52 protein-coding genes, 3 tRNA genes and 2 pseudogenes (1 of these 57 cut by a window edge) are annotated in these 50952 nt (G+C 69.3%); 32 read left to right on the forward strand and 25 right to left on the reverse strand.

All coding sequences use genetic code 11. The features are described 5' to 3' along the window. Positions 1–457: the 5' end (the start) of a 3' terminal RNA ribose 2'-O-methyltransferase Hen1 gene (locus tag ACH442_RS24795; protein WP_396340469.1), read on the reverse strand. The gene continues 917 nt to the left of window position 1, outside the view; the window shows 457 of its 1374 coding nt (coding positions 1–457); its start codon is at positions 455–457; its stop codon lies off the left edge, out of view. Positions 458–550: 93 nt separating this feature from the next. Between ACH442_RS24795 and ACH442_RS24800 the strand changes: the two genes are divergently transcribed. Next, a complete protein-coding gene (locus ACH442_RS24800; protein WP_396340470.1) occupies positions 551–1039 on the forward strand; it encodes a SigE family RNA polymerase sigma factor in 489 nt (162 codons plus the stop codon). A 2-nt stretch (positions 1040–1041) separates the two neighbouring features. Further along, on the forward strand, positions 1042–2055 hold the full coding sequence (locus ACH442_RS24805) for an LCP family protein (protein WP_396340471.1): 1014 nt from the start codon (positions 1042–1044) through the stop codon (positions 2053–2055). Positions 2056–2091: 36 nt separating this feature from the next. Here ACH442_RS24805 and ACH442_RS24810 read toward each other — a convergent pair whose 3' ends face one another. Next, complete coding sequence (locus ACH442_RS24810) at positions 2092–2274, reverse strand: hypothetical protein (protein WP_396340472.1); 183 nt, start codon at positions 2272–2274, stop codon at positions 2092–2094. A gap of 256 nt (positions 2275–2530) precedes the next feature. On the opposite strand from ACH442_RS24810, the gene fbaA reads away from it, so the two are divergent. Together fbaA and ACH442_RS24820 are read left to right on the forward strand one after the other, a co-directional pair. Beyond that, the gene (gene fbaA / locus ACH442_RS24815; RefSeq protein ID WP_396340473.1) at positions 2531–3556 is read left to right on the forward strand and encodes a class II fructose-bisphosphate aldolase; all 1026 of its coding nucleotides are present in this window, start codon (positions 2531–2533) and stop codon (positions 3554–3556) included. A gap of 92 nt (positions 3557–3648) precedes the next feature. Then, positions 3649–4185, forward strand: a complete 537-nt coding sequence (locus ACH442_RS24820; RefSeq protein WP_396340474.1) for a hypothetical protein — start codon at positions 3649–3651, stop codon at positions 4183–4185. A gap of 7 nt (positions 4186–4192) precedes the next feature. Here ACH442_RS24820 and ACH442_RS24825 read toward each other — a convergent pair whose 3' ends face one another. The 3 genes from ACH442_RS24825 to ACH442_RS24835 form a co-directional block, all read right to left on the reverse strand. Further along, positions 4193–4366 carry a hypothetical protein gene (locus ACH442_RS24825; RefSeq protein WP_396340475.1) on the reverse strand — a complete coding sequence of 58 codons (174 nt, stop codon included), beginning with the start codon at positions 4364–4366 and terminating at the stop codon, positions 4193–4195. Positions 4367–4495: 129 nt separating this feature from the next. Beyond that, on the reverse strand, positions 4496–4864 hold the full coding sequence (locus ACH442_RS24830; RefSeq protein ID WP_396340476.1) for a hypothetical protein: 369 nt from the start codon (positions 4862–4864) through the stop codon (positions 4496–4498). A 45-nt stretch (positions 4865–4909) separates the two neighbouring features. Next, on the reverse strand, positions 4910–6097 hold the full coding sequence (locus ACH442_RS24835; RefSeq protein ID WP_396340477.1) for an LOG family protein: 1188 nt from the start codon (positions 6095–6097) through the stop codon (positions 4910–4912). A gap of 89 nt (positions 6098–6186) precedes the next feature. On the opposite strand from ACH442_RS24835, the gene ACH442_RS24840 reads away from it, so the two are divergent. Together ACH442_RS24840 and ACH442_RS24845 are read left to right on the forward strand one after the other, a co-directional pair. After that, on the forward strand, positions 6187–7179 hold the full coding sequence (locus tag ACH442_RS24840) for an ADP-ribosylglycohydrolase family protein (protein WP_396340478.1): 993 nt from the start codon (positions 6187–6189) through the stop codon (positions 7177–7179). Between the two features lie 13 nt (positions 7180–7192). Then, entirely contained in the window at positions 7193–7615 is a 423-nt protein-coding gene (locus ACH442_RS24845) for a DUF3151 domain-containing protein (RefSeq protein WP_396340479.1), read from the forward strand. A gap of 51 nt (positions 7616–7666) precedes the next feature. On the opposite strand, the gene ACH442_RS24850 is transcribed toward ACH442_RS24845, so the two are convergent. Further along, on the reverse strand, positions 7667–8617 hold the full coding sequence (locus ACH442_RS24850; protein WP_396340480.1) for a hypothetical protein: 951 nt from the start codon (positions 8615–8617) through the stop codon (positions 7667–7669). A 3-nt stretch (positions 8618–8620) separates the two neighbouring features. After that, positions 8621–9910, reverse strand: coding sequence for an adenylosuccinate synthase (locus ACH442_RS24855; protein WP_396340481.1), 1290 nt, complete (start codon positions 9908–9910; stop codon positions 8621–8623). Positions 9911–9990: 80 nt separating this feature from the next. On the opposite strand from ACH442_RS24855, the gene purD reads away from it, so the two are divergent. Then, positions 9991–11232 (forward strand): phosphoribosylamine--glycine ligase, encoded by a 1242-nt coding sequence (gene purD / locus ACH442_RS24860; protein ID WP_396340482.1) that lies wholly within the window; start codon positions 9991–9993, stop codon positions 11230–11232. Between the two features lie 240 nt (positions 11233–11472). Here the strand turns inward: purD and ACH442_RS24865 are convergent, their stop codons facing one another. Next, on the reverse strand, positions 11473–11922 hold the full coding sequence (locus ACH442_RS24865; protein ID WP_396340483.1) for an SCP2 sterol-binding domain-containing protein: 450 nt from the start codon (positions 11920–11922) through the stop codon (positions 11473–11475). A gap of 130 nt (positions 11923–12052) precedes the next feature. On the opposite strand from ACH442_RS24865, the gene ACH442_RS24870 reads away from it, so the two are divergent. The 6 genes from ACH442_RS24870 to purL all read left to right on the forward strand — a co-directional run bounded on the left by ACH442_RS24870 (position 12053) and on the right by purL (position 18716). Then, positions 12053–12586: an ArsR/SmtB family transcription factor gene (locus ACH442_RS24870; RefSeq protein ID WP_396340484.1), complete on the forward strand. Its 534-nt coding sequence runs from the start codon at positions 12053–12055 to the stop codon at positions 12584–12586. Continuing rightward, positions 12583–13806: an MFS transporter gene (locus ACH442_RS24875; RefSeq protein ID WP_396340485.1), complete on the forward strand. Its 1224-nt coding sequence runs from the start codon at positions 12583–12585 to the stop codon at positions 13804–13806. The genes ACH442_RS24870 and ACH442_RS24875 overlap by 4 nt, the downstream gene beginning before the upstream one ends. Then, positions 13803–15224: an adenylosuccinate lyase gene (gene purB / locus ACH442_RS24880; RefSeq protein WP_396340487.1), complete on the forward strand. Its 1422-nt coding sequence runs from the start codon at positions 13803–13805 to the stop codon at positions 15222–15224. Before ACH442_RS24875 ends, purB begins: the two co-directional genes overlap by 4 nt. Positions 15225–15307: 83 nt before the next feature. Then, positions 15308–15559 carry a phosphoribosylformylglycinamidine synthase subunit PurS gene (gene purS / locus ACH442_RS24885; RefSeq protein WP_203749896.1) on the forward strand — a complete coding sequence of 84 codons (252 nt, stop codon included), beginning with the start codon at positions 15308–15310 and terminating at the stop codon, positions 15557–15559. Beyond that, the gene (purQ, locus tag ACH442_RS24890; RefSeq protein WP_396340533.1) at positions 15556–16260 is read left to right on the forward strand and encodes a phosphoribosylformylglycinamidine synthase subunit PurQ; all 705 of its coding nucleotides are present in this window, start codon (positions 15556–15558) and stop codon (positions 16258–16260) included. The genes purS and purQ overlap by 4 nt, the downstream gene beginning before the upstream one ends. Next, a complete protein-coding gene (gene purL / locus ACH442_RS24895) occupies positions 16257–18716 on the forward strand; it encodes a phosphoribosylformylglycinamidine synthase subunit PurL (RefSeq protein WP_396340489.1) in 2460 nt (819 codons plus the stop codon). Before purQ ends, purL begins: the two co-directional genes overlap by 4 nt. A 92-nt stretch (positions 18717–18808) precedes the next feature. Here purL and ACH442_RS24900 read toward each other — a convergent pair whose 3' ends face one another. Then, on the reverse strand, positions 18809–20653 hold the full coding sequence (locus ACH442_RS24900) for a carboxypeptidase-like regulatory domain-containing protein (RefSeq protein WP_396340490.1): 1845 nt from the start codon (positions 20651–20653) through the stop codon (positions 18809–18811). A 153-nt stretch (positions 20654–20806) separates the two neighbouring features. Here ACH442_RS24900 and ACH442_RS24905 point away from each other — a divergent pair, with 153 nt between their 5' ends. From ACH442_RS24905 to amcA, 5 genes are all read left to right on the forward strand, one after another. Continuing rightward, positions 20807–21169 carry a sterol carrier family protein gene (locus ACH442_RS24905; RefSeq protein WP_396340491.1) on the forward strand — a complete coding sequence of 121 codons (363 nt, stop codon included), beginning with the start codon at positions 20807–20809 and terminating at the stop codon, positions 21167–21169. 121 nt (positions 21170–21290) lie between these two features. Further along, on the forward strand, positions 21291–22883 hold the full coding sequence (gene purF, locus ACH442_RS24910) for an amidophosphoribosyltransferase (RefSeq protein WP_396340492.1): 1593 nt from the start codon (positions 21291–21293) through the stop codon (positions 22881–22883). A 36-nt stretch (positions 22884–22919) separates the two neighbouring features. Next, a complete protein-coding gene (gene purM, locus ACH442_RS24915) occupies positions 22920–24068 on the forward strand; it encodes a phosphoribosylformylglycinamidine cyclo-ligase (protein WP_396340493.1) in 1149 nt (382 codons plus the stop codon). 298 nt (positions 24069–24366) lie between these two features. Continuing rightward, positions 24367–25470: a cyclophane-forming radical SAM peptide maturase AmcB gene (gene amcB, locus ACH442_RS24920; RefSeq protein WP_396340534.1), complete on the forward strand. Its 1104-nt coding sequence runs from the start codon at positions 24367–24369 to the stop codon at positions 25468–25470. After that, a complete protein-coding gene (gene amcA, locus ACH442_RS24925; protein WP_396340494.1) occupies positions 25439–25666 on the forward strand; it encodes a multiple cyclophane-containing RiPP AmcA in 228 nt (75 codons plus the stop codon). Before amcB ends, amcA begins: the two co-directional genes overlap by 32 nt. Before the next feature lie 243 nt (positions 25667–25909). On the opposite strand, the gene ACH442_RS24930 is transcribed toward amcA, so the two are convergent. Continuing rightward, positions 25910–26125, reverse strand: a complete 216-nt coding sequence (locus tag ACH442_RS24930) for a DUF3073 domain-containing protein (protein WP_203683401.1) — start codon at positions 26123–26125, stop codon at positions 25910–25912. A 181-nt stretch (positions 26126–26306) separates the two neighbouring features. Then, on the reverse strand, positions 26307–27386 hold the full coding sequence (locus ACH442_RS24935; RefSeq protein ID WP_396340495.1) for a Glu/Leu/Phe/Val dehydrogenase: 1080 nt from the start codon (positions 27384–27386) through the stop codon (positions 26307–26309). Between the two features lie 226 nt (positions 27387–27612). Between ACH442_RS24935 and ACH442_RS24940 the strand changes: the two genes are divergently transcribed. From ACH442_RS24940 to ACH442_RS24965, 6 genes are all read left to right on the forward strand, one after another. After that, entirely contained in the window at positions 27613–28452 is an 840-nt protein-coding gene (locus ACH442_RS24940; protein ID WP_396340496.1) for a hypothetical protein, read from the forward strand. A 281-nt stretch (positions 28453–28733) separates the two neighbouring features. Then, positions 28734–28943 carry a BldC family transcriptional regulator gene (locus tag ACH442_RS24945; RefSeq protein WP_014687221.1) on the forward strand — a complete coding sequence of 70 codons (210 nt, stop codon included), beginning with the start codon at positions 28734–28736 and terminating at the stop codon, positions 28941–28943. A gap of 166 nt (positions 28944–29109) precedes the next feature. Continuing rightward, the gene (locus tag ACH442_RS24950; RefSeq protein ID WP_396340497.1) at positions 29110–29886 is read left to right on the forward strand and encodes a class I SAM-dependent methyltransferase; all 777 of its coding nucleotides are present in this window, start codon (positions 29110–29112) and stop codon (positions 29884–29886) included. Next, positions 29883–30449: an RNA 2'-phosphotransferase gene (locus ACH442_RS24955; protein ID WP_396340498.1), complete on the forward strand. Its 567-nt coding sequence runs from the start codon at positions 29883–29885 to the stop codon at positions 30447–30449. Before ACH442_RS24950 ends, ACH442_RS24955 begins: the two co-directional genes overlap by 4 nt. An 83-nt stretch (positions 30450–30532) precedes the next feature. Beyond that, positions 30533–31114: a hypothetical protein gene (locus ACH442_RS24960; RefSeq protein ID WP_396340499.1), complete on the forward strand. Its 582-nt coding sequence runs from the start codon at positions 30533–30535 to the stop codon at positions 31112–31114. Positions 31115–31187: 73 nt separating this feature from the next. Then, positions 31188–32447: a PrsW family intramembrane metalloprotease gene (locus ACH442_RS24965; RefSeq protein ID WP_396340500.1), complete on the forward strand. Its 1260-nt coding sequence runs from the start codon at positions 31188–31190 to the stop codon at positions 32445–32447. Position 32448: 1 nt separating this feature from the next. On the opposite strand, the gene ACH442_RS24970 is transcribed toward ACH442_RS24965, so the two are convergent. Beyond that, entirely contained in the window at positions 32449–32700 is a 252-nt protein-coding gene (locus ACH442_RS24970) for a hypothetical protein (protein WP_396340501.1), read from the reverse strand. Positions 32701–32942: 242 nt separating this feature from the next. Between ACH442_RS24970 and ACH442_RS24975 the strand changes: the two genes are divergently transcribed. Continuing rightward, positions 32943–33293, forward strand: coding sequence for a hotdog fold thioesterase (locus ACH442_RS24975; RefSeq protein WP_396340535.1), 351 nt, complete (start codon positions 32943–32945; stop codon positions 33291–33293). A gap of 53 nt (positions 33294–33346) precedes the next feature. Further along, positions 33347–33736, forward strand: a complete 390-nt coding sequence (locus ACH442_RS24980) for a hypothetical protein (protein WP_396340502.1) — start codon at positions 33347–33349, stop codon at positions 33734–33736. A 62-nt stretch (positions 33737–33798) separates the two neighbouring features. Here the strand turns inward: ACH442_RS24980 and ACH442_RS24985 are convergent, their stop codons facing one another. After that, a complete protein-coding gene (locus tag ACH442_RS24985) occupies positions 33799–34107 on the reverse strand; it encodes a hypothetical protein (RefSeq protein ID WP_396340504.1) in 309 nt (102 codons plus the stop codon). A gap of 221 nt (positions 34108–34328) precedes the next feature. On the opposite strand from ACH442_RS24985, the gene ACH442_RS24990 reads away from it, so the two are divergent. Continuing rightward, a complete protein-coding gene (locus tag ACH442_RS24990) occupies positions 34329–35210 on the forward strand; it encodes a calcium-binding protein (RefSeq protein ID WP_396340505.1) in 882 nt (293 codons plus the stop codon). 195 nt (positions 35211–35405) lie between these two features. Continuing rightward, the gene (locus ACH442_RS24995) at positions 35406–36584 is read left to right on the forward strand and encodes a calcium-binding protein (protein WP_396340507.1); all 1179 of its coding nucleotides are present in this window, start codon (positions 35406–35408) and stop codon (positions 36582–36584) included. Between the two features lie 230 nt (positions 36585–36814). Here the strand turns inward: ACH442_RS24995 and ACH442_RS25000 are convergent, their stop codons facing one another. From ACH442_RS25000 to ACH442_RS25020, 5 genes and pseudogenes are all read right to left on the reverse strand, one after another. Then, the gene (locus ACH442_RS25000) at positions 36815–37816 is read right to left on the reverse strand and encodes a hypothetical protein (RefSeq protein WP_396340508.1); all 1002 of its coding nucleotides are present in this window, start codon (positions 37814–37816) and stop codon (positions 36815–36817) included. A 391-nt stretch (positions 37817–38207) separates the two neighbouring features. Further along, positions 38208–38309: pseudogene (locus ACH442_RS25005) on the reverse strand. Next, a pseudogene (locus ACH442_RS25010) lies at positions 38306–38656 on the reverse strand (replication initiator); the annotation flags it as partial. The pseudogenes ACH442_RS25005 and ACH442_RS25010, both read right to left, overlap by 4 nt. Next, a complete protein-coding gene (locus tag ACH442_RS25015) occupies positions 38653–38979 on the reverse strand; it encodes a replication initiator (RefSeq protein ID WP_396340509.1) in 327 nt (108 codons plus the stop codon). The gene ACH442_RS25015 and the pseudogene ACH442_RS25010, both read right to left, overlap by 4 nt. Before the next feature lie 298 nt (positions 38980–39277). Further along, positions 39278–40255, reverse strand: a complete 978-nt coding sequence (locus ACH442_RS25020; RefSeq protein ID WP_396340510.1) for a helix-turn-helix transcriptional regulator — start codon at positions 40253–40255, stop codon at positions 39278–39280. 61 nt (positions 40256–40316) lie between these two features. Between ACH442_RS25020 and ACH442_RS25025 the strand changes: the two genes are divergently transcribed. Next, entirely contained in the window at positions 40317–40766 is a 450-nt protein-coding gene (locus ACH442_RS25025; RefSeq protein WP_396340511.1) for a hypothetical protein, read from the forward strand. 1385 nt (positions 40767–42151) lie between these two features. Here ACH442_RS25025 and ACH442_RS25030 read toward each other — a convergent pair. The 7 genes from ACH442_RS25030 to ACH442_RS25060 form a co-directional block, all read right to left on the reverse strand. Further along, positions 42152–42228: transfer RNA gene (locus ACH442_RS25030), tRNA-Phe, on the reverse strand. 15 nt (positions 42229–42243) lie between these two features. Then, a tRNA-Asp gene (locus ACH442_RS25035) sits at positions 42244–42317 on the reverse strand. A gap of 61 nt (positions 42318–42378) precedes the next feature. Further along, positions 42379–42451, reverse strand: a tRNA-Glu gene (locus tag ACH442_RS25040). 173 nt (positions 42452–42624) lie between these two features. Next, positions 42625–43485, reverse strand: coding sequence for a MerR family transcriptional regulator (locus ACH442_RS25045; RefSeq protein ID WP_396340512.1), 861 nt, complete (start codon positions 43483–43485; stop codon positions 42625–42627). Next, the gene (gene idi, locus ACH442_RS25050; protein WP_396340513.1) at positions 43475–44065 is read right to left on the reverse strand and encodes an isopentenyl-diphosphate Delta-isomerase; all 591 of its coding nucleotides are present in this window, start codon (positions 44063–44065) and stop codon (positions 43475–43477) included. The genes ACH442_RS25045 and idi overlap by 11 nt, the downstream gene beginning before the upstream one ends. Next, positions 44062–45543 (reverse strand): phytoene desaturase family protein, encoded by a 1482-nt coding sequence (gene crtI / locus ACH442_RS25055; RefSeq protein ID WP_396340514.1) that lies wholly within the window; start codon positions 45541–45543, stop codon positions 44062–44064. Before crtI ends, idi begins: the two co-directional genes overlap by 4 nt. Before the next feature lie 29 nt (positions 45544–45572). After that, positions 45573–46643 (reverse strand): polyprenyl synthetase family protein, encoded by a 1071-nt coding sequence (locus tag ACH442_RS25060; RefSeq protein ID WP_396340515.1) that lies wholly within the window; start codon positions 46641–46643, stop codon positions 45573–45575. 68 nt (positions 46644–46711) lie between these two features. On the opposite strand from ACH442_RS25060, the gene ACH442_RS25065 reads away from it, so the two are divergent. The 3 genes from ACH442_RS25065 (at position 46712) to ACH442_RS25075 (ending at position 50491) form a co-directional block, all read left to right on the forward strand. Then, positions 46712–47599, forward strand: a complete 888-nt coding sequence (locus tag ACH442_RS25065; protein ID WP_396340516.1) for a phytoene/squalene synthase family protein — start codon at positions 46712–46714, stop codon at positions 47597–47599. Position 47600: 1 nt separating this feature from the next. Beyond that, complete coding sequence (locus ACH442_RS25070; protein ID WP_396340517.1) at positions 47601–48911, forward strand: cryptochrome/photolyase family protein; 1311 nt, start codon at positions 47601–47603, stop codon at positions 48909–48911. A gap of 218 nt (positions 48912–49129) precedes the next feature. Then, on the forward strand, positions 49130–50491 hold the full coding sequence (locus ACH442_RS25075; protein WP_396340518.1) for a dihydrolipoyl dehydrogenase family protein: 1362 nt from the start codon (positions 49130–49132) through the stop codon (positions 50489–50491). Positions 50492–50952: the final 461 nt, after the last annotated feature.

A 50952-nucleotide genomic window follows, 5' to 3' on the forward strand; every position in this document is an offset into this window, starting at 1 on the left:
CGCCGCCGAGCTCCGGCTCCAGCGGGATGGGGGTGGCGGTCACCGCCCAGCCCAGCGGCGCGAACAGACGCGTGACCAGGTCGGCGTGGCCGCGCAGCACCGGCACCCGGATCTCCAGCGGGATCGCCTGGGCGGTCAGCTCCGGACGATCCTTCGACGTGCCACGCTGGGCACTGCGGAAGACTTTGGAGATGGCACTGGCGAGCAGGCTGGACGCCGCGTACGGCCGATCGTTGACGTACTGACTCAGCTCGAAGGCGTCGGCGCGGGCCCGCAGCTTGCGGGGGTCGACGTCGAGCAGCAGCGCGGCGGTGCAGCGCTCCTCGGTGGCCTCGGGGAACATGACGAACGCCGTACCGGTGGGCATGTCGAACTGATGGACCCTGTCGGGATGCTTGACCAGCAGGTATCCAAGATCGGTGGCGGGCCGGTGTGTCGTCGTCATGGTTAGCAGCACGCCGTCGATGGTGGCAGCGCGACGCGACCGGGGCGATCTAATTCGCCGGTCGCCGCAATGTTTCCGATGTCCGGGCCCGTCGTAGGAGCGGAGGTGGCCGTGACCTACGAGGAGTTCGCCGACAGCCGGCTGAGCGCGTTGCTGCGCTATGCCGTCATGCTGACCGGCGATCCGCACGCCGCGGAGGACCTGGTTCAGGAAACCATGCTCCGGGTGCAACTGCACTGGTGGCGAGTGGCCCGCAGCGACTCGCCGGACAGCTACGTCCGCAAGATCCTGACCAACCAGTTCATCGAGTCCCGCCGTGCGTCCTGGTGGCGGCGGGTGCTGCTGCGCGCCGACCCGGATCCCGTGGTCGCGTCGGCCTCCGACCATGCCGCCGAGAGCGCCGAGCGGGACCGGGTGTGGGCGCTGCTCGCCCGTCTGCCGCGCCGCCAGCGTGCGGCACTCGTGCTGCGTTACTACGAGGACCTGCCCGACCAGGAGATCGCCGACATCCTCGGCTGCGCCGTCGGAACGGTCCGTTCGTCCATCTCGCGAGGGCTTGAGGCGCTCCGCGCCGAGCTGGTGGAGACCCGATAAAGATGATCGAGGATGAGCTGCGTGCCGCCTTCGAGCGGCAGGAGGCGGTGGTCCCGGAGGCTGCTCCGGTGCGAGCCCGCATCGATTTTGCTTGGGTACGCCTCAAGCGCCGCCGTGCGAAGCGACGAGCGCTCGGCGCCGCGGCCGCGGTGCTGCTCGCCGGCGCCGTGGTACCGGTCGTGTCCACCACGTGGGTGGATCTCCACGCGAGTGCGTTGGAGGGGCAGGCCGACCTGATCAAGACGGAAGCGCCGATCTCCGGCCCGATCGACGTGCTGCTGATCGGCAGTGACCGCCGGGCCGATACGACGACCGAGCGGGCGAACACCGTGATGTTGCTGCACGTGCCGGCCGATCGCAGCGCGGTCTACATGCTGAGCCTGCCCCGGGACGGCCTGGTCGACGTTCCCGGCAAGGGCCGCCAGAAGCTCGACGCCGCCCTCGCGCTCGGCGGCCCCGGGCTGATCCGCTCGACGGTGGCGAAGCTGACCGGGGTCGAGCCGGGCGCCACGGTCACGGTCGACATCACTGCCGCGGAGGCGGTCACCGACGAGGTCGGCGGTGTGACCATGTGCCTGGACCAGGCGATCCCCGCCCAGCAGGGGCGAAAGGGGCTGGCTCGGGGCTGTCAGCACATCGACGGGGACGACGTGGCGGCCGTCCTGCTGGGGCGGGACGGTCTGAAACGGGCCTCCCTCGATCGGGACCGGAACAATCAGCTGTTCCTGCGGGCGCTCGCGACGAAACTGGTCGCCGACGGCATGAGCCCGGCCCTGATCAGCCGGGTGTTGTCCGCGGGCGGCGACGACCACGTCCGAGTCGACGGCATCGCGATCGACGCGCTGCTCGCGGTGCGGGAGATCAGGACGTTGATCGGCCTGGGCGAGCCGGTCTTCCACTCCACGGCCGACGGCGAGATCGTCGACAGCGCCGAGTGGAAGAGTCTCTACCAGGCACTTCGGGAGGATCAGCTGGCGAGGTGGGTGGCCGCGAACCCGCGCTTCGTCACCGAGTGAGGTTTCCGGGCCGCGTCGCGCGCGGCCCGGAACGGGTCAGCGGTAGTCGTCGTCGAACGCGACGATCCGGTTCTCCTCGGCATCCCACTCGCCGGCCTCGGCGGAGGCCGGCCCCGGCACGGGTTCCTCGTCCTGCCAGGCCGGGACCGCGCTGACCGCCTGCTCGGCGGCGTCCACCTCGGGTGTCTCCAGGTCGGCTTCGTCCATCAGGCGCGTCATCCTCGGCTCCCCTCTCGTGTCGCCGGTTCCCGTCTCATGGTGCGCGCTTGCCCGCTCGGATGCCGGACAAACCGGCACGGGCCACGGAGAGCGACACCCAGCAGTGGCGATACGCCCCATTGGTACCTAACTGACGGGCCAGCGCCGCGAATTTCGGGGCGATTTCCGCTACGCACCGCGACTGCGGAATACTGCCTCTGGAGGACAGCGCGGTCCTGCCCTCTGCTTCCCGTTTGAAAGAGCAAGGAGCGCACTGATGCCTATCGCTTCCCCCGAGGTCTACGCCGAGATGATCGATCGCGCCAAGGCCGGCGCGTTCGCCTACCCTGCGATCAACGTGACGTCCTCGCAGACGCTCAACGCGGCCCTCCAGGGCTTCGCGGAGGCCGGCAGCGACGGCATCGTGCAGATCTCCACCGGCGGCGCGGAGTACGCGTCCGGTCCGACGATCAAGAACATGATCACCGGCGCCGTCGCCCTCGCCGAGTACGCGACCGAGGTCGCCAAGAACTACCCGGTCAACATCGCGCTGCACACTGACCACTGCCCGAAGGACAAGCTGGACAAGTACGTTCGTCCGCTGATCGCCATCTCGCAGGAGCGCGTCAACAAGGGCCTCGCCCCGCTGTTCCAGTCGCACATGTGGGACGGCTCGGCCGTGCCGCTGGACGAGAACCTGGCGATCGCCGAGGAGCTGCTGGCTGCCGCCGCGGCCGCGAAGATCATCCTGGAGATCGAGGTCGGCGTCGTCGGTGGCGAGGAGGACGGCGTCTCCGCCGCGATCGACGACAAGCTCTACTCGACCGTCGAGGACGGCCTGGCCACCGCGGCCAAGCTGGGTCTGGGCGAGCGGGGTCGCTACCTGACCGCGCTGACCTTCGGCAACGTGCACGGCGTCTACAAGCCGGGCAACGTCAAGCTGCGTCCGGAGATCCTGAAGGAGATCCAGGAGGCGATCGGCGCGAAGTACGGCAAGGAGAAGCCGCTCGACCTGGTCTTCCACGGTGGCTCCGGCTCGCTGCTCTCCGAGATCCACGGCGCGTTGGACTACGGCGTGGTGAAGATGAACATCGACACCGACACGCAGTACGCGTTCTCCCGCCCGGTCGCCGACCACTTCTTCAAGAACTACGACGGTGTTCTGAAGATCGACGGCGAGGTCGGCAACAAGAAGGCGTACGACCCGCGCGCCTGGGGCAAGCTGGCCGAGAACGGTCTGGCCAAGCGCGTCGTCGAGGCCGCCGAGCACCTGCGCTCGACCGGCACCTCCCTCGGCAAGTAACTCTGACGAACTAACGGCCGGTCCCCGTACGCGGGGATCGGCCGTTGTCGTCTTGCGTGGTTACACAGCGACATGGGTACGATCGGGCGGTCTTGATCAAGGGGACGGTGATCGTGCTCGCTATCGAGGGCTGGAAACCCGAGTGGCATCACGATGCCGAGGCCCTCGCCGCCACCCATCGACACATGTTCGTGCGGCTCATCGGGCGCAAGTTGCGATCAAGCTGGCTGCTCTGGGATGTTGCGCAGCGTGGCTGGTTCGCCGACGGCCCGGTCATCCTCGACTTCGGTCTGAGTCGCGTAGAGATTACTCACCGTAAATTCGATGAGTGTGCGATCACCTGGGACCAGATCGACATGGCGGTCCCGATCGACATGTACGAGCACTTCGACTGGCGCGCCGACCCGCACACCGCGCTGCGGAACGCCCGGGGCCGCCCGCTGCGCGCCGTCAACATCATCGAGCGGACGACGCGGGCCGACTGGCGTCCCCGGGTGCTGCACGCGATCGAGTTCCTGTTCGACGACGCCCGTCTCGCCGTCTACAACGCGATGGACGAGAACGGGCTCACCGACGTACCGGAGAAGGATCTTCCTGCGGCGCACTGGCGTCGCATCCACATCGCCTGAGCGGTGGTCAGTTGCCGCCGATCCCGCCGGCGTCTCCGGAGTGACGTGCGACGCCGCCCTCGTATCCGGTAGGTGCCGCCCGGGTGTAGGTGGGATCGCCGCTGTTGCCGTGCCGCATGAGCGCGGCGCCGATCGCCACCGCGATGATCACGCCGAAGAAGATCGCCACAATCGTCAACATTCGGTTCTTCTCTCTCAGTTGCCGTCGACGTCGCCGCCGAACTCAGTTGCCGTCGACGTCGCCGTCGAGCTCAGTTGCCGTCGACGTCGCCGTCGAGCTCAGTTGCTGCTTCCGGCGTCGTTGCCGAACTCAGTTGCCGCCGCCGGCATCGCCGCCGAACGAGCCGCCGCCGTCGCTCCACGAGGAACCGCTGTCGCTCCAGGACGAGCCGCTGTCGTGGTGTCCGACGTGGTGCGACGAGCCGGAGTCGTGGTGGCTGTGATGGTGATGGCCGTGCCCGTGGTGGTGGTTGCCGGAGTCATTGGAATTGCCGGAGTCGCCGAAGCTCCCGGAGGCGCCGGCGTCCGGCGGGAGGTAGGCCAGGTTGGTGTCGACATACCCGGCGGAGCCCGACCGGCGCCTGGCGACCGGGCCGCGGCCGTTACGGCGCCGCCGGGTCAGGAACGAAAGCGCCGCGAGGAGCAGGATGCCCGTGAGAAGCAGCAGGACGATCGTCATGTCCGCAGTGTGCGCCCCGCTGCCAAGCCCCCTTGACCAGCGGGTTCACTGAGTGAGCGCGGTCATCGCCTCGTCGATCGAGTCGGTGACCACGATCAGCCCGGACTGGTCGCCGTGCGGCGAGCGGGCCAGCAGCGTCTCCAGCAGGTCGACGACCGGCAGCTTCGCCCAGTGCTCGGTGCCGAGGAAGACGAACGCTCCGGACGGCCCGTCGGTCTGGTAGAACGTCTTCGTCGCGGCCTGGAACACCTCCTGCACCGTCCCGGCCCAGCCGGGCGCGAAGACGATCCCGCCCCGGGCCAGCCGCAGAATCGAATCCTCGCGGACGGCGTTGGAGAAGTACTTGCCGATCTGACCGGCGAACAGGTTGGCCGGCTCGTGGCCGTAGAGCCAGGTCGGCAGGGCCAGGCCGCCGAAGCGCAGCCGGTCGGCCAGGTCGACCGCCGGAAGCGGGAAACTGGCCCGGACACTCAGCGCGGCCGCGGTGTACGGGTCGTGATCCCGGAAGTCCGGCGCCGGCACCAGCATGTCGATCGCCGCGGCCAGTTCCCGTTCCGAGCGGGAGGCGAAGTACGCACCGAGGTTGGCCGCCTCCATCACCCCGGGACCACCACCGGTCACGATCAGCCGCCCGCTCCGGGCCAGCTGCCGGGCCAGCGTGGCGGCCATCCGGAACGGTTCCGAGCCGCGCGGCTCGGCGTGCCCGCCCATGATCCCGACCGCGTCCGCGGTGCCGTGCACCGACGCCCACGCGGCCAGCGCCTTGCCCAGCGCGTTGTCGATCCCGGCGTCGTGCAGCCGCTGGGCGACCGCCTCACGCACGTCCGGGACCGCGCCGCCGCGCTCGACGAAGTGGCGGTAGACGACCGTGTCGTACATCCCGGCGAAGCCGCTCTCGGCGAACCCGGCGGCCAGATCCTCCGGGGTGTAGAGCAGCGCGGGATGGGTCGGGTACGGCAGCGTGCGGAACGGCGGCACCACGTGCGCGCCTCGCCGGATCAGGTCGGTCTCCACCTCCGGCGATCCGAACCGGCACCCGACGAACAGGGTGTCGCGCACGTCGACCGAGGCGAGATCGGGCGGACTGCCGTCCAGCCGTAGACCGAGAACGGTCAGCCCGGCCAGGGTGTTCTTGACGAGGTGGGTGTCGAGCTCTTCGCGAGACTCGATCTCGAATGCGGTCGCGTCGAACGGCATGTCGCCGCCGAGCACCGGTTGCAGGGGATCCGGCATGGCATACATGGTGCTCCGGCCGTGCGAGGGCCGGACGCACACCCCGACCGTTGATGCGCGATGAACACGAGGGAACCTAGAGTTGCCTCATGCGTGCTGCGTCGGGATCGATGTTCGGGTTGGCCTATGGCGATGCGCTGGGCAAGCCCACCGAGTTCATGGAGTACCCGGCGATCGTCTCCCGATACGGCCCGGGCGGCCCACGGCAGTTGCACGGCGAGCCGGCCCTGGTCACCGACGACACGCAGATGGCGCTCGCGGTCGGTGAGGCGCTTCTGGAGGTACGCGACCCGGACGCGGCCCGGCTCGAACCGGTGCTCCGGCGCAGGTTCCTGAACTGGGCGTACAGCCCGGAGAACGATCGCGCGCCGGGCATGACGTGCCTGCGGGCGATCGGGGCGCTGGCCGAGGGCGGCCCGTGGGTCGAGGCGACCCAGGCCGGGTCCAAGGGCTGTGGCGCCAACATGCGGGTCACCCCGGTCGGGCTCGTTCCCGGGCTGACCGATGACCAGCGGGCGGGTGTGGCACAGTTCCAGGCCGCACTGACCCACGGGCATCCGACGGGCCTCGCGGCGAGCGAGCTCACGGCGTACGCGGTGTATTGGCTTCGCGACGGCCTGACGCCGGCCAACCTCCTCGCCGCCCTCCGCGAACGCTGCGATGAGCAGCGGAAAATTTATCGAGGAGAGTGGCTCGGGGAACTGTGGCGGCGTCAGCCGATGACCGACTCGCCGGAGGCGTTCATCGCGCGCGGCTGGGACGAGTGCGCCGCCGTGCTCGACAAGGTCGCCGCCGGTCTCGCCGCCGGACACTTCGAGGGCGACCCCTGCCTGGTCACCGGCGCCGGCTGGATCGCCGAGGAGGCGCTGGCCACCGCCCTCTACTGCTATCTGATCTCGCCGGACGAGCCGGTCACGGTCCTCGGCCGGGCCGCCGCCTCCTCCGGTGACTCGGACTCGATCGCCTGCCTGGCCGGCGCGTTCGCGGGTGCCGCGCTCGGCCTGGGCGCCTGGCCGGCGGGCTGGCAGACCCAGATCGAGTACGCGGACCGCCTCCTCAAGTTGGGAACCGCCTGGGACTGAGAGAATGGGGATCATGCAGAACCTCCTTCCCGAGCCCCCGGCCACCCGCTTGCCGGCCGACGCCGAAGCCGACCAGGCCCTCGCCGCAGCCGCGAGCGCCGGCACCGACGAGGCGTTCAAGGCGGTGGCGGCCAAGTTCCCGGCGTACAGCGCGGCCTGGGCGCCGCTGGCTGCGCGGGCCCTCGCCGCCGACGAGCCGGTGACCGCCTATGCCTATGCCCGTACGGGTTACCACCGCGGCCTGGACGCGCTGCGTCGCAACGGGTGGAAGGGCCACGGCCCGGTGCCCTGGGCGCACGAGGCGAACCAGGGCTTCCTCCGCTGCCTGCACGCGTTGTCGCAGGCCGCTGCCGCGATCGGGGAAGCCGACGAGGCCGCCCGCTGTGCCCAGTTCCTGCGGGACAGCGACCCGGCCGCCGCCGACGCGCTCTCCTAGGAACGGCAGAAGCCGGCTTCTCCAGTGCGAGAAGCCGGCTTCGAAGCGGGGTCAGACGTAGACCGCCCAGGCTCCGGCCTCGGTCCACCATGACCGCTTCCGGGTTGTCGACCCGGCCACGCCGTCGTCGAGGAACTGCAGCTCACCCTCGCGCGGTAGCACCGAGACCGCTCGTCCGCTGGCCCGGCGCACTTCGATGCGTACGCGCGTAGTTTTCTTGAAACGCTGCTTGACCACGACCGGAACCGCGACAGCGATCTCGACCCGGCCGTCAGCCGGGTTTCCCTCGGACAGCAGGCGGATCCCGTCGAACTCGGCGTAACCACCACCGTTGCCGACGACGCAGGCCAGGATCGGCTCCTCGCCCTCGCTCAGCACGTGATCGTCGACCTCGACCCGGCCTCGCCACGGCACCGCGGCGCCGTTGTCGTCGGCGCCGCCGAGCAGCGCGCCGTCCAGCGTCACCGACCCACCGTCGTTGCGCAGCAGGTCGAGGCGGCGCACCGAACCGGCGAGCACCGCTTTCGCCACCTCGGCCGGGGTGCGGGGCAGGCCGAGCTGCGCGCCCAGGTCGGTGGTGTTGGACGGGTCCAGCGGCAGGATCGCCAGTGGTGGCAGATCCGGAACGGTCCGGGTCGCTTCCAGGTCGGCCGGCCGCTTGCTCGGCGACGGCGCCCAGCGGCGAACCGCCCGGCGCATGATCGCCCGGAGCTGGGCGTCGTTGACCGTGGCCACGATCAGGCGCAGCCCGTCGGAGGAGCTGGGCCAGGTCAGGCCGTCGTCGCGGGACGGCCCGTCGAACCGGGCCAGCACGTCGTCGATCTCCTGATCAGAACCGGCCAGCACCGTTTCCACCTGTGCGCCGCCGTCACGCAGTGCGTCGGCGCAGGCGAGCACCGGGGTCCGCGGGGTGGCGCAGGCCGCGGCGCAACTGCCGCAGCCGTCGCCGCAGCCGGAGCCTTCGGCCTTCCCTTCGGCCAGGCTGAGAATGACCACGTCCATGGGTTACTCGCCCAGCACCGAGTGCCGCTCGATGACCGCCTCGCGGCCGGGCCCGACGCCGACGATCGAGATCCGCGCGCCGATCCGCGCCTCGACGAACTCGACGAAGTCCTGCGCCTCGCGGGGCAGGTCGGCGAACTTGCGGCAGCCGGAGATGTCCTGTTTCCAGCCGGGCAGCGTCTCGTAGATCGGCTTGGCGTGGTGGAAATCGGTCTGGTTGATCGGCATCTCGTCGTGCCGGACGCCGTTCACCTCGTAGGCCACGCAGACCGGGATCTCGTCCAGGCCGTCGTAGTTGTCCAGTTTGGTCATCGCGAAGTCGGTGACACCGTTGATCCGCTGCGCGTAGCGGCCGATCACCAGGTCGAGCCAGCCGATGCGGCGGGGGCGGCCGGTGGTCGTCCCGTATTCGTGGCCGACCTCACGCAGGTAGTCGCCCCACTTGTCGTGCAGCTCGGTCGGGAACGGGCCCTCACCGACGCGGCTGGTGAACGCCTTGAGGACCGCCACGACCCGGTCGATGCGGGTCGGCGGGATGCCGGAACCGGTGCAGGCGCCGCCGGCCGTCGCGTTGGAGCTGGTCACGAACGGGTACGTCCCGTGATCGACGTCGAGCAGCGTGGCCTGGCCGGCCTCGCAGAGCACGACCTTCTCCCGGTCGATGGCCTGGGACAGCTCCAGGGCGGTGTCGGCGACGTAGGGGCGCAGGCGGTCGACGTACGACAGGAGTTCCTGCACGACCTCCTCGCCCTTGACCGCGCTGCGGTTGTAGATCTTCGACAGCACCTGGTTCTTGAAGGCCAGGGCGGCGGTCACCTTCTGCCGCAGGATCGACTCGTCGAAGAGGTCCTGCACGCGGATGCCGACCCGGTTCATCTTGTCGGCGTAGGTCGGGCCGATGCCGCGACCGGTGGTGCCGATCCGCCGGGCGCCGAGGAAGCGCTCCGAGACCTTGTCCAGCGAGCGGTTGTACGACGCGATGACGTGCGCGTTCGCGCTGATCCGCAGCCGGGACGTGTCGATGCCGCGGGCCTCCAGGCCGTCGATCTCCTGGAACAGCACGTTCAGGTCGACGACGACGCCGTTACCGATCACCGGAATGACGTTCGGGGAGAGGATCCCGCTCGGGAGGAGGTGGAGTGCGTACTTCTCGCCGTCGATGACGACGGTGTGGCCCGCGTTGTTGCCACCGTTGAACTTGACCACGTAGTCGAGCCGGTCACCCAGCAGATCCGTGGCTTTGCCCTTGCCCTCGTCGCCCCACTGGGCGCCGATCAACACGATCACCGGCACTTTTAGGTATGCCTTTCCCCAAGGTGTACCTGGAGGAGCCCGGGTACTGCCGAAGTTTACGCGAACTAGGATGACCAGTCGTGCGCGTACTTCTGATCGGCTCCGGTGGGCGCGAGCACGCGCTTGCCGTCGGGCTCTCCGCCGACCCGTCCGTCGAGTTCCTGGCCGCCGCGCCCGGCAACCCTGGAATAGCCCAGGTGGCGGAGCTGCACCCGGTGACCGCCACCGATCCGGCCGCGGTCGCGGCGCTCGCCGCCGAGCTGAGCGCCGACCTGGTCGTGATCGGCCCGGAGGCGCCGCTGGTGGCCGGGGTCGCCGACGCGGTCCGGGCCAAGGGCATCGCCTGCTTCGGGCCGTCCGCCGCGGCCGCCCAGCTGGAGGGCTCGAAGGCGTTCGCCAACGAGGTGATGGAAGCCGCCGGCGTGCCGACCGCGCGCTCGTTCGCGTGCACCTCGGTCGCCGAGGCCGCCGTCGCGCTCAACGAGTTCGGCGCACCCTACGTGGTGAAGAACGACGGGCTGGCGGCCGGCAAGGGCGTCGTCGTCACCGAGGATCTGGATGTCGCGGTCAGGCACGCCGAGGAGTGCGGCAAGGTCGTCATCGAGGAGTTCCTGCCCGGTCCCGAGGTCTCGCTCTTCGTGATCACCGACGGGACCGCGGTCGCCCCGCTGATGCCGGCGCAGGACTTCAAGCGCCTCAAGGACAACGACGAGGGTCCGAACACCGGCGGCATGGGCGCCTACGCCCCGCTCGACTGGGCGCCGGCCGACCTGACCGAGCGCGTGCTCCGCGAGACCGTCGAGCCGACCCTGGCCGAGATGCGCCGGCGCGGTACCCCGTTCGCCGGCCTGCTCTACGTCGGTCTCGCCCTCACCCCCGACGGCCCCAAGGTCATCGAGTTCAACGCGCGTTTCGGCGACCCGGAGACCCAGGTGGTGCTCGCGCTGCTGGCCACGCCGCTGGCCGGGCTGCTCAAGGCCGCCGCGACCGGCACGCTGGCCGAGCACCCGCCGCTGCGCTGGCACGACGGTTCGGCGATCACGGTCGTCGTGGCGAGCCACAACTATCCGGGCACGCCGCGTACCGGTGACGTGATCACCGGGGCCGAGGTCCCCGGTGTGATCCACGCCGGCACGGCGCGCAATGAGGCGGGCGAGCTGATCTCCGCCGGCGGTCGTGTCCTCAGCGTCACCGCGACCGGTTCTGATCTCCCGTCCGCGCGGGATGCGGCCTACGCCCTCGTGTCCGGCGTCTCCTTGCCGGGCGCCCAGTTCCGCACCGACATCGCGCTGCGCGCGATCAACCACGAGATCAAGATCTAAGACCCCGAGGGGGTACGCCGATAGCGGCGCCCGCCGTCAGGCGACCCGACCCGGCCCCGCCCGTGCCCGCGCGACCTCCGCGCCGGGCCCGGGCCGCGGTGCGCGTCCCGCTCTCCGGCTGGGGGGGGGGGGGGGGGGGGGGGGGGGGGGGGCGCCCCCCCCCCCCCCCCCCCCCCCCCCCCCCCCCCCCCCGGGAGAGCGGTGAGCCGCGCTGCCCTCAGGGCCGGCCGCGGAGCGTGATCAGGCCTTGGGGATGTCGAAGAGCTTGGCGATGCTCGCGGCCAGGGCCAGGTCACCCTTCGCCTTGATCTTGCCGGTCATGAACAGCATCATCGGGTTCCCGTCGCCCGCGACGACCTTGAGGAACGTGACCGCGTCCATGGTCATCGCCAGCTTCGGCTCGCGGACCGGCGTGGTGGTGACGGTGCACTGACCGTTCTCGATCACGGTCTCGTACGTGTTGGAGGCGCCGTTCGGCCCCGTGATGATCCAGTGGATGACGGCCTGGGCGTCACCGGCCTTCTCGGCGCGGAACAGCGACGGCATCCGGTTGAAGACCTCGTCGAGGATCTTCGTCCGCGAGTCCGACGCCATGACCTCAGCGAGTTTGGAGTCCGGAGTGGACTTGACGAGCTGAGCGAACTCCTTCGGGCCGATCGAGGAGAGCGACTCGGGGCTGAATTCAGTCATCAGTGGACCTTTCGGAATGCGTCGAACCTACTCGCCAGTAACCTTAGCGAGAATGCCGCCTTTTCGTGCAGTCTGCCACTCTCCAACAACTGTTGGACAGTTGACCCCGGGCGGCCCTAAGCTCCCCAACATGTCTTTGGGGGAGGACCGCGGCCAGGGTGATCAGGCGTCGCTGCGGGCCCTTGCCCATCCCGTCCGCCTGCGGATGTTGTCCCTGCTCACCGGCGCTGAGATGACCGCCGCGGAGCTGGCCCGGCAGCTCGGCATCACCCACGCCAACGCCAGTTACCATCTGCGGAACCTGCTCGCCGCGGGCCTGATCGGCACGGCCGGCAAGGAGAAAATCCGCGGTGGTCTGGCCAAGAAGTACCGCTACGACTCGTCGAACCGTTCCGTGCCGTTCACCCGGGAGCAGGCCGAGCTCTTCTACCCGGCCGCCGCGAGCGAGCTGCGGCGCCGGGCCGGGCAGCGCCGCCCCGGCGGCATCGGCGTGATGGGCGACGCCGAGGTCTGGATCGATCCGGCCGTCTGGTCCGACGTGCGGGAGCGAATCGCCGCCGCGCTGCACGACCTGCACGACGCCGCGCGCCCACCGGACACCCCGGGGACCGTTCGGACCAGCACCACGGTCGCGCTGTTCGAGATGGAGCGTGGCGGGCGGTGACCCGGCCGTTCCGGCTGCTGCTCGCCGGTCGGGCGGTCAACGCGTTCGGCAACGCGTTCGCGCCGATCGCACTCGCCTTCGCGGTCCTCGACCTCACCGGCAAGGCCGGCGACCTGGGCCTGGTGGTCGGCATCCGGACCGTGTGCAACGTCCTGTTGCTGCTGTTCGGCGGAGTGCTCGCCGACCGCCTCCCGAAAAACCTGCTGATGGTCGGGTCGAACCTGGTCGCCGCGCTGACCCAGGCCGCCGTCGCGTCCCTGGTGCTCACCCACAGCGCGACGATCCCGCTGCTGATCGGCCTGTCCGCGGTCAACGGCGCGACGACGGCGATGGCGATGCCGGCCGGCGCCGCGCTGTTGCCGCTCACCGTCGAGGAGGGGTGGCGCCGGCAGGCCAACGCGCTCAGCCGGCTGGCCCTGAACGGCGCGATGATCATCGGCGCGCCGCTGGCCGGCGTCGTGGTCGCGGCGGTCGGCCCGGGCTGGGGCGTCGCCGTGGACGCCGCGACCTTCGTGATCGCGGCCCTCTGCTTCGTCCTGATCCGGTTGCCCGCGACCGGGCCGCCACCGGCTCGGGAGAGTGTCCTCGTCGAGTTGCGTACCGGCTGGACCGAGTTCCGCTCGCACACCTGGCTCTGGGTCGTGGTCGCCGCCGCGTGCGTGACCAACCTGGCCTGGGCCGGTGGATCGCACGTGCTCGGCCCGGCCGTGGCCGACATCACGATCGGCCGCCGCGCCTGGGGTCTGGTCCTGGCCGCCCAGGCGGCCGGCATGATCGCCGGCGGGCTCGTGGCGATGCGCCTGCGGTTGCGCCGGGCCCTGTTCTACGGCGTGCTCAGCCTCTCGTGCATGGCCGGGCCGCTGATCGTTCTCGGTCTCTACCCGCACCTCGTCCCGCTGCTCGCGGCCGGATTCCTGGCCGGGATCGCGCTGGAGATCTTCAGCGTGAACTGGGAGACGACGATGCAGGAGCACATCCTCGCGGACCGGCTGGCCCGCGTGTACTCGTACGACATGGTCGGTTCGTTCCTGGCCGTCCCGATCGGCGAGATCGCGGTCGGTCCGATCGCTGACAGCGCCGGACTCCGGCCGACCCTGCTGGTCGCGGCCGCTGTGCTGCTGGCCGCGGTGCTCGCGATGCTGAGCAGCCCGGACGTCCGCACCCTGCGTCACCGGCTGCCGAGGGCGGAGCCGGGACACATGGAAGAATCAGTGTCGTGACCATCCCGAACGTGCTTGCCACCCGTTACGCCTCCGCTGAACTCGTCACTCTCTGGTCGCCGGAGGAAAAGATCCGGATGGAGCGCCGGCTGTGGCTGGCGGTCCTGAAGGCGCAGCGTGACCTCGGCGTCTCGGTCCCCGAGGGCGCCGTCGAGGCCTATGAGGCGGTGCTCGACCAGGTCGACCTGGCCTCCATCGCGGCCCGTGAGCGGGTCACCCGGCACGACGTGAAGGCGCGCATCGAGGAGTTCTCCGAGCTCGCCGGCTTCGAGCAGATCCACAAGGGAATGACTTCCCGTGACCTCACCGAGAACGTCGAGCAGCTGCAGGTCCGGGCGTCGCTGGAGCTGATCCGGTCGCGCGTGGTGGCCACCCTGGCCCGGCTCGCCGCACTCGCGGTCGAGCACGCCGACCTGGTGATGACCGGCCGCTCGCACAACGTCGCGGCACAGGCGACCACGCTCGGGAAGCGGTTCGCCTCGGCCACCGAGGAACTGCTGATCGCGTACGAGCGTCTGGACGACCTGATCGGCCGGTACCCGTTGCGTGGCATCAAAGGCCCGGTCGGCACCGCCGCGGACCAGCTCGACCTGCTCGACGGCGACTCCGAGAAGCTCGCCCAGCTGGAGGCCAAGGTCGCCGAGCACCTCGGCTTCCACCGGGTGCTGAACAGCGTCGGCCAGGTCTACCCGCGTTCGATCGACTTCGACGTGGTCTCCGCCCTGGCCCAGATCGTCGCCGGCCCGTCCTCGCTGGCCACCACGATCCGCCTGATGGTCGGCCAGGAGCTGGTCACCGAGGGTTTCAAGCCGGGCCAGGTGGGCTCGTCGGCGATGCCGCACAAGATGAACACGCGCTCGTCCGAGCGGGTCAACGGCCTGGCCGTGATCGTCCGGGGCTACCTGTCGATGGTCGGCGAGCTGGCCGGCGATCAGTGGAACGAGGGCGACGTCTCCTGCTCGGTGGTGCGCCGGGTCGCCCTGCCGGACGCGTTCTTCGCGACCGACGGCCTGTTCCAGACGTTCCTCACGGTGCTCGACGAGTTCGGGGCGTACCCGGCCGTCATCGCCCGTGAGCTGGACCGCTTCCTGCCGTTCCTGACCACCACCAAGCTGCTGGTGGCGGCGGTCCGCAAGGGCGTCGGCCGCGAGGTCGCGCACGAGGTGATCAAGCAGCACGCGGTCGCCGTGGCGCTGGCCATGCGGGAGAAGGGCATGGCGGTCAACGACCTGTTCGACCGGCTCGCCGACGACGGGCGGCTGCAGCTGACCCGGGCTGAGATCGACACGCTCGTCGCCGACCGGGCCGCGTTCGTCGGCGCCGCGCCGGCTCAGGTGCGCGCGGTTGCGGAGCGTGTCGCCGAGATCGTCGAGCGTCACCCTTCGGCGGCCGGTTACACCCCCGCGCCCATCCTCTGAACTGCCTGAACGCCCGCCCGGGTCGGCCTGCGGGTTGACCAGGTAGGCTCCTTCGTGCTTACACCTATCAGTCAGGAGTGCCCGTGGCTCGCGTCGTGGTCGACGTCATGCTCAAGCCGGAGATCCTGGATCCGCAGGGTCAGGCAGTGGCGAATGCGCTGCCCCGGCTCGGCGTCAACGATGTCTCCTCTGTTCGCATCGGTCGTCGGATCGAGATCGAATTCGACGGCGAACCCGATCTGGATCGGGCTCGTGAGATCGCCGACAAGCTGCTCGCCAACCCGGTGATCGAGGACTACACCGTCCGGGTCGCGGACGCGGCGGAGGTCGCCTGACCATGCGGATCGGTGTGGTCACCTTCCCCGGATCATTGGACGACGGGGACGCCGCCCGCGCCGCCCGGCTTGCCGGCGCCGAGGCGGTTCGTCTCTGGCACGGCGACCCGGATCTGCACGGGGTCGACGCCGTGGTTCTTCCCGGCGGTTTCTCGTACGGCGACTATCTGCGCTGCGGTGCCATCGCGCGATTCGCTCCGGTCATGGAGTCGATCATCGACGCGTCCCGTGGCGGCCTGCCCGTGCTGGGCATCTGCAACGGTTTCCAGGTTCTCTGCGAGGCGCATCTGCTGCCCGGCGCGCTGACCCGGAACCAGCACCTGCACTTCCGTAACCGGGACCAGTGGCTCAAGGTCGAGGCGACCAACACCGCCTGGACCAACGGCTTCACCCCCGGTCAGGAAATCCTGATCCCGGTGAAGAACGGCGAGGGTTGCTTCGTCGCCGACCCGGCCACCCTCGACCGGCTGGAGGGCGAGGGCCGGGTGATCGCGCGTTACATCAACGGGAACCCGAACGGTTCGCAGCGCGACATCGCCGGCATCACCAACGAGGCCGGCAACGTCGTCGGCATCATGCCGCACCCGGAACACGCCGTGGAGGCGCTGACCGGCCCGTCGCTGGACGGGCTCGGCTTCTTCACGTCCGTCCTGCGCGCCCTGGCGTCCGCGGGCGGCCCGCAGGCAGGGGGACAGCAGTGACGCAGCCGCAGACCGGACCGGTTCTGTCGGAGACCGCTTTCGCGGCGACCGATGTTCTGGCCGACGACTACGCCGACGGTCCGGACACGGTCGAGAAGGCCGAGAAGACCGCGGACGAGCTCCAGCCCTACGCGGACCTGGGCCTCAAGGACGACGAGTACGCGAAGATCAAGGACATCCTCGGCCGCCGGCCGACCGCGTCCGAGCTCGCGATGTACTCGATCATGTGGAGTGAGCACTGCTCGTACAAGTCGAGCAAGGTGCACCTGCGCGAGTTCGTCGCCAAGGTCCCGAAGAACACCCGCATGCTCGCCGGCATCGGTGAGAACGCGGGCGTCGTGCAGGTCTCCGACGACCTGGCCGTGACGTTCAAGGTCGAGTCGCACAACCACCCCAGCTACGTCGAGCCCTACCAGGGCGCGGCGACCGGTGTCGGCGGCATCGTGCGCGACATCCTGGCGATGGGCGCGCGCCCGATCGCGGTGATGGACCCGCTGCGCTTCGGTGCTCACGACCACCCGGACACCGCCCGCGTGCTGCCCGGCGTGATCGCCGGTATCGGTGGCTACGGGAACTGCCTGGGCCTGCCGAACATCGGTGGCGAAATCGTCTTCGACCCGACGTACCAGGGCAACCCGCTGGTCAACGCGCTGTCGATCGGTGTCCTGCCGGTCGAGCGGCTGCAGAAGAAGGAAGCCACCGGCAGCGGCAACATCGTGGTGCTGCTCGGCGCGCGGACCGGTCGTGACGGCATCGGCGGCGTCTCCGTGCTCGCGTCGGCCACCTTCGACGAGGAGGCCGAGCAGCGCCGCCCGTCGGTGCAGGTCGGCGACCCGTTCATGGAGAAGCTGCTGATCGAGAGCTGCCTCGAGCTCTACGACGCCGGCCTGGTCACCGGCATCCAGGACCTCGGCGGTGCCGGCCTCACCTGCGCGCTCACCGAGACCGCCGCGGCGGCCGGCACCGGCATGCGGGTCTGGCTGGAGCGGGTTCCGCTGCGCGAGGCCTCGATGTCGCCGACCGAGATCCTGGCCAGCGAGTCGCAGGAGCGCATGCTCCTGATCGTCACCCCGGAGAACCTCGACGCGGTCCTCAAGGTCGCCGAGAAGTGGGGCGTCTGGGCCACCGCGATCGGTGAGGTCACCCCGCGCGCCGCGGACGGCACCCCGGGCCGCCTGCTGATCACGTGGAACGACCACGTCGTGGTGGACGTGCCTCCGGGCTCGCTCGCCGACGACGGCCCGGTCTACGAGCGGCCGCTGCGCGAGCCGTCCGACCTGATCCTGCTGCAGGCCGACCGGGCCGAGACGCTGCCGCGTCCGTCGACCGGCGACGAGCTGCGGGAGACGGTGCTGCGGATGGCCGCTTCGCCGAACCTGTGCGACAAGACCTGGGTGACCGAGCAGTACGACCGCTACGTACTCGGCAACACCGTGCTGGCCCAGCCGGAGGACTCCGGCGTGCTGCGGCTCGACGAGCAGACGAATCTCGGCGTGGCGCTGTCGGTGGACGGCAACGGCCGGTTCGCGCGGCTCGACCCGTACGAGGGGGCCAAGCTCGCGCTGGCCGAGGCGTACCGGAACGTCGCCGTGACCGGTGCCCAGCCGATCGCCGTGACCGACTGCCTGAACTTCGGCTCGCCCGAGGACCCGGCCGTCATGTGGCAGTTCGCCCAGGCCGTGCGCGGTCTGGCCGACGGCTGCCAGCAGCTGGGCACTCCGGTGACCGGCGGCAACGTCAGCTTCTACAACCAGACCGGCGCCGCGGCGATCCACCCGACCCCGGTCGTCGGCGTGATGGGCCTGTTCGACGACGTCACCCGGCGCATCCCGATGGGCTTCAAGGCCGCCGGTGAGGCGCTCTACCTGCTCGGCGAGACCCGGGAAGAGCTGTCCGGCTCCGAGTGGGCCTGGGTGACCCACGGTCACCTCGGTGGCCGTCCGCCCCAGGTCGACCTGGCCGCCGAGCAGACCCTCGGCCGGCTGATGGAGCGGGTCTCGAAGGCCGGCCTGGTCAGCGCCGCGCACGACCTCTCCGACGGTGGCCTGGCGCAGGTCCTGGTGGAGAGCACGCTGCGCTACGGCACGGGTGCGTCGGTGACCGTCGAGTCCGCCTTCGTGCAGCTGTTCAGCGAGTCCGCCGGGCGCGTCGTGGTGGCCGTGCCGCAGGGTCACGAGCAGGCGTTCGTGGCGCTGGCGGCCGAGCTGGGCGTCCCGAGCACCCGCATCGGTGTCACCACCGAGGCGGCGACGCTCGAGGTGACCGGTCAGTTCTCGATCCCGCTGGACGAGCTGCGGACCGCCTGGTCGAGCACCTTGCCGAAGCTGTTCGGCGGGCCGTCCTTCGCCGGGCTGCCCACCGAGGAGCCGGTCGCCGTGGCGGCGGAGCCCGAGGTGACCGAGATCCGGTCGGTGACGCTGGAGCTGATCGAGCCGAAGGCTCAGGACCAGTCGTAGAAATATGAAACCGGCCCGGGGATCTCCTCCCCGGGCCGGTTCACGGAAAAGGGCCCTGCGCGATGCGCGGGGCCCTTTCTCGTCAGTTCAGATCACTCTTCCCACTCGCGATTGCGCCGCGTCGGGTCCGGCTGCTGGCCGTAGGCGCCGCCGCGCTGGTCGTAGCCGCCCTGCTGGTTGCCGTAGCCACCCTGCTGCTGCTCGTACCCACCGGGGCCGCCCTGCGGCTGCTGGCCGCCCTGCGGCTGCTGGCCGCCGTAGGCCACGCCGTGCTGGTCGTAACCCTGGCTGCCGTAGCCACCCTGGTCGTAACCGCCCTGCTGCTGGCCGCCGTAGGCCACGCCGTGCTGGTCGTAACCGGTCTGGTTGTAACCGGCCTGCTGCTGGCCGCCATACGCCACGCCGTGCTGGTCGTAGCCACCCGGCTGCTGGCCGTAGCCCTGCTGGTCATACCCGCCCTGGGCGCCGTAGCCAGCCTGGTCGTAACCGCCCTGCGCGCCGTAGCCGGCCTGGTCGTCATACCCACCGTTGTCCGGCTGGTACATGCTGGTGTGCTCGTCGTAGCGCTGCTGACCCTGGCCTTGCGGCTGGCCCTGGTCGTAGCCGCCCTGCGCGCCGTAACCGCTGTCCGGTGCGCCGTAGACGCTGGTGGCGCCGCCGCCCTGGTTGTCCCACTGGCCGTTGTTCGCGCCGACGAAGCCGCCCTGCGGGGGCATCGGAGCGCCGTAGGGGTCGGGGAACTCGTCCTCGACCGGCGGGCGGTGGATCATCGTGGGCGCGTCGCTCAGACCACCGGCCATGCCGCCGCCCATGCCACCCATCCCGGCGCCCGCGACCATCGTCGCGTCGTTGCGGCCGGCACCGACCGGCGCGGCCACCCGGGTCGGGTCGGCACCACCGAACGGGCGGGGACCGACGGGGCTGCCGGTCGGGCTGCCACCGCCGAAGCCGGGGTCGCCGGTGGCGTCGTCGTCGTCCTTCGCGGCGTTCTTCCGGCGCATCCAGACCAGGACCATCGCGCCGACACCACCGGCGACCAGCAGGCCGCCCATCACGATCAGCAGCCAGGAGCTGCCGCCGTCCTCGGAGGTGTTGGTCGTCGTGGCCGCCTGCGTGTTCGCCGGGTCGGTCGTCGCGTCGTCGGTGGCGCCGTCAGTGGCGTCGTCGGTCGCGTCGGAGCTGGTCGCGACACTGGAGGCCGGGGTCGGCGAGGTCGACGTGCTCGCCGTCGCCAGAGCCTTCAGCACCAGCGACACACTGACGCTCTTGCCGGCCGAGCCGTTGGTGGACGCCGCGGCGGCCTTGTAGCCCTCCAGCGTCGCCCCGACGTTGATCTTGCCGGTGGCGATCGGCGCCGAGTCGGACGAGGTGAAGGCGAAGCTGCCGTCACCGCCGGACGTCGTGCTGTACGAGTGGCCCTGGCTGTCCTTGATGCCGACCAGCGCGCCGGAAACGGCTTTGCCCTCGCCGTCCTTGACCTTGCCGGAGACCTGCCGCACGACCTGCGGGGCGGCTGCTCCGTTGACCGTGATGGTCCGGGAGTCGGCCGTGTTCCCGTTGATCGTCAGCGTGACCGTGGCCTGCGCCTTCTGGCCGGTGCCGACCGCCGGCATCCGGACCTGGGCGGAGAAGTCGCCGCCGTCCTCGGTGCCGGGCTGGATCGTGTTGGTGCCGCACTGCACGCAGACCGCGCCACCGCCGGCAGTGACCTTGACCGTGATCGGCTGGCCCGGCGGGGTGTCCGTGGCACTGGTGGGGTTACTAGCCGTGTATGAAACGGTTACAGTAGCCCCAGGGTCGGCCTGTCCTGGTGCGTCCTTGAACTTGGCGGATGGGTCGGCCGCCAGGGCAACCGTCTGAACGCCGGCCACCAGGCCGACGACCAGCGCCAGGAACGCACCGGCCTGGGCAGCCCGGCCACGTAGGTGCGTTGTCACATCCACCGCCTTCCGTGTCGCGTGGTCTGTGGTTACTTCACCGGCAGATCTCTCGCGACTTGTACGCCGTCGGCAACTATGCCTTGTCGCATGCCTTTTGCGCGACCCAGGGCGGTGTGCCGTTGTCGGTAAACCGCGGCGTATCGTCCCGACATGTCGTCTGCGCACAATAAATCCGAGTCGGTGGCCGCGGCGCTGGACGCGCTGGACCGAGGGGACGAACCTGAGCGGACGGTCCTGCGAGACGCGGTCCGAGCACTGCTGACCGAGTTGTCCCGCCGGGCGCCTGGCCGTTCGGTGGAGGTGCGAATTCCACCTTTCGGTGCGATTCAGTGCGTGCCCGGTCCTCGGCACACCCGCGGCACACCGCCCAATGTGGTCGAAACGGATCCGATGACGTGGCTGCTCGTGGCCACCGCCCGGCTCGACTGGGCGGAAGCGGTCCGCGACGGACGCCTCCGGGCCAGCGGGATCCGGACCGATCTCAGTGAGTACCTGCCGCTGACCCCGGAATGAGCCCGGGCCGGGTACCTCCGGGCTCGCGTACACTGGGCGATCGGAGCGAGCGGAGTTCGGGCAGACCACTGGTGGTCACGCTTCGAGCAGTTCGTGCGAACCGACATGAGGGAGCGAGCAGGTGCCCCGAGGCGACGGCCGATTGACCGACGATCTCGACCCCCAGGACCGCGGCCCCCAGGATGCCTGTGGCGTCTTCGGCGTCTGGGCCCCCGAGGAAGAGGTCGCCAAACTCACGTACTTCGGGCTCTACGCACTGCAGCACCGGGGCCAGGAAGCCGCCGGCATCGCGGTGAGCGACGGGTCCGGTGTCGTGGTCTACAAGGACGTTGGCCTGGTCTCCCAGGTCTTCGACGAGCCCACCCTGGCGAGCCTGCGCGGTCACCTGGCCATCGGCCACGCGCGCTACTCGACCACCGGCGGGTCGAACTGGGAGAATGCGCAGCCCACGATCCGCGCCACCACGGCCGGCACGACCATCGCGCTGGCTCACAACGGCAACCTGGTCAACACCGCCGAGCTGGCCAAGGAGGTCGCTGACCGCGGCCTCGAGGTGGGTGACGCCACGTCGGACACGATGCTGGTCACCACCCTGCTGGCCGGGCGCCCCGACCTCTCCGTCGAGGCCGCCGCCATGGAGGTGCTGCCCACCCTGCGCGGCGCGTTCAGCTTCGTCTTCATGGACGAGCACACGCTCTACGCCGCGCGGGACGCGCAGGGTGTGCGCCCGCTCGTCCTCGGGCGGATGGAGAACGGCTGGGTGGTCGCGAGCGAGACCGCCGCGCTGGACATCACCGGTGCCAGCTTCGTCCGTGAGGTCGAGCCCGGCGAGATCATCGCGATCGACGAGCACGGTTTGCGCTCCACGCGGTTCGCCGCCCCGGAGCCCAAGGGCTGCCTCTTCGAGTATGTGTATCTTGCCCGCCCGGACACCACGATCGCCGGCCGCAACATCTACGCCGCCCGGGTCGAGGTCGGCCGCAAGCTGGCCAAGGAGCACCCGGTCGAGGCGGACCTGGTGATCGGTGTCCCCGAGTCCGGCATCCCGGCCGCCATCGGGTACGCGGAGGCCTCCGGCATTCCGTACAGCGCCGGCTTCATGAAGAACGCGTATGTCGGGCGCACCTTCATCCAGCCCTCGCAGACCATCCGTCAGCTCGGCATCCGGCTGAAGCTGAACCCGCTGCGCGAGGTGGTCCGGGGCAAGCGGATCGTCGTGATCGACGACTCGATCGTCCGGGGCAACACCCAGCGCGCCCAGATCCGGATGCTGCGTGAGGCCGGCGCCCTGGAGGTCCACGTCCGGATCTCCTCGCCGCCGGTGAAGTGGCCGTGCTTCTACGGCATCGACTTCGCCACCCGGGCCGAGCTGATCGCGAACGGTCTGGAGATCGACGGCATCCGTCGCTCGATCGGCGCCGACAGCCTGGGTTACGTCTCGTTGGACAACCTGGTCCAGGCCACCGAGCAGCCGAAGACCCGGCTCTGCATGGCCTGCTTCGACGGGGAGTACCCGATTGAGCTCCCGGCCGCCGATCTGATCGGCAAGCACGTGCTGGAGGGTGTCGGCCGCCGTGCCGCCGAGCAGGTGACCGACGCCGCCGTCAGCAGTCTCGAGGCCGATTACGAGGCCCGCGAGCACGGCGATGACCACGCGGCACCGGCGCCGCTCGTGGCCAGCCCGGGCGGCGCCTCGGCGCTGCACCACCCGTGACCTTTCTAGTTCGCAGAAACCGCTAAGGGGAGAACCGTGACGCACGTGTCCGAGCGCAGTGCCGGATCGAACGGCGCTGAGGGCGGCGACCGACAGCCGTGGACGGCGGGCGCCGGCCGCGGGCCGCGCAAGCGCTCCGCGACGTATGCGGCGGCGGGTGTCTCGATCGACGCCGGCGACCGGGCCGTCGAGCTGCTCAAGTCGAAGGTGAAGAAGACCACCCGCCCCGAGGTCATGGGTGACCTGGGCGGCTTCTCCGGCCTGTTCCGGCTCAACACCGCGAAGTACAAGAGCCCGATCCTGGCCTCGTCGACCGACGGTGTGGGTACGAAGCTGGTCATCGCCCAGCAGCTCGACATCCACGACACGATCGGCATCGACCTGGTCGCCATGGTCGTCGACGACCTGGTCGCCTGCGGCGCCGAGCCTCTGTTCCTGCTGGACTACATCGCCTGTGGCGAGGTGGTGCCGGACAAGATCGCCGAGATCGGTGCCGGTATCGCCGACGGCTGCCGGTATGCGGGCTGTGCTCTGCTCGGCGGCGAGACCGCCGAGCACCCGGGCGTGCTGCGCCCGGATGAGTACGACGTGTCCGCCACCGGCGTCGGTGTGGTCGAGGAGAGCGAGATCCTCGGCAAGGAGCGGGTCGAGCTGGGCGACGCGGTCATCGCGATGCGTTCGTCCGGTCTGCACTCGAATGGTTACTCCCTGGTCCGGCACGTCCTGCTGGGCGCCGGCCGGATGCGCCTGGACACCGTGGTCGACGACTTCGGCACCTCGCGCACGCTGGGCGAGGAGCTGCTGACCCCGACCAAGATCTACGCCAAGGACTGCCTGGGCCTGATCGAGGAGACCGACGTCCGGGCGTTCTCGCACGTCACCGGTGGCGGCATCCCCGGCAACCTGAACCGGGTGCTGCCCCCGACGATGGACGCGGTGGTGGACCGGTCCACTTGGCGCCCGCAGCCGATCTTCGACCTGATCCAGGCCAAGGGCCGGATCGAGGACTCGGAGATGGAGTCGACCTTCAACATGGGCGTCGGCATGTTCGCGGTCGTCTCGTCGGACGACGCCGACCGCGCGATGGCTTACCTCGCCGGCCGCGGTGTCGAGGCCTGGCAGGTCGGTGAGGTCCTCGAGGGCTCCGGCCAGGTGCAGATGATGGGTTCGTACACCCGGGGCTGACCCTGCGTGACGACGGCTGTGATCTTGACGTGAGCGAGCTTGCGAGTGAACCGCCGGGCTCAGTTCAACCTCATACCGACGCCGGATCGAAGCGGAGCCGGCGGTATGAGAACGGCCGTCCGGCTGAGGTGAGCCTGGTTCATCATGGACCGAACATGAAATGATCCGTGTGTGCCGATGTCCGGCACATACGGATCTTTCGCATGAGTGGCGAGGTTCGTCTGGACCGCGAGGCCTAGCCTGGCCCTGTGCCAGGGGTGCCGGACGGAGGTGCGCGATGACGGGCACGTGGAGCGGGATGCGGGGCATCTCGGCAGAACCGGGTTACGTCGTCATGCAGCCGACTACTCTGTGCAACTTGGCCTGCGGCTACTGTTACCTGCCGTTCCGCCGGGAGAATCGGAAGATGCCGGTCGCCGTCGCCGAGGCGGTGGCCGCGGAGATCGCCGATTTCGCCCGGAACGGCCGGTTCTCCGTGGTCTGGCACGGCGGTGAGCCCCTCGCGGCCGGGGCCGAGCACCTGGCCGCGCTCTTCGCCCCGTTCGGGGCCGGGGTGGAGCACCACATCCAGACGAACGCGACGCTGATCGACGACGCATGGTGCGAGTTCTTCCTGGCCCACGACGTCCGGGTCAGCGTCAGCGTCGACGGCCCCCGCGAGCGCAACGGTGACCGGGTGGACCGAGGCGGTAAACCGGCGTATGACCTGATCACCAGGGGCATCGAAGCGCTTCGTCGGCATCGGATCCCGTTCTCCACCCTCTGCGTGGTCTCCGATCCACGTCCCGGCGTGGCCACCGAGCTGTACGAGTACTTTCTCGGCCTGGGCTGCGAGGTGCTCGGCATCAACGTGGAGGAGCAGGAGGGCGTCAACCTGCGGTTGAACCGGCACGACCCGGCCGCGGTCAGCGCGTTCTGGGCCGAGCTGGTCAGCGCCTGGCGCCGGACGCCCCGCATCCACCTGCGTGAGGTGGAGTGGTCGCTGCGCTATGTGGGGGCGGTCCTCGACGGCACCGCTGACAGTCTGCTGCCGCGGCGGCTGGACCCGATCCCGACGATCGCCCACGACGGGTCGGTGGTGCTGCTCTCGCCCGAGCTGGCCGGCTTCCACGACCCCCGTTACGGGGACTTCACCAGTGGAAATGTGCTCACCACGCCGCTGCGGCAGATCCTGGCCGGCGCGGCTGACACCCCGTGGATCGGTGAGTTCCTGCGCGGCGTGGAGGCGTGCCGGCAGACCTGTCCGTACTTCGGATTTTGTGGCGGTGCTCACGCGGCCAACCGCTACTTCGAACACGGCCGGTTCGACGTCACCGAGACGAACCACTGCCGGAACAGCAAGATTCGCCTACTGGAAGGAGTGCTGGATCATGCCCGAGATCACGAGCCCACGGCTGTCTGACGGCGTGGAGACGGATCCGGTGACGGCCCGGGTGCACGACACCCGTGACGGCCTGGCCGCGCTCATCGCCGAGGCGGAGACGGCTCGCCGGCAGCGTGCGGAGGAGGCGGCACCCGACAGCGGCTCGGCGGTGTGCGCCTGGAACCACTTCGAGAACATCCCGACGTTCTACAACTGGAACAACCGTCCACGCTGATCCGTGCCGAGCCCACGCCAAAGGTGCATGCGGGGTGGGCCGTAACGGTCGCCCGGTGGTGAGGTCGGAGCCTGCCGCGGAGAGAGACGCGCGGTGAGCCACGACCGGCCACGCGGGGGCGAGGCTCGGTTCGAAGCCCACGCGGACACTGCCCGCGTGGGCTTCGGTTGCAACCGTTAGGAGTTGATGACCACGGCGCACTTGCGCACGCGGGTCCTACCGCGTGCTCCGTGCCTTACGGGGTCAAATCCGCCTTGGAGGCGACCAGGAATCCTGGTCGTCGTCAGCGTCATCCTCGTCATCGTCGACGAACTCTTCGTTGTCGTCGTCGAAATGACGGTCGGACTGGCGTGTACCGGCCAGTTCGCGCTGCAAGGCGGTGAGGTCGGTGTTCGGGGAGTGATACTTCAACTCCCGGGCCACCTTCGTCTGCTTGGCCTTAGCACGGCCGCGCCCCATGGCTCGACCCCCTCGCACAGAATTCGGGGCAGCCCGAAGGCGGGCCCCGATGACGTCAGGCATCTCTCGTGGGTCTTACGGTACATGGGCGATGCCGTCTTCGGCACCTCGGGTTGCGTGTGACACTGCCGCGCGTCGTGGTTCTGTCCGAACAACGTCGCGCGGCAGCCTCTGAACCGGTCTAGTTGAGGTAAATCGCCCGCAGGCGCCCGACTTCTGCCATCCGGCGCTCGGCGAGCCGGTCGGCCGCGACGGCGGGCGGGACCCCCTCGTCACCGGCGAGCTGGAGGATGCGCCGGGTGGTGTCGAAGATCCCGGTGGCGCGCAGCTTCGCCCGGTCGAAGTTGAAGCCCTCGATCTCGTCGGCCACCTGGATCACGCCGCCGGCGTTCACCACGTAGTCCGGGGTATAGAGGATGCCGCGATCGTCCAGCAGCTTGCCGATGCCCGGGTGGGCGAGCTGGTTGTTCGCGGCACCGGTGACCACCTTGGCGCGCAGCACCGGCACGGTGTCGTCGTCGAGCGCGCCGCCCAGTGCACACGGCGCGTAGACGTCGAGATCCGAGGCGATCAGCGTCTGGTTGTCCGGCACCAGCTGAACCTCGGGGTGGGTGGTGCGGGCCCACTCGCACGCGGCCGGGTTGACGTCGGTCGCGACGACCGTGGCGCCGTCCTTGATCAGGTGACCCACCAGATACTTGCCGACCTTGCCGAGGCCGGCGACGCCGACCGTGCGACCGGTGAGCGTCGGGCTGCCCCAGGTGTGCTCGGCGGCCGCACGCATGCCCTGGAAGACACCCCAGGCAGTGAGGACGGAGGAGTCACCGGCGCCGCCGTGCTCGACGCTGCGCCCGGTGACGTAACGGGTCTCGCGGGCGATCACGTCCATGTCCGGGACGTACGTGCCGACGTCGCACGCGGTGTAGTACCGCCCCTTCAGGGATTCGACGAAACGTCCGTACGCCCGAAGGAGGGTTTCGCTCTTGGTGGTGGAAGGGTCGCCCCAGATGACCGCCTTGCCGCCGCCGAGGTCCAGACCGGCCAGCGCGTTCTTGTACGCCATCCCGCGGGACAGCTTCAGGACGTCGGCGAGGGCGGCCGCCTCGCTCTCGTAGGGGTAGAACCGGGTGCCGCCGAGCGCGGGCCCGAGGGCGGTGGAGTAGATCCCGATGATCGCTCGGAGACCGGAGTGCCGGTCCTGGCAGAAGACGACCTGTTCGTGCCCGGTGGCGTCATTGCCGTCGGTGTCGAACACACCCATCGTTGTTCTCCTGATTCTTCTGTGTGGGCCTTCGTGGGGCCCTCGACCCGGCGGGGTAGGCCGGACAAGGCCGAGCCTAGGCCTTGACTCGTCATTCGGCCCCGGTCGGATAACGACGCCGGGCCCGTCGTGCGAGTGGCGCCGGCGTGACCCGGCCGACGAATGGCACGGGGATTACGCCCGCGCGGGAAGTTCCACCCGGCCGGATTTGTGAAACGATCGCGCCGTGCCGTCACTGTTCGCGTCGTACCTACGGATTTACGAGCCGCTGACCGCCTTCGACCGGGAGCGGCAGGTCTTCTGGCGTCGTTACGCCAAGGAGGGCCGCGACCTCGGGCCGATCGAGGGTCCGGTCCGGCAGCGCACCGCCGTGCTCGAGGCTCTCGGGGCGGGCTGGACCCGGCTTCCCGACCTGCCCGACGAGGCGTACGTCCTGGAGTGGGACAACTCCATCCTGGTCTGCCCCTGGAATCTGCGTCTGCGGGTCGCCGAGGCAGCCCTCAACGCGCGCGACGGGGTGCCTGCGGTGCTCGCCGACGCCTTCGTGCCCCCGGTGCTCGCCGGGCAGGCCAAGGCCGTCGTGGAGGACTGGCGCAGTGGCGCCCGGGTGCTGGAGCAGGGCGTGCCCCGGGTGCACGAGCAGATCGCCACGTGGGGGGTGCCGCTGCGCTGGTTCGCCTTCGTCGACCTGGAGGAGCGGGAGATCGCGCTGACCGGTCGCCGGCGCACGCTGCGTTACCGCACCGAGATCTCCAAGGCGCGCCGGCGGGCGCACCGTGCGGTGTCGGTGCTGCGCAAGTCGCTCGGGGACGCCCCGATCACCGAGGCGGTCGAGGAGGGCACCCGGTGGCTGGAGGAGTTCCATCCCCGGTCGGTGGTCGAGTTGGATTACGGCGGCCTGGTCAACCTCCTTCCGGAGGACAAACTGACCGGTGACGACTCACCCGGATTGGTGGCGGCCGGCCTGTCGGCGCTGTCCCGTGGTGACGCCGACGCGGCCGGCGAGGCCTACGAGAAACTGGTCGCCAGGTGGCGAAGTGTCCAACTTCTTGAGCGGTGCAACTGACCTGCGAAAATAGGACAGACCGGGAAGTTTTTCCGCCCATGGAAGCGCTCCCGAAGCGAACACTCTTCGTGATCACCGTCGGGCGAAGCGTGATAATCGGACTAAACGAGACACTATCTGGCGTAGAAAACACGCAAAAATCGGGCATGCTTCATCCGTCTATCTGGGGACGTTCGTCCGTTCGGCCCATGTCGGACATCGGGGACTAGCCGGACCATGAGAGACGCACCGGCCGGCGGGACCCCGGCCGATGTTTTTAGGTACCTGTGGAGGAGTGACCGATGGCATCGCGTACGCACGATCCTGAGCCGCTACTAACGCCGGCCGAGGTGGCGTCGATGTTCCGTGTCGACCCGAAGACCGTGACTCGGTGGGCGAAGGCGGGCAAGCTCAGCGCAATTCGCACGTTGGGTGGCCACCGTCGCTACCGGGAGTCGGAGGTTCGCGCCCTGCTGCAGGGGCAGATTCCCACGCAGCGTCAGGGTGACTGACCGGTTCGACCTAGATCGTTGTAAGGGGCGTGCGCTGGGGAAGGCGTAACGCCCCTTCTTCGTCTCCCGGATCTTCCATCGCCTAGATCAACGACCGGGCCATGATCGGGTTACGCGGGCCGCGCCTGAGTTGCTCCGGCGCGGGCGGCGCAGAAGAGTACTGACCATGGAACAACCGGCAATCGGCGACGCGTTCGGCGAGATGATCAGGGACGCGTACGCAGTCCGGACCGGCATCGGTCCCCGCCCACTGGCCGGCGGGCGACTGCCCCGGCCGGTGATCGAGGTGATCGAGCGCGACGACGGCCTGATCAATGGCGCACCCGCCGACCACTACCTGGACGAGCCGGACGCCTGGCAGCCACACGACCACCGAGCGCTGCGCCTGTGCCGCGGGCACGTGCTGGACATCGGGGTGGGCGCCGCCCGGATCGCACTGGAACTGCAGCGCCGCGGCATGGCGGTGACCGGCCTGGACACGTCGGCCGGCGCGATCGAAGTGGCCCGCAAGCGGGGCCTGCGCGACACCGTGCTGAGCACCGTCGACGGATATGCCCGAGCGACCGCCCGCTACGACACGTTCCTGCTGCTCGGCAACAACCTGGGCCTGATCGAGGGGCCGGAGCGCGCGCCGGTCTTCCTGGCGGCGCTGGCCCGGCTGGCGAACCGGGGCGCGCGGATCATCGCGCAGGGCGCCGACCCGTACGGGACCAAGGACCCGGTGCACGTCGCCTACCACCAGCGGAACCGGGCCCGGGGACGGCTCGGCGGGCAGCTGCGGCTGCGCCTGCGGTACCGGCTGGTGGCCACCGACTGGTTCGACTACCTGAACTGCTCGGTGGACGAGCTGGACCAGTTGCTCAAGGGCACCGGGTGGCACCTGAAATCGATCGACCAGCGGGATCGCCCGTACTACCTTGCGGTCATGGAGCAAGACCATTGACCGAACTGACCCGCGACCAGGTCCGCCTCAGCCGGCGGATGTCCCTGGTGCTGCGACACCGGCCCGAGGTGGCCGGTCTGACCCTCGACGCGAACGGCTGGGTGCCGATCGCCGATTTCCTGACCGCCCTGGGCATCAGCCGCGCCGAGCTGGATCACGTGGTGGCGAACAACGACAAGTCCCGCTTCGCGGTCGCCATGGGCGGCGACGGGGTGGAGCGGATCCGGGCCAGCCAGGGCCACTCCCGCCGGGTCGCGGTGGATCTGGGCCTGCCGCCGGTCGAGCCGCCGGCGGTGCTCTTCCACGGCACCCCGCGGGAGAACCTCGACTCGATCATGCGCAACGGGCTGCGGCCGCGCAGCCGGCACCACGTACACCTGTCGGTTGATGTGCCGACGGCCCTGGTGGTGGGCCGGCGCCGGTCGGCCGACGTGGTGGTGTTCGAGGTGGCCGCGGCCGCGATGGCGGCCGCCGGGCACGTGTTCCACCGCAGTGCCAACGGGGTCTGGCTGACCTCGGAGGTCACTCCTGAGCACCTTTCGGTAAAACGGACAAATCCGTAATCTGCCAGGTTGATCGACCATCCACTGTGGTCGCACGCACGGATTGCCGGACACCACCCGGGCGTCCTGGTTAGCTTGGACGGATGGGGACGGTCACGCGGCGTCATCTCACCGATCTCCCCAGCACACCCGGACTGCTCAGCGCGCTCGTCCTCGTCGCCGTGCTGGCGGCACTCTCCTTCGGCCTGCCGGCGCTCGACCGTGCCGTTTCGGCCCAGCGGGCGGTGCCCGGCGGTGAGCCGTACCGGGTCGGTGCCGGGGTCACCGTGGTGCCGCCGGCCGGCGCGACGCTCGACGTCACGGGCACCCGGCCGGGGGAGGACCGTGCCACCGCGCTGTTCCGGCTCGGCGCGGTGCGGTACTCGATCGCCGTCCAGCCGTTCTCCGGCGACCTGCCGCAGGCCGCGGTGCGGCTCCGCCAGCGGATCACCGACACCTCGGGCTACCAGGTGACCGGCACCCAGCTCGCGGTCTCCACGGCCGGCGGGCTGGCCGGTCTGCAGGGCGGTTACACGGCCGGCGACCGGGGTGGCCGTTACGCCGTATTCGTCGTGCACGGGCTGACCATCGAGGTCACCGTCAGCGGCGCCGACCTGGACCTCGATCACACCCTGCCGGCCATCGATGCGAGCACCAAGACATTGCGGTACGAAGGTGGCCCGTGAGCGAGCTTGCGAGCGCATCATCGAACTCAGTCAGAAAATCATCGCGACGCCGGAGCGCAGCGGAGGCGGTGGCATGACCGTGCTGGTTCGTCCCGCCGCGGGTCAGCCGGCCACTCCGTACCGGCAGCCGGCGTTCTGGATCGTGATCGCGCTGCTGGCCGCGGGCGCGGTGCGGATGTCCCAGATCCTCGCGAAGTTCCTGAACTCGTACCCGATCGCCACGGTCACCGCCCTCGGCCTGTTCGCCCTGCTCGCCGTGCCGTTCTGGCTCTTCGTCCGGGAACTCGACTTCCTCGAACGCGAGCCGACCGCCCTGCTGGTGGTCGCGTTCTCCTGGGGTGGACTCGTCGCCACCAGTGTCTCCATCCCGGGCAGCACCGCCCTGGAGAACCTGATCGCCAAGCTCGGCTCACCCGGCCTGGCCGCCGACTGGGGCGCCGCGCTGGCCGGCCCGACGGTTGAGGAGATCGCCAAGACGCTCGGTGTGGTCGCCATCGTGCTGATCGCCCGCTCGCAGGTGAACAGCGTGCTGGACGGGGTCGTCTACGGCGCGATGGTCGGGCTCGGTTTCCAGATCGTCGAGGACGTCGTCTTCGCGATCGGCGCGGTCGCGTTCGCCGGGCAGGGCGACCAGGTCCAGCCGGTGATCACCACGTTCCTGGTCCGCGGCTTCCTGGCCGGCGTCTGGAGCCACACCCTGTTCGGCGCGCTGGCCGGCGCCGGCATCGGTTACCTGGTGGTCAGCACCGACCGAGGCTGGCCGCGCCGGATCACGACGGCCGCACTCGCGCTCTTCGGTGCCTGGGCCTCGCACGTGCTGTGGAACTCACCGCTGTTCCGTGAGGGGCTCGGCAACGGCGCGGTCGCACTGCTCGCGGTCCTGGTCTTCAAGGGCCTGCCGCCGCTGGTGCTGATCCTGTGGCTGGTGCGTCGCGCGCACGACCGCGAGGCCGAGTACTACGTCGCCCGGCTCCAAGACCTCGACGACCCCGAGCTGATCACCGCGGGGGAGCTGCGGGCACTGGGCTCCGGGTCACGCCGGGCCGCGGCGCGCCGGCACGCCGCGGAAAGAGCAGGGCGAAAAGCCCGAGCGGCGGTACGCCACCTGCAGCGCGCCCAGGCCCAGCTGGCCGTCGAGCTCAGCCGGGCCTCGGGGCTGACAGATCAACACCATTCCGACGTACGGCGTCATCGCGCCACCCTGATCGAGCTCGGCCACCCGGAAGCGGTCGAGGGTCTCCGCTCGTGGCGGCACACCGCCTCCACGGTCGGCACCACGGTCGTCGCGATCGCGGTGCTGTGGGTCGCGCTCGCCGCCCTCGGTGGCGCGTAGGTCAGCTCGCGGCCGGCGGCAGCCCGCCGTCGCCGTCGACGATCGTGTCCGGGTTGCCGTCCTCGTCGAGGTCGACCATCGTGATGTCGACCTTGCCGTCGCCGTCGGTGTCGAACTGGAACAGGTCGGGCTTGCCGTCGCCATCGGTGTCCGACACCCAGACGTCGACCTTGCCGTCGTTGTTGGCGTCACTGGTGATCAGGTCGACACGGTCGTCGCCCCTGGTCTCGACGATCTCCTGCGGCTCGCTCATCTCGTCTCCTTCGACGAACTCTCGGGTCTGTCATCTCTTACGGACGCCGACCGCGCCCGGATGGATCACCGGGCACAACCGCCACATCAATACCCCGCGTACGCAAACGGCAGTCCCGTCCCTGTGACGGGTATCGCTGGTCCCGGGCTGACGCGCGGGTAACGTACGCCGTCGTGGATATCGCGGCAGACGGCACGCAACACCTGTTCAGCAGCAGCGGAGGTGGTGCGCTGGCCGAACGGATGGGCATCGTGATCACCGAGGCGACGGCCGAGCGGGTGGTCGGGACGATGCCGGTCGAGGGCAACACCCAGCCGTACGGGCTGCTGCACGGCGGCGCGTCGTGCGTGCTCGCCGAGACGCTCGGCTCGGTCGGCGCAGTCCTGCACGGCCAGACCGTGGACCGTCCGTTCGCCGTCGGCGTGGACATCAACGCCACCCACCACCGGGCCGCCCGCTCGGGTCTGGTGACCGGGGTCGCGACTCCGGTGCACCGGGGTCGCGCGGTCGCGACGTACGAGGTGGTGCTGGAGGACGAGAACGGCGAACGGGTGTGCACCGCGCGTATCACCTGCCTGTTGCGCGGGGCCTGAACACATAGGTGATCCACAGGTTTCCCTTGACGGTTACGCGTACGGTTTGCAACGTGACCGAAGCACCACAGCACGCGTTCGACGACGCCACGCAGATCCTGGCCTGCGCACTCACCGGTGACAGTGATGCGGTGGCCAGCAGCTTCGATGCCGTCGTCAGCCGGGATGGGGTGGTCGGCGCGTGGGACGTCGCGTGGTGCCTCGCCGCGACGATGGTCGGCGAGCTGCCCGGTGGTGGCGGCTGGACCCTCGAGTTCCCGGGCATCGACGATGCTCGTTACGACAAGCGGTGGGTCGCCCGGTTCGTCAGTGCCTATGTGAACGGTGACGCCCCGACCGGGGAGGCGCTCTTCGGAGCCGCTATCGCCGACGGCCAGCTGCCGGACTGCCTGCTCGCGCTGGCCGGTTCCACGGTCGCGACGCTGCGCCACCGGGCGGCCTGAGGGCGGCTTCCGGGTGGATTCGGGCGCGTCTGACGACGTACCAGAAATGTCTGTTTTTGTAGTTATTGTTTCTTGAGGTAGAGGGCCTTCGCGTACTGCGTGGCGGCTGCCGCGTTGTACATCGACGCCTGGGACATGCAGAACGAGTTCTCCGCGATCGCCCGGGACGCCTGCACGCTGCCGCTGAAGCGGATGTCCGCTTCCGCCTCGGAGAGACCGCGCGCCTTGAACTGGCGGCGCATCGCGATTCGCCCGCTCTGGAACGCCTTCGCGGCCTCCTCGGCGTTGCGCATGAAGGACATCGCTTTGTCCGCGAGCGCCTCGGCCAGGTTGTAGGCCGTCTGCTCGGCCTCGTTCGTGAAGGTCTGCACGGCCTTGTGCCTCCTCGCGAGCCGGTCCGCCCGGACCGATCCCGATAACACTCTGATTGAGCGCGCGCTCCGCATCAAGGGGCGGCTCGTGCCCTGTGGACAGAAACCGTCACTACTGAGTGGCACGAATGGGTGAGCAATACGTGAGGACTGTCTACATACGATCTCATCCATCGAAGGCGGGGAACGCCGGAGACAACCACTCACACACGGGGACAGTCATGATCTTCTTCAACCGCAAAGCCCTTGCCGCTGTCGGTCTCGCCGCCTTCGCCACCGCCACCACCGCGCTGTTCGCCTCGCCGGCGCAGGCCGCGTCGACGGCCGGCGTGGCCGCGGTGGACAACCACGAGCAGGGGGCCTACTTCTCCGCCGGAGCCGGCGCGGTGAACTCGGTGGTCATCACGATCTCCGGCCGGACCGTCACCTTCGACGACCGGGTCGCCATCAAGCCCGGCGAGGGTTGCGTTGCGGTCAAGGGCGACAGCACCAAGGTCCGGTGCACCACCTCGAAGAAGACGAAGCTGGTCTACGCGTACCTCGGCGACAAGAACGACAAGGTCGTCAACAAGACGGCGGTCCCGTTGATGGGCCTGGGTGGCGTGGGCGACGACGTGCTCGTCGGCGGCTCCGGCAACGACAACCTGGACGGCGAGAAGGGCAGGGACACGCTCTACGGCAACGGCGGGAACGACGGCCTCTACGGCGGCGAGAATGCCGACCGAATCTTCGGCGGTGCCGGGAACGACCGACTGAACGGCGACGACCTGTACTCCCCGGGCGGCAGTGACTACCTGGACGGCGGCTCGGGCAACGACAAGCTGTGGGGTGTGGCCGGCAACGACACCATTCTCGGTGGCAGCGGCAACGACCTGGTGTGGGGCGGTATCGGCAACGACACCGTTCGCGGCGGCAACGGCAATGACCGGATCTACGGCGAGGACGGCAACGACCGGCTCTACGGCGAGAACGGCAAGGACTACCTCAGCGGTGGTAACGGCAACGACTACCTCGGCGGCGGCAACGGGAACGACACGATCATCGGTGGCGCCGGTGCCGACCGCGCCGACGGCGGTCCGGGCACCGACACCATCCGCGCCTGATCCACTACGGACTGAAACGCCCGGCGGCTCGTCGCCGGGCGTCTGCCCGTATTGGATGCGGCAGTGTGTCCGGCGTCACTCCAAGAATTCCGGCAATCGGCCGAAACGGGGAGGCGCGTCGAAACGGTACCGTTCTACGATCGTGGCCGCGCGGTGATCGCCACCGCCGCCACATTCTTCACGGGGGATACCTCGATGTTTCTGATCAACCGCAAGGCGCTGTCCGCCATCGGTATCGCCGCGGCGGCCGTGGCCACGACCGCCTTCTTCGCCTCCCCGGCGCAGGCTGCCTCGGCCGCCTCCGCGAAGGTCGTAGGCACGAACGGCGTGCAGTTCAATGCCGCGACCGGCCAGACGAACGCGCTGACCATCACGATCTCCGGCCGTACCGTCACCCTCGCCGACCGAGTCGCGATCAAGCCCGGCAAGGGCTGCAAGAAGGTCACCAACACCAAGGTGAAGTGCACCACCTCGAAGAAGACGACGAAGCTCAACGTCTCGCTCGGGGACAAGAACGACACGCTCGTCAACAAGACCAGCGTCTACCTGCTGGCCAACGGCGGCACCGGCAACGACACCATGAAGGGTGGCCCCGGCGCCGACCAGCTGCAGGGCGCCGCCGGTAACGACAAGCTGTACGGCTACGCCGGGAAGGACGCGCTGTTCGGCCAGGACGGCAACGACTACATCTACGGCGGCGTGGGCAACGACTCGATCGACGCCGGCAACGGCATCGACCGGGTCCTGGGCGAGGCCGGCAACGACAAGATCGTCGGCCAGGCCGGCAACGACAGCATCGACGGTGGTATCGGCAACGACCAGGTCTCCGGCGGCCGGGGCAACGACACGATCTTCGGCCAGGCCGGCGACGACGAGATCTCCGGAGACAACGGGGCCGACACCGTCAACGGTGGCGACGGCGACGACATCATCGCCGGTGGTGCCGACAGCGACCGGGTCATCGGTGGCAACGGCGCTGACATCATCGGCGGTGGTGCGGGCAATGACACCATCAACGGTGGCACCGCAGAGGACATCGTCCTCGGCCAGGCCGGCAACGACAAGATCGCCGGTGACAGCGAGGACGACATCCTGTACGGCGAAGACCTCGGCGGCACCGTCGACAACCCGTTCCTGATCGGCAGCAACGATGCGGCGGACGCCTTGGACGGCGGTGCCGAGACCACGACCAACGGAGACGCCTGCATCGTGGGCGCAGGCGGTGTGGCGCCGAACAGCACGACCGTCAACTGTGAGCGCACCAACCAGGCCTCGACGTCCGCGCTCTCCGCGCGGTCCGTGAAGGGTGCCATCGCCATCGACCCGGCCGCGGTCAAGGCGAAGAAGCTCCTGGACGCAGTCGTCACCAAGTAAGACCGCACCACAGTGATTCGGCGCCCGGCGGCTTCCGCCGGGCGCCGTTTTCGTCAGCTCGTCCGGCTATGCGGCCTGGATGAGGTCGAGTAACTTGCGCCTGACGCTGCACCTTCCGAGGGGGCGCATCATGGCGGACGGCCGGCCTGACCTGGCGGGCCGGCCACCGGCTGACACCGGCGGCCGACCGCGTCCGGGCGTTCGTGGCCCAGGCTGCGCCCTACGACTGATCACGCCGCGGGCAGGCCCTGTGCCGGCTGCGCTGTGACGGTCCCGGTGGCCGTGGCGCTGTCGAGCCCACCGACCAGCCAGGCGGTCGCCGCCGCGCCGTCGCCGACGGCCCAGAGGTCGCCGGTACCGTCGCCGTCGATGTCGGCCGCGCGCAGGGTCACGTCGTCACCGGTGTGGAAGTTCGACGACAGTCGATAGGCCGTGTAAGTGGCGGTGCCGGCGTCACTGGCGACGAAATCGTTCCAGAGGTAGAGCGTGCCGGTGCTCGCCTGGTGCAGGAAGAGGGCGGTGCCGCTCGTGGTCTGGGCCGTGGTGATGGTCCAGGTGTTCCAGTCGGCGCCCCCGGTCGGCGTCGCGACCGTCAGCGGGTAGACGTCCACGTACCCGCCTGGGCCTCCCACGTTCGGGTAAGAGGCGAGGAACGTGCTGCCGTCGCCCTTGCCGGCGATCCCGACGAGGTCCGGGTAGCTCGAGTGATGAGATCCGGCGTTGGCGAGCTGGATCGGGCTGTCGATGGTCTGCCAGTCGTTCCAGTCGATGGTGCTGAACGTGCCCCCGTTGATGGCGCTGTAGTTCTGGCCGAACTCGGTGGGGATCGGCGCGCCGTCGCCGTTGCCCTTCAGGATCACCGCTCCGCCCGCGTTGCGACCCGTGGGGTAGTAGACCAGGTACTGCTGGACGCCGTTGCCGCTGAACGCTCCGGTGATGACCTGGGCGCCGTCGAACTCGTCCGGGTCGCCGACCTGGCCCGGCTGAAAGACGCCGTTGCCGTGGAAGCCGATGTTCGTCGCCGAGCCGGCCGAGCCATCGCCCGCGCCCGGGACGAGCCAGAGGCCGGAGGCGATGCCGTGCTCGCCGCCGACGGTTACCAGGTCGGCATACCCGTCGCCGTTGAGGTCGGCGTCGGCCGCCGGTGTGGTCGCCAGCGCTGGAGAGCTGAACAGCAGCAGGCCAGCCGCCGTAGCCAGCGAGAGCACTCGTACTCGGGTCCCCGTTTTCATGGTGTCTCCATCCGCAGCGACAAAGGTGTGTCCGGGTTGATCTTTCCGATGTCATCGATTCCCGGCAATCCCTTTCGGACTGCGACGTGGCTCTTAGGCGCCAGGGTGCGACTGGCCAAGATCGAAGTCTGTCGGGTCGTCAGATCTTGGTTCACTGCCGCACCGCTTCGCGGCTTGTCACCGGGTTTCCTGCGCGCTGCCGCGGATCGCGAAATGTGCCGGCGATCACCTGCTGAGGCTGGGCCGGTAGTAGTCGACGGGGGGCGAAGCAACTTGGGATGGTGATTCGCGGTTACCAGAGGTCAACTTCGCGGAGATCAAAGTCCGGGAAAGCAAAACGTCCACCGTGCGTTTCCGCAGGTGGACGGTGCTCAGTGCCCGGCGAAGAGCCTGGTGGCCAGGGGCGGGGTCGAACCGCCGACCTTCCGATGCCCGCAGGAGCCGATGTTCGAGCGGTGGTAGGTCCGGGTCGTCGTGTCTGGCCATCTCCCACGCGACCGCCGGCTTTCCTTCGGCTTCCGGGTCGTCGGTGACGCCGAGGACCGCCTTGATCCATGCATGGGCGTCCGCGCGGTGGTCGGCCAGGGTTTTGCCGGACCAGTCGCGGGAGACGAGCACGCGCCGGCCACCGATGCCGAGGGTCGTCTTCTGGTGAACCCGACCCTTGCAGTGACCCGGCCGAAGCCGCCCGTGTGCCTTTTTCGGCTGGACGCCGTAGAGCAGCCAGTTGGAGCAGCGCTCCGAGCACGGAGTGACCCGCAGCTCATGCCAGAGCCGGTCGAGGTGAGCACGCTGCGGGTCGCCGGTTGCCTGGTGGCAGTCGGCCGCGGACTTGGTCATGTACTTGGTGATGTAGTCGATCGTGCGTTCCACGTCGCCGGAGCCGGTGTCGACGCCTTTGGCGTGCGGAGCCAGACGCTTCTGCGGCTCGACGCAGCCCGCGTACTGCACGTTCCAGCCGACCGCCCGGCGCAGGTTTGCCAGTACCGGTTGAGCAGCCGCGGGAAGTGCACGGCGTCCCAGGCGGCTCGGCGGTAGTCGTAGCGGGACGGGTCGACCGGCGTGCCGAGAAGCGGGTCATCGGCGGTGTGGTGACGGCGGCACGAGCACGGCCGGCCCTGGTGGATCGGATCCTTACGGCCGTCCGTGAATCTCACAGGCATGCCTGACGAGGGGTGCCGTCGTGGCCTGGCTGGTGGGACTGTCGGAGTGCATCACTCGGCATTCCCGCCGCGCTGAAGCACGGAGGCGCCTTGCCCTCGGCAGATGAGGGCGCGTCGCTTGCCCGGATCGCGGCAATTGAGTTCACGCGGCGAATTCTGCCGGACTATTCAGCAGGGATTCTTGGGCTCGTCTGGATTCGACGGCGGGGGATTCGTTTCCGGTCGTCGTGTCGAGATGGCGAATAGTGTCGATCGGATTTGATGCGGTAGGGGTCGCAGTCGGGTGCTGCTCGGAGGGTCATGTGGGATATAGGTGGCGCATTGCCTGGATCGTGTTGGTCATGTGGATCACCAAATCGGTGGGGGCGAGGACTTGGACATCCGCGCCGAGGCGTAGGAGGGCCGCGGCGGCGTGGGTGACGGTCTCCAGGGGGATGGTGGCCTGGTACCAGCCGTCCGGGTCGGCGGGGGTGAGGGTGCGCAGCGCGAGGCGTGCGGCTTTCGGGCCGAGGATGTCAGGCAAGGCCGTGAGGCCGTTCCGGGTAAGGCGTACGGTCGCGACCTGGTCAGTGTTGGCCTGCTCGTAGTGCTCGACGTGTGTTTGCCAGAAGGTGGCGAGGTCGAAGCTGTCGGGTCGGGTAAATCGTTCGGGTAGCGGTCGCAGTTCGGTGATCGCGGAGACGCGATAGGTGCGTGGCTGGTCGTTGCCGGCGGCGATCAGGTACCAGACGCCTGCTTTGAGGACGAGTCCCAGCGGGTGTAGCCGGCGGGTGACTTCGCCGGGGCGCGGTGACCAGCGTCGGTAGCGGACTTCGACGGCTTGGTCCTGCCAGAGTGCGTCGGCGAGGGCGAGCAGGTGCGGCACGGGGTCTGGTTCGCGGTACCAGCCCGGCGCGTCGAGGTGGAACCGTTGCCGTATACGGGCCGATGCTTCCCGATACGGGGTGGGAAGCGCGGCCATCAGCTTGAGTTCGGCGGCGGCGAGATGGGCGCCCAGGCCGAGGTCGGCGGCGGGTTGCGGGAGGCCGGTCAGGAACAGAGAGTCGGCTTCACCGGCGGTGAGTCCGGTCAGCCGGGTGCGGTAGCCGTCCATGAGCTGGTATCCGCCGGCCGGTCCTGGCTCGGCGTAGATCGGTATGCCGGCCGAGGTGAGGGCCTCGACGTCGCGGTAGATGGTCCGGGTGGTGACCTCGAGCTCGGCGGCTAATTGAGTCGCGCTCATCCGGCCGCGGTTCTGCAGCAACAGCAGCAGGGATAGCAGTCGGCTGGCACGCATCTGCGAGAGTCTGCCAGGCCCCTGACAGAAGATGTCAGGGGTAGCCGGTCAGGATCGCCACGTGAACGACTTCGACTTTCTCATCGGTTCCTGGAACGTGACAAACCGTCGGCTCTCGACCCTGTTCGCCGGTAGCGACCAGTGGGAGAACTTCGCTGGTACCAGCACCTGCTGGCCGGTCCTTGATGGTGGCGGAAACACCGAGGAGATCGTCTTCGAGTCCCTCGGTAGCCGCGGTCTCACGCTGCGCCTGTTCGACGTCGAGCGGAAGGAATGGTCGATCTATTGGGCGAGCAGCCGCACCGGCCTGCTCTATCCGCCGGTAGTAGGAACCTTCGCCGACGGACGCGGCGACTTCTACGGCGATGATACCCACGACGGCAAGCCCATCAAGGCGCATTTTATTTGGTCCGACATCACGGCCTCCTCCGCCCGGTGGGAACAAGAATTCTCCATCGACGATGGGCGGACCTGGGAATCGAACTGGGTCATGACATACAGCCGCACATGACCAAAGCCGAAACACTCAATTCGGCACGACAGGACGTTGCTTCGCGAACCGCCGGCAAGGGAGGGGCGGTGCAGCCGACTTGAGCGCGGAAGGGGCTTAGGAGCACGTCGAACCGCCGCCTACTCAGGTGGGCATGAGTGCAGCTCCGGGAATGGGTCTCGTGGGAACCACAAGGCAACATCTCGCGAGGACCTTGCAGAGGGTCGTGTGACGAGCTGGGGCTCGGTGCCGCGGCGGGTAGGTCGCTCTGGTCACACCGAACGACGTAGCCGCCGGCCCCACACCACGGCGGGGCGGTTGCCCGCGAAATTCGCCAGCCGCCGCATTCGCGCGCCTCGAACTTCCAGCGCTTCGGGGTGCTCCGAAGCGCCCCGACAGAACCGTCCACGTGCCACCAGGTGGCAGAGGCCTCCGCGGTCACGGTGGCTTTGTCTGAGCCTCTGGGGTGCGACGCCAGGTCGGTGAAATCGAGCGTGTCCGGAGCGCCCAGGGCCGCTGCCGTCATTGTGGCGCGCAGGTCGGTCCACTGCTGTGTGAGTTCGGCTTGGTGGTCGTCGTCGAACAGCGTGAGCTCGTTCTCAGCGGGGTACCCGAACCCGAGCCTCATCAAGTAGACCGTCACCGCCGCTTCTGGCGTCACCTCGCCCTTGCCGGCTTTGATCGTCTCGTGGGCCGCCCACCCGAGGGGCACGGCGAGCGGACCACCGCAGCAGCAGAGCCCGAGTACGGGTGCGATCACGAAGGCGATCAGCCGGCGCTTCGGAGACCACCCGCGGATTCGCCGGTGAACCCGACGCTCGAACCGCCCATACCCGTCTCGCCATTGCGTGATCAGCGCGTCCAGGATCCACAGTGTGCATTGCAAGATCGAAGTCTGTCGTCCCATTAGATCTCGGCTTGTAGAGCCCGAGGACCAGGACAGGATCAGATCATGACCGGTAGTACTGCTGAATTGCTCTCTTCTGAATCAAGGCGCCGCGCAAGCGCGGCGCGGGCCGGCCGCGCTCGGCCTGCTGGCGGCCTTCGGCCGGCATCGGCCGGCGCACCGGCCCAGACGGATGCTCAGGGCCGTGACGATCGCTGAGCACGGCTGGACTTCGCCGTTGGTTCCGGCGATCGGCTGCCGCACCGCTTCGCGGCTTGCCGCCGAGTCTCTTGGGCGCGGCGTGGTTCGGAGGATGTGTCACCGATCACTTGCCGAGATCGGCGCGGACGCCGGGGAGCGGGCCGGATCTGCGTGCAGCGAACGTGCAACTTGGGATGGCAATCATGAGCGATTCGCGGTCACCAGAGGTCAACTTCGCGGAGATCAAAAGGGCCGGAAAAGCAAAACGTCCACCGTGCGTTTCCGCAGGTGGACGGTGCTCAGTGCCCGGCGAAGAGCCTGGTGGCCAGGGGCGGGGTCGAACCGCCGACCTTCCGATTTTCAGTCGGACGCTCGTACCAACTGAGCTACCTGGCCGCGCTTGGTGCTTTGCGGTCCTGACGGGACTTGAACCCGCGACCTCCGCCTTGACAGGGCGGCGAGCACTCCAACTGCTCCACAGGACCTTGCTATTTACTTCTGTCTTACTGCTGGCCAGTTCGCGACCTGCGCCGCAAACCTTACCAGTACCCCCAACGGGATTCGAACCCGTGCTACCGCCTTGAAAGGGCGGCGTCCTAGGCCACTAGACGATGAGGGCTTATCCGCCATCATTACACATCGAGTTGGCTACCCGATCTGCAACGCTTGGTGGCCTTGGCCCCAACCGCGCCCCGTTGAAGGCTTGGAAAGCATATGTGATCCACCGGGCGGTCTCCAAATCGGGACCCCCTTTTTCGTTCGCGCGCCGCTGACCTGCGCAAACGTAAAGGGTCAGAGGGACGCGAGGAGTTGGACGGCCTCGAAGAGCCCGGTCAGCCGGGTGATCCCGGTCGGCAGATCACCTTGCGGCCAGCCCGGGCCGGCGGCCGCGACCACGAGCGGCGGGTGCGGAGCGTCCCGGACCCGGGTCAGCTGGCTGACCTCGCCGGTGGCGGTTCGCTGCGACCACAGCACCACCGCGGCCGGCCCGGTCCGCCCGATCGCGTCCAGCAGCGCCTGAGACGGCACCCGGGCGCCGAACATCCGCGTCGGCACCCCGCCCTCGGCCAGCGCGGCGGCCAGCGCCTCCAGGGGCAGCGTGTGCTGTTCCTCGTCGGCGGCGGCGAGCAGGACCCGGGGGCTGCCGGACGCGTGCGGCACGGCCACCAGCACCTCGGTGACGGTCCGCGACAGCAGGTGCTCGACCTCGACGAAGCGCAGCGTGGCCTCGTAGCGCTCACCGACCCCGATCAGCGCCGGGGTCATGACGTCGGTCCAGGCGGCGATGACGCCCCGGTCGCGGATGGCGGTGCGGAGGATGTCCCGCATGGCCGGCGCGTCCAGGCGCATCGCGGCCCGGGTCAGCCCGCGCACGGCCGTCTGCTGGTCGTGCGCCGGCGGGGGTTGCGGGGCGTCGGCGCGGGCCGGCTGGGCGAGCGCCCACGCGGCGGCCTCGGCCGGTGCCACGCCCTGGGCGGTGAGCCGCTGCATGACCTGCAGGCGGTCCATGTCGTCGGGGGTGTACCGGCGGTGGTGCCCGGTCTCGTGCCGACTCGGCCCGAGACCGTAACGCTGATGCCACGTGCGCAGGGTGGTGACTGCTACGCCCAAGCGGCGGGCCGCGGCGCCTGCGCTCAGGGCCTCATCGGCCACCTGACCGCTCCGTGAGGAGGACACTTGACCGCTCCGTGTCAGTTGCTCTGGCGAGGACCTCGAAAACACCGGACAACCAGGGCGCGTACGCCTCCGGAGCGGCCGACAACTCAGCCCGTAACGAGGGCGGCGCCACCCAGCGCAGTTCCGCGATCTCGTCCGGGTCCGGCCGTAGGGTCGTGCCGGCCGGCAGCGCGCCGAGCAGCACGTGGTCGTATTCGTGCTCGACCCGTCCGGTGACCGGATCGGCCGCGCGATAGGTGTAGACGCCGACTTCGGTGAGCGCGACGTCCCGTACGCCGATTTCCTCGAAGAGACGGTGACCAGCCGCCTCCGTGACCGTCTGACCGGGGCCCGGGTGGCCGCAGCAGGTGTTGCCCCAGCGAAGCGGGAAGCGGGTCTTCACGGCGGCTCGCTGCTGCAGCAGGATGCGTCCCTCGTCGTCCCGGAGGAAGACCGAGAACGCCCGGTGCAGCTGACCGGGTTCGCGGTGCGCGTCGGAGACGGTGGCCGCGCCGACAGCGGTGCCGTTCGTGTCGACCAGCTCGACGAGATGATCTTCGCGTGTCGATGTGCTCATGAAATCCCCCGTGTGATGCGGCTCGCGGCCAGCTTTCCGGAGATGAGAACCATCGGCACGCCGACGCCGGGTTGTGTGCCCGAACCGGTGAAGACCACGTTCGGCAGCGACGGGTGCAGATTGGACGGCCGGAACGGGCCGGTCTGGGAGAACGAGTGCGCCGCGGCGAACGGGGTGCCGGCCGCCATGCCGTCGTCGGCCCAGTCGGCCGGGGTGATGATCCGCTCCACCTCGACGCCGTCCCGGAAGCCGATGTATCCGCGCTGTTCCAGCGTGCGCAGCAGTTCGTCGGCGTAGCGCTCGGCGAGGCCGCCCCGCCAGTTCATCGGGCCGGCGACGAGGTTCGGCGTGGGCGCGAGGACGTAGTACGTCTGCTTGCCGTCGGGAGCGGACGACGGGTCGGTGTGGGTCGGGTTCGTGACCAGCAGTGACGGGTCGCTCATCAGCAGACCGCGGTTGATCACCTCGTCGAAGGTGCGCTTCCACGTCGTACCAAAGTGGATGTTGTGATGTGCGATCTTGGAATAGGACTGTGATGATCCGATGTGGAGGACCACGCACGACGGGGAAAAGCGCAGGTTGCGCTGGCGTCGGGCGGGGAGGAGATCACGGTAGGCGATGGGCAGATCCGGGTTCAGCACCACGGTGTCGGCCTCGATCACCTCACCGCCGGAGGTCAGTACGCCGGTCGCCCGCCCGTGCTGCGTGATGACCCGCTCGACTGTCGTGTCGTAACGGAAAGTGACCCCGTGTTTCTCGGCGGCACCGGCGAGCGCCTTCGGCACCGCGTGCATGCCGCCCTTGGGGTAGTAGACGCCGGCGACCGAGTCGAGGTAGGCGATCACCGCGTAGATGGCGAGCGCGTCGTGCGGGGCCAGGCCGGCATACATCGCCTGGAACGAGAAGATCCGCTGGGTCCTCGGGTCCCGGAAGTACTCGTTGATCTTCGGCTGCAACCGGCGGAAAGCGCCCATGCCGAGCAGTTTCAGCAGGTTGAAGTTCATCAGGTCGATCGGGGTGTCGAGGTTCCGATCGATGAAGTGGTCACGTTCGAGCTGCCACAGCTGCCGGGTGAAGTCGACGAAGCGCAGGTAGCCGTCGGCCTCCCGGGCGCCGCAGACGCGGGCGATCTCGGCCGCCATCCGGGTCGTGTCGGTCCGCACGTCCAACGTGGAACCGTCCGGGTAATACGCCCGATATGCCGGGTCGAGTGGCGTGAGCTCGAGCCAGTCGGAGAGCTTCTCGCCGACCGCCGCCAAGGGCTCCTCGATCAGCTCCGGCATGGTCAGCACGGTCGGGCCGGTGTCGAAGTCGAAGCCGCCGGCGGAGAGCCGGCCGGCCCGCCCGCCGGGCACCGGCTCACGCTCGACGACGGTGACCTCGCGACCGGCCGCGGCGAGGTGCAGGGCACAAGAGAGGCCGGCGAGACCGGCGCCGACTATGACGACACGATCGGTGGGTCCGGTCACAGTACGCACGGCTGAGCTCCAAGGGGTGGGGGATTTCATCATGCCGGGCGCTGCGTCGCCACGGTGGCCAGCTCGATCAGCACGCCCCGGGCTTCGGCGTCGATCGGCGCGGACGCGAGTGCGGTGAGACCTTCGGTGACGCGGACGCGGATCATCTCCTCGACCCGGGCGGGAGCCCCGGTCTCGGCGACGACCTGCGCCTTGCGGTCGATTTCAGCATTGTCCAGCTCGGACAGCTGCGCCGGGGTGGCCATCCGGCGAGCAAGCATGAGGAGCGCGGTCGGCTTGCCGGTGCGCAGGTCGTCCCCGGCCGGCTTGCCGGTGACCGCCGGGTCACCGTAGACGCCGAGCAGGTCGTCCCGCAGCTGGAACGCCTCGCCGACCGCCATCCCGTACACCCGGTACGCCTCGGCGACCTCGGGATCGTCGACGCCGGCCAGCGCGAGGCCGAAGTCGAGCGGCCGGTGCACCGTGTAGCTGGCCGTCTTGTACCGGGCGACGAGCAGCGCGCGCTCGACCGACCAGGCCGCCGGGTCGGTCTCGCCGAGCACGTCCAGATACTGCCCCGCGACCGCTTCGACGCGCATCCGGTCATACCGCGTCCGCACCTCGAGCAGGGTGGCCGGCGCGACCGGGGTGCGGGCCAGCAGCTGGTCGGCCCAGACCAGGCACAGGTCGCCGACCAGCACCGCGGCCGACGAGCCGAAGCGGGGACCGTGCTGCGCAGCGAAGATCCGATGCGCGGTCGGCCGGCCCCGGCGGGTCGCCGAGTCGTCCATCACATCGTCGTGGACCAGGGCGAACGTGTGCATCAGCTCCAGCGCGCCGAGCGCCGGCAGCAGCGGCTCGGAGTCGGCGGTGGGGCCGGCGACACCACGCCACCCCCAGTAGGCGAACGTCGGCCGCAGGCGCTTGCCGCCGGCCATGACGAGGTCACGGGCGGTCCGTGCAAAGCCGCCGAGGGTGGGGTCGATCGCGTCGAGCGCGGCGATCTGAGAGGCGATGAAGTCGGCGAGAGTTCCCTCGACGGCGTTCACCAGCCCAGTGTGAGAGACCTGCTGGCGGGGTATCGCGTTGAGACGATTTCCCTCGAGGGTGTCATTGGCCACGCTGAGTACCGTACCCTAACTTTCGGAAGTTGCGTCGATTCGTGCGTCGATTTACCGGGAGGACCGGGATGGAAACCGATCTGGCCGCCGCCTATGAGCGCTGCCGTGAGCTGCATCGAGAGCACGGCCGCACGTATTACCTGGCGACCCGGTTGCTACCGGCCTGGAAGCGCCGCCATGTGCACGCTCTGTATGGATTCACCCGATTCGCCGACGAGATCGTCGACCGGACCGAGGACCAGCCGCCGGCCCAGCGCGCGGCCGAGCTCAACGCCTGGTCCTCGTTGTTCCTGGCCGGCCTGCGCGGCGAGCCGGTCGATGACCCGCTGCTCCCGGCCGTGCTGCACACCATCGCGGTCTTCGGGCTCGACCTGGAGGACTTCGAGAAGTTCCTGCGCAGCATGGAGATGGATCTCACGGTCACCGGCTACCCGACCTACGAAGATCTACTCGAATACATGGAGGGCTCGGCCGCCGTGATCGGCACGATGATGCTGCCGATCCTCGGCACCTCCGACCCGGTCGCCGCCCGCGAGCCGGCCCGCCAGCTCGGCTTCGCCTTCCAGCTCACCAACTTCGTCCGCGACGTCGCCGAGGACCTCGACCGCGACCGGGTCTACCTGCCCGAGGAGCACCTCGCCGCATTCGGCGTGACCGTCGACGACCTGCGCGCCCGAGTGGCCACGCCGCCGATCCGCGCGCTGATCAAGGCCGAGGTCGACCGGGCCCGCGAGCACTACGCGGCCGCCGCGCCCGGCATCCCGCTGCTCGAACCCGCCTCGCAGGCCTGCATGCGCACCGCGTTCCAGCTCTACGGCGGCATCCTCGACGAGATCGAGGCGGCCGACTATGACGTCTTCGTCCGCCGTGCCACCGTGCCCAACCGCCGCCGGGCCGCGGTCGCCGTCCGGAGCCTGCTCACCTGGCCAGGCACGCCGGTCCAACTGGCGGCCTGAGATGAGCCCCCGGATCGCGCTGTTCACCCGTGACCTGCGGATCCACGACAACCCGCTGCTCAGCGGCGCCGACGAGATCGTGCCGCTGTTCGTCCTCGACCCACGCCTGGCCGGCCTTTCCGCCAACCGGCTGCGCTTCCTCCACCAGAGCCTCGCCGACCTGCGCAAAAGCCTCCGTGAGCGCGGGGCCGACCTGGTGATCCGGGAAGGCGACCCGGTCGCGGAGACGGTCAAACTCGCCCGCGAGGTGAACGCTTCGACGATCACCATGGCCGGCGATGTGACCGATTACGCCCAGCGGCGGGAGCGGCGGCTCCGGGACGAGCGGCTCGCGGTGGAAACCGTTCCGGGCGTCACGGTGCTGCCACCGGGAGCGGTGCGGCCGGGCGGCGGCGGAAACTCGTATCGGGTCTTCACGCCGTACTTCAAATCCTGGGAGAAAGCCGCCTGGCGAAAAACCGTGGCGACCCCGCCCGCCATCAGCATGCCCGGCGGCATCGCGCCCGGCACGCTCCCGGCAACGCCTGACGGCGAATCCCCCGAGGCCATCGCCGGCGGAGAGACCGAGGCTCGCCTGCGGCTTCGCGATTGGCTCACCAACATTTCCGGGTACGGCGATGGGCACGACGACATGGCCGCCGACAACACCAGCCGGCTCAGCGCGTACCTACGGTTCGGATGCCTCTCGCCCCTCGAACTGGCACTGGCCGTCAAGTCCGACGACTCGCCTGGGGCACAGGCCTACCTGCGGCAACTCTGCTGGCGCGACTTCTACTACCAGGTGACGGCGGCGTTCCCGAAGATTTCGACGCAGGCCATGCGCCCCACCGCGGATCAAGACTGGCGATACGACGAGGACGCCCTCCAGCACTGGCAGGACGGGCTGACCGGAGTCCCGATCGTCGACGCCGGGATGCGCCAGCTGCGCGCCGAGGGTTTCATGCACAACCGGGCGCGACTGATCACCGCGGCGTTCCTCACCAAACACCTCGGCATCGACTGGCGTCCCGGGCTGCAATGGTTCTCCCGCTGGCTGCTCGACGGTGACGTGCCGAACAACTCCGGGAACTGGCAGTGGACGGCCGGCACCGGGAACGACACCAGGCCGTACCGCAGGTTCAACCCGATCCGGCAGGCGCAGCGGTTCGATCCGGAAGGCGTGTACGTTCGTCGCTACGTACCCGAGCTGAAAGACGTCGCCGGTGGTGCGGTGCACCAGCCGTGGCGACTGCCCGAACCGGTACGCCGCGACCTCGTCTATCCCGGGCCGCTGGAGTCACACCGGGGCGAAGCAGTCTGGCTGCGGGACTGAGAGCAGGGGTCCACCGGCTGGTTGCGTCCGTCAAAACGTCCTCGCCGGTGGACCCCGCGACGTTTACCCGGTGCCTCACCCCACGAATCGCCTTTCTGGGAACGCTCCCGGAACGGTGCCCAACGCATTTCGACCCGACCGGTTCGCTGCCGCTCCTGCGCTGGTACTCACAAGTTTCCGCGGCCACGGGCGTGCCGATTTCTGCTTAGCTGGTGACCATGGCTGAAGCGCGGCAAGTGGACGTGGTGGTCGTCGGACTCGGAGTCGGCGGCGAGGAGGTCGCCGGTCGTCTGTCCGCGGCCGGGCTGAACGTGATCGGTGTCGAGAACCGGCTGGTCGGCGGCGAGTGTCCGTACTGGGGCTGCATCCCCACGAAAATCATGGTCCGAGCCGGCAACGCCCTGGCCGAGGCCCGCCGTATCCCCGGCCTGGCCGGGAAGTCCACGGTGGAGCCGGACTGGATGCCGGTCGCGCGGAGGATCCGCGACGAGGCCACCGACAACTGGAACGACAAGGTCGCCGTCGACCGGTTCACCGGCAAGGGCGGCACGTTCGTCCGCGGGACGGCGACCATCGTCGGGCCCGGCCGGGTTCGCGTCGGCGACGAGGAGTTCGTCGCGGACCGGGGCGTGGTCATCGCCACCGGCACGGCTGCGGTCATTCCTCCGATCGAAGGGCTTGCCGGTACGCCGTACTGGACGAACCGTGAGGCCGTCGAAGCCGCCACCCTCCCCGAGTCGATGCTGGTGCTCGGCGGCGGTGCGATCGGTTGCGAGCTGGCCCAGGCGTACGCGCGATTCGGCGTCCAGGTCACCGTGATCGAGGGCTCCCCGCGGCTGCTCGCCATGGAGGAGCCGGAGTCGAGCCAGGTCGCCGAGGCCGCTCTCGCCGCCGACGGGGTTCGCGTCCTCACCGGGGTGCGCGCACAAAAAGTCGCTCACGACGGTGCCTTCCAGCTCACGCTCGACGACGGGACCGTGCTGAGCGGGGAGAAACTGCTGATCGCGACCGGTCGTACCGCCCGCCTCGGTCAGCTCGGCCTGGACAGCGTCGGGCTCGACCCGTCCGCTCGCTTCATCACCACGGACGAGTGGATGCGCGCCGGCGACAAGATCTGGGCGGTCGGGGACGTCGCCGGGCACGGGGCCTTCACCCACATGGCGATGTACGAGGCCGATATCGCGGTGCGGGACATCCTCGGCCAGGGCGGGCCGGCCGCGGACTACCGGGCGCTGCCGCGGGTCACGTTCCTCGACCCGGAGATCGGTGCCGTGGGCCTGACCGAGAAGCAGGCCCGGGACGCGGGGCTGAACGTCAGGGTCGGGTACGTGCCGCTGAACCAGACGTCGCGGGGCTTCGTTCACGGACCGGGCAACGAGGGGTTCCTCAAGCTGGTCGCCGACCACGACCGTGGCGTGCTGGTCGGCGGGACGACAGCGGGCCAGTCGGGCGGCGAGATGATCGGCGCGGTGGCGGTCGCGGTGCATGCCGAGGTGCCGGTGTCGACGCTGCTCAGCCAGATCTGGGCGTACCCGACGTTCCATCGCGGCCTGGGCGAGGCGCTGAAGCCGCTCGCCTGATCGGTTTCGGTCCGGGTCGGACAGGGGCGCCGTGGCGGAGAGGCGCCCCTGCCGTTTTCCGGGTTTAGCTGCGCTGACCTGCGGGGATGGGCCAGACTAGACCCCGATTTGGAGGTCCCGGAAACCAGCGGGTAATGTTCTCCGGGCCGGCAGGGAAACGGGCGAGGCCGCGGAGAAATCCGCAGCGGCCGTCCTGCCAAATCCTCTGATCACGGGACCACGGCACAGTCGTGGGCTCGGGCTCAAAGGTGGCCGTACTAGGTCAGACCAGCGTCAACCGGTAAAAACCGGTTGACAACGCCGGACGGGCCGAGTAACGTAGAGCGAGTGCCCCGGGGGCCGGGCCGCGAAAGCGGAACGGTTGAAGGTGTGCGGTTGTTCTTTGAGAACTCAACAGGGTGCTTTAAAAGCCAGTGCCAATTATGGCAATACCCCGGCTGATCGCTTTGGTGGTCAGTGGG

Source organism: Actinoplanes sp. NPDC020271 (genome assembly GCF_044388125.1).
Taxonomy (GTDB): Bacteria; Actinomycetota; Actinomycetes; order Mycobacteriales; family Micromonosporaceae; genus Actinoplanes.

Bases quoted from the DNA above. Each gene is read 5' to 3' on its own strand.
- ACH442_RS24805 (WP_396340471.1), top strand. From the start codon at position 1,042: ATGATCGAGGATGAGCTGCGTGCCGCCTTCGAGCGGCAGGAGGCGGTG.
- ACH442_RS24810 (WP_396340472.1), bottom strand. From the start codon at position 2,274: ATGACGCGCCTGATGGACGAAGCCGACCTGGAGACACCCGAGGTGGAC.
- fbaA (WP_396340473.1), top strand. From the start codon at position 2,531: ATGCCTATCGCTTCCCCCGAGGTCTACGCCGAGATGATCGATCGCGCC.
- ACH442_RS24825 (WP_396340475.1), bottom strand. From the start codon at position 4,366: ATGTTGACGATTGTGGCGATCTTCTTCGGCGTGATCATCGCGGTGGCG.
- ACH442_RS24830 (WP_396340476.1), bottom strand. From the start codon at position 4,864: ATGACGATCGTCCTGCTGCTTCTCACGGGCATCCTGCTCCTCGCGGCG.
- ACH442_RS24835 (WP_396340477.1), bottom strand. From the start codon at position 6,097: ATGCCGGATCCCCTGCAACCGGTGCTCGGCGGCGACATGCCGTTCGAC.
- ACH442_RS24840 (WP_396340478.1), top strand. From the start codon at position 6,187: ATGCGTGCTGCGTCGGGATCGATGTTCGGGTTGGCCTATGGCGATGCG.
- ACH442_RS24845 (WP_396340479.1), top strand. From the start codon at position 7,193: ATGCAGAACCTCCTTCCCGAGCCCCCGGCCACCCGCTTGCCGGCCGAC.
- ACH442_RS24850 (WP_396340480.1), bottom strand. From the start codon at position 8,617: ATGGACGTGGTCATTCTCAGCCTGGCCGAAGGGAAGGCCGAAGGCTCC.
- ACH442_RS24865 (WP_396340483.1), bottom strand. From the start codon at position 11,922: ATGACTGAATTCAGCCCCGAGTCGCTCTCCTCGATCGGCCCGAAGGAG.
- ACH442_RS24870 (WP_396340484.1), top strand. From the start codon at position 12,053: ATGTCTTTGGGGGAGGACCGCGGCCAGGGTGATCAGGCGTCGCTGCGG.
- ACH442_RS24905 (WP_396340491.1), top strand. From the start codon at position 20,807: ATGTCGTCTGCGCACAATAAATCCGAGTCGGTGGCCGCGGCGCTGGAC.
- amcB (WP_396340534.1), top strand. From the start codon at position 24,367: ATGCGGGGCATCTCGGCAGAACCGGGTTACGTCGTCATGCAGCCGACT.
- amcA (WP_396340494.1), top strand. From the start codon at position 25,439: ATGCCCGAGATCACGAGCCCACGGCTGTCTGACGGCGTGGAGACGGAT.
- ACH442_RS24930 (WP_203683401.1), bottom strand. From the start codon at position 26,125: ATGGGGCGCGGCCGTGCTAAGGCCAAGCAGACGAAGGTGGCCCGGGAG.
- ACH442_RS24935 (WP_396340495.1), bottom strand. From the start codon at position 27,386: ATGGGTGTGTTCGACACCGACGGCAATGACGCCACCGGGCACGAACAG.
- ACH442_RS24945 (WP_014687221.1), top strand. From the start codon at position 28,734: ATGGCATCGCGTACGCACGATCCTGAGCCGCTACTAACGCCGGCCGAG.
- ACH442_RS24950 (WP_396340497.1), top strand. From the start codon at position 29,110: ATGGAACAACCGGCAATCGGCGACGCGTTCGGCGAGATGATCAGGGAC.
- ACH442_RS24960 (WP_396340499.1), top strand. From the start codon at position 30,533: ATGGGGACGGTCACGCGGCGTCATCTCACCGATCTCCCCAGCACACCC.
- ACH442_RS24965 (WP_396340500.1), top strand. From the start codon at position 31,188: ATGACCGTGCTGGTTCGTCCCGCCGCGGGTCAGCCGGCCACTCCGTAC.
- ACH442_RS24970 (WP_396340501.1), bottom strand. From the start codon at position 32,700: ATGAGCGAGCCGCAGGAGATCGTCGAGACCAGGGGCGACGACCGTGTC.
- ACH442_RS24975 (WP_396340535.1), top strand. From the start codon at position 32,943: ATGGGCATCGTGATCACCGAGGCGACGGCCGAGCGGGTGGTCGGGACG.
- ACH442_RS24990 (WP_396340505.1), top strand. From the start codon at position 34,329: ATGATCTTCTTCAACCGCAAAGCCCTTGCCGCTGTCGGTCTCGCCGCC.
- ACH442_RS24995 (WP_396340507.1), top strand. From the start codon at position 35,406: ATGTTTCTGATCAACCGCAAGGCGCTGTCCGCCATCGGTATCGCCGCG.
- ACH442_RS25000 (WP_396340508.1), bottom strand. From the start codon at position 37,816: ATGAAAACGGGGACCCGAGTACGAGTGCTCTCGCTGGCTACGGCGGCT.
- ACH442_RS25015 (WP_396340509.1), bottom strand. From the start codon at position 38,979: ATGCCTGTGAGATTCACGGACGGCCGTAAGGATCCGATCCACCAGGGC.
- ACH442_RS25020 (WP_396340510.1), bottom strand. From the start codon at position 40,255: ATGCGTGCCAGCCGACTGCTATCCCTGCTGCTGTTGCTGCAGAACCGC.
- idi (WP_396340513.1), bottom strand. From the start codon at position 44,065: ATGAGCACATCGACACGCGAAGATCATCTCGTCGAGCTGGTCGACACG.
- ACH442_RS25065 (WP_396340516.1), top strand. From the start codon at position 46,712: ATGGAAACCGATCTGGCCGCCGCCTATGAGCGCTGCCGTGAGCTGCAT.
- ACH442_RS25070 (WP_396340517.1), top strand. From the start codon at position 47,601: ATGAGCCCCCGGATCGCGCTGTTCACCCGTGACCTGCGGATCCACGAC.
- ACH442_RS25075 (WP_396340518.1), top strand. From the start codon at position 49,130: ATGGCTGAAGCGCGGCAAGTGGACGTGGTGGTCGTCGGACTCGGAGTC.